The organism is Winogradskyella luteola, from assembly GCF_019203985.1.
Lineage (GTDB): Bacteria > Bacteroidota > Bacteroidia > Flavobacteriales > Flavobacteriaceae > Winogradskyella > Winogradskyella luteola.
The window spans coordinates 230,685-286,064 of the sequence record NZ_JAGSPD010000005.1; the positions used below are offsets into that span (position 1 = coordinate 230,685).

The window sequence follows — 55,380 nt, forward strand, 5'->3', positions numbered from 1 at the left end:
AAATTACTTCTTAATACTAAAATACGGAATAGAGGGCGCTGCATTGGCGAGCTTAATATCTAATTTAATTATTAACATAATGTGTTTAGTTCTAGTAAAACAAAAATTTAATTTTTATGCTTTTTTTAGACTATGATATATATGTTTCAAAAATACAGACAAAAAATTTCGAAGAAAGTATATACTTTTTATTATAGACTTAAGTTTTTGGGAATTATAAAAGCTGAGAATAAGAGTTATATAGAAAAAAGGTTTTCAATAAAGGTATTTACTTATAAACGATCTAAACTGAAAGTATTTCTAAGAAAAGGAGCTGGTATTCAACATGATGTTATTATTCAAGGAACCGGCAATTTAGAGATTGGGGAGAATAGTTTTGTAGGCTCTTTTTCTACTATAGGGGTAAATTCAAAAGTATGTATTGGCAGTAATGTAATGATAGCTCAAAATGTTTCTATCAGAGATACAGACCATAGATTTGATGATTTTACCATCCCTATGATTCAACAAGGAATATTGACTGAACCCGTTTTTATCGAAGATAATGTATGGATTGGTTTTGGAGTTGTTATTACCAAGGGAGTAACCGTGGGTAGAGGATCAATCATAGCAGCAAATGCTGTAGTTACTAAAAATGTTCCTGAAAATGCAATTATGGGAGGTGTGCCAGCTAAAGTTTTAAAGTTTAGAAATGAGTAAGGTCAATTTTTTCTGTGTTGGTGTACAAAAAGCAGGTACAACAACTTTACATAATATTCTGAGTCAACACCCAGACCTATGCCTGCCAGAAAAAAAAGAGACACATTTTTTTAGCAATGAGGATTTGTATAGAAAAGGCGAATCACATTATTTACAGTATTTTAATCATTCAAAACCATATAAATATTTCGGAGAAATAGATCCTGAATATTCTTATTTTACTCAATCTGCAGAACGAATATTCAACACATATGGAAAGATTAAAATCCTATTTATACTCAGGAACCCTGTTGATAGAGCATACTCACATTATTTGATGACAAAGAGAAGAGGATTAGAGAACCTTTCTTTTGAAAATGCTATGTACAAAGAAGAAGGAAGGATCAACAATAAGGAAGATAATATGCATTATAGTTATCGTTCTCGAGGATATTATTTGGATCAGATTTTGAATTATGAAAAATATTTTGGTAGTGAAAACATTAAGGTTCTTCTTTTTGATGATTTTACCAATAATACTAAAGATTGTATCTTGGATATTATAGATTTTATTGGTCTAAAAGATTTCGATTTTAATACCGAAACAATAAGTAATCCAGCATCACACCCAAGGTCTGGTTATCTGCAAAAGATACTATATAAAAAAAATATTTTTAAAGAATTAGTTGGAAATTTAATTCAATCAAAAGAAACAAAGCGACGAATAGCCGAATACATAGAAAAGATAAACCTTAAGACAATAGAGAAAGAAAACCTTTCTAGCTCATTAAGGGCAGAAATATATAATACTTATTATAAAAAACAAATTTTAGAACTAGAAAGAAAACTGAATATAAGCTTAAAAAATTGGAAACACTGAAAATTAAATTACCGTCGAGAGACAATCTTTTAGGATTTTTTTTAATTATAGTTTTGTCTGTAATTGGTCAATTTACAATAGAACAAAATTTTGTATTCCTTCTTATAGTGTCTTTTTTCTTCTTTCTAAAAGAGTTAAAATTTTACAATGGTATAATCAATGCATTAGCTCCATTGGTTTTCATATTTATATTAGCAATTTTTGGTTCAGCCTTTCGCTTACCGACCATATTTAATCTAATAAGGGATTGTGTTCATTTGACAACACCGATTTTTGGAATAATTTTTGGCTACTATTATGTCAAAAATTTCAAAGACAGAGATAATATAATTAAGTGGTTAATACTTTATTGTTTTATTGTCTCTGTTATACACATCACTAAAATTTTTTTAAATTTAGAAAATGACTGGAACACTGCTGAGATAAGAAAAATAGGAGGAAAGGGGAGTCCAGTAGAAGCATTTATCTATACACTTTTTATAGTTTTTTATAAAAAAAACCGTTTCAGATTATTTTCGAGATTATTCAATAATATTTTTTTTGTAGTAGTTACAATATCTATTTTGCTTTATTTATCAAGAACTACATTGATCGCTATTTTATTGTTTATGATTTCATTCTACAGAATAACCCAGGTAACCCGAACTCAGATTCTATACCTTGCGGGTGTATTATTTTTTTTGATAGGGTTTATGGTTTCTTTACAGTTTATGGATATAAAACGGGATTCCAAAGGAGTGGAATCTTTCTTGTACAAACTCAAAATTGCACCACAAGAAATTTTCAATGCAGATATTGATATAAATGATCATACTCAGTTATGGGATAAGTGGAGAGCCTATGAAGTAAAAAAAGCATTTAAAACAATGGAAGAAACTGATGGTTATTTACCTTATATCATTGGAATGGGAGCGGGTTCACTAGTAGATTTAGGTTTCAAAGCCCCTTTAGGAAGAGAAAGAATGCAATATATCCCACACATACATAATGGCTATGGGTATATCTTTTTTAAAACAGGAATCATAGGTTTACTTGTTCTAATATTCTGGATTTTTCATATCTATGCTTATATATATAAGAGACCTATTAATGCTAAACAAAACATATACTACGTAAGTGTTTCTGGAATAGGCCTATATTTACTTTTTGCAACACTTGTAATTAATGGAATATACAATTTTAGACCAATAATGCCAATCATTTTAGGGATGATGCTAAGCATGATTTCCTCAAAGGTTCTAAAAGATAAGAAGAAAATATCAAAATGAAAATAGGAATTATAGGGACAAGGGGTATACCTAATTATCATGGAGGATTTGAGCAATTTGCAGAATTTTTTGCTTTACATTCTAAAAAAAAAGGGCACGATGTCTATGTTTATAACTCTCATGTCCACCCGTATAAAAAAAAGGAATATAAAGGAGTTAAAATTATTCACTCATACGACCCTGAATCTAAAATTGGAACTATCGGTCAGTTTATATATGATTTAAATTGTATTAGGGATTCTCGTAAAAGAGATTTTGATATTATTTTGCAATTAGGCTATACAAGCAGTTCCGTTTGGGGATGGATTTTGCCCGCCAGGCCTATTATTATTACAAACATGGATGGTTTAGAATGGAAAAGAAGCAAGTATTCTAAAAATGTACAAAAATTTCTTTTGTATGCAGAAAAGCTAGCGGTTAAAACTAGCGATTATTTAATATCAGATTCATTGGAAATTCAATCCTACATTAAAGAGAAGTACAAAAGAGACTCCGAATATATTGCTTATGGTGCAAATGTTTTTGTACCCAATATAGACATTGAGTTTGCTTTCCAAGAATTATCTCCAAATGAATATTTTTTACTTATCGCAAGAATGGAGCCCGAAAATAATATTGAAATGATATTAGATGGTTATGTTAGTAGCAATTCTAATTACCCTTTCTGTGTAGTCGGCAATACAGAAAGTACATCTTTTGGAAGTTACATAAAAAACAAGTTTGATAAATATGAAGGTATTCGTTTTTTTGGCGCAATATATGATTTGGAAGTTTTGAATAACATACGGTATAATTCTAGATTATATTTCCATGGACATTCAGTTGGTGGTACCAATCCATCACTACTAGAGGCAATGGCATCTAGCTCACTTATTGCATCCCATCGCAACGATTTTAATTATGCTATTCTTGAAGACGACGCTTTTTATTTTAAATCAGCTGATGAAGTAGCTGAGATTATACAAGATCACAATAAAATGGAGAACCTAAGTATAATTAAGAACAATATTAAAAAAATAATGACAAAATTCAGCTGGGAATTTATTAATAAAAGCTATTTAAGTTTTTTCAAAAAATGTCTCGATGAATAGAGTAAATTACATCTGGAAATCATTATTTGGCTATCTAACATTAGTTTTATTAAGTTCTATTCTACTAGATTATTTTTATAGTAGTTTGGCATTTGGCTTTTGGTTTGCATTTGTGGTTACTTGGGTTGTAAAAACAAAACAATTTTATATAGACAAATCCTTATTGCCATTTTTTATATTTACTCTTTTTTCTTTTATTACTATTGCTTGGTCAGTTGATAAACCTCAAACAATGCATGCAATAGGAAGACAAACTCCATTGTTTTTATTAGCAATAGCAGGAATGTTTTTACCCAAATTATCAAACGATATAATTAAAAGCATATTTGATCGTTTTTCAGTTTTTGTTTCTGGATTGTCAATACTATTGACAATATTAGCTATTATAAAATACTATAAGTATGGGTTTGAAGGATTTCTATATTATCACGAGTTAGTATCACCTTTAGAATTAAACGCAATATATGTATCTTATATAGTCTCATTCTGTTTTTTACATACCTTGCAGAATAGCACCAAGACTTTACTCGTTAAAATAATAAAACTACTAGTTTTAGGCGTATTTTTGATTATGCTTTCTTCTAAGATGATATTGTTTATAACAATAATATTATCAGCTTTAATAATAATTTTTAAATTCAAAAATACACTTTACAAACTGATGGCATTCGGATTAATTTTGTTAGCAATAATATTGGTTTTGGTATTTGCTAACCCAATTAAAAATAGATTTATTTCAGAGTTTAACTCATCCTATAAAGAAATTTTAAAAAAAAGAAATTTTGAAAAAGGAAGAGTTTATACAGGCTTTGAAGCAAGATTACTACAAATAAGAGTGTTTAAAGAAATAATGAACACACCCAAAGATTATGTTTTAGGTATGGGGTTAGATGCATCAAAAAGACAAATTGCAAACACACACAGGGGATTAAAGACACCAACTAGATTCCACACCTATAACTTTCATAACCAATATTTACAGGTTTTTGCAGAGTTAGGTCTAATAGGGTTATTTTTATTATCAGTTTCTCTCGCATTAGCTCTAAAAAGGGCATTGAGCGCAAAATATTTCTTACCATTTGTTTTTATTAGTATGGCTCTATTTTTATCAGAATCTGTTCTTTGGAGACAAAGGGGTATGCTTTTTTTCGGTACCCTTTATATTTTACTTTTTATAATAGATGATAATCATGAAAGCAAAAAACAAATTTGATAAATATAAATATTACTTATCCAAAAGGCTAGATATTTTCTTTCATGGCATGAAAAAATCCCAAAAAAAAGGTAGGAAAATCGGCCCCAAAGTAATATTGAATTCTTTACCAAAATCGGGGACACACCTTTTAGAAAGCCTATTTCTACAATTGCCATTAATGAGACATTGTGGAAAAAAAACATTAAGATTAGAGATTCAAAACTCTGTTAACTCAAAGCTTGGGGTTTTATCTTCAATAAAAAAAGGACAATTTTTGCTGAGCCACATGCAATATCACAAAGGTGCCTTACAAACTATTGTTGCTAATAAAACAAAAATTATTCATTTAGTACGGGATCCTAGAGATGTACTAATCTCTCACCTAAACTATATTGAGAGAATGGACACTACTCAAAAGGCTCATAAATTTTTGGCAGAATATGACACAAGGTTTGAGAAATTAAAAGCAATGATAAATGGAAAGAAAGATATATTAGAGCCTTTTCCAGAAGTTTTAGATAAATTTTTGCCTTGGACTCAATTAGATGAGGTTTTGTGTATAAAGTTTGAACATTTAATTGGTCCAAATGGGGGCGGGAACAAACAAAAACAAATAGATACTGTAAAAAAAATCTGTAACTACATATCAATAGAGCTAAACGATAAACAGATAGATAACATATGTGGTAAAATATATTCGGTTAAGAGTTCTACTTTTAACAAGGGAAAAATAGGAAATTGGAGACATGTTTTAGATAAAGAAGAAAAGCAATGGCTAAACAATACTATTGAGAAAAAAATTTTAAGCTACGGTTATAAATTATAAATGAATATTAAAGCTATTTTTTTTTTAAGACTTTAGCTGGCACACCACCTATAACAACATCTGAGGGAAATTTACCTTTTACCACGGCACCAGCCGCAACAACGCAATTATCCCCTATTTCACAACCATCTAAAAAAGTAGATTTAGCACCAACCCATATATTATTCCCTAATTTAATTCCTTCAGATACAACACCTTGCTCTCTTATCAGTTTTGTACTGTCCGAAAAGTTATGATTTTCGGAATGGAAACTCACATAAGGCCCCATAATTACATCGTTACCAATAACAACTCCACCAGAACAACCAAAAAAAGAATACTCGCCTATACCACTATTATTTCCAATCTTTAATCCGATCCCATATTTAGACATATGGCTAGTAACTCCAATAGTAGAATGAGCGCCAATTTTAACACTATCGCCAAAAACAAGCTTCTCTTTAGCATAACAATCAATGGTAACGTATTTTTCTATGGTACAATTAGTACCAAATGAGAAGTTTCTCTTGTTTTTAATCTTAACTCGCTTGCCCAAAAAGATTTTACGCTTTAACACATAAAAACCCCTTAGAAGCATTAATAATCGTGTGGCTAAAACACTTAAGATAAATTTGTCAGATAGATTTTTGTCGGGTGTGTAATCTTTACCGTTTTTCTCAAGTAATTTTTTTAATAACCCTTTTAACATGCTTTACAAGAAGATTAATATTTAATGCTAATTTATATAAATATTTATATAACCCGTTAGTATGTTTGTCTAAATACAAATTAAGACTATTAAAAAGCATATGTTGCCTATCGCTTCCATAACCTCCATGATGAATATAACCGTCTACAGGAATATAATACGTTTCATAATGTAAATCACTGACTCTTTTGCAATAATCTATGTCTTCTGCATACATAAAAAAATCTTCGTCTAGCCCACCTAAATTTTCCCATATTTCTTTTTTTGTTAGCAAAAACGAGCCTTCGACCCAATCTACTCTTAAAGGTTCTTTATTCTTAAATACACCATTTTTAAAACCATCTCTTTTCTCAAAGAGGAGAGACAATTTCAGTAATCTCAAAGGGTTGGGAAACTTACCAGTAGAATAGCGATATTCTCTATTAGTACCTAGCATTTTAAAACTTACAATACCAATTTTTTCATTGGATAGTAATTCAATAGCGCATGAAGGATCAATTAATAGTTTAGTATCATTATTGAGTAATAATATATATTTTCCTTTGGCATGTTTCGCAGCAGCATTATTTCCCCCAGCAAACCCTAAATTTTCCTTAGATAAAAAGAGCTTTACATCATCAGTAAAGTGAGTATTTAATAAGTTAACAGAGTTGTCTGTAGAAGTATTATCCCATATTATAATTTCATAATTAAGCCTCAAGCACTTTTTTTTAATTGACCGAATACAGTCAATTAAAAATTTCTCACCATTGTAATTAACTATTATTATAGATAACTCCATTAATTATTAAATTGTTTTCAAGATGTTTAAAATTTCAGTGGAGGCCTTTTCCCAACTAAATTCAGAAGCCCTTTGCTTTCCTTTTTTAATTAAGTTGTTTTTAACCTCTTCGTTGCCTAATATGATGTTAATTTGATTAGCTATTTCGGCGGGGTTGTTAGGATCTACATAAAGTACGGAATCTCCACATATTTCAGGTAAGGAAGTCGTATTTGAAACAACGACGGGTGTTCCGTAATACATTGATTCTAAAGGGGGCAGTCCAAAGCCCTCTGCAAAAGAGGGAAAGCAAAATACATTAGCATTCTTGTAAAAAAACTCAATATCTTCAAATTCTATAAACCCGACTTTAATTACTCTGTCTTTAATATTTAATTGCTCTATTAGGAAATCTAAATCGATAGTTTTATGTTCTGATTTGCCAACAATTACTAGAGAAATTTCATCGGATATTTGCGGCATAGCTTTTAAAAGGGCCTGAATATTTTTTCTCACATTTAATCTTCCTAAATAAAGAATATACTTATTGGGTAAATTATATTTCTCATGGATATTGGCACTGTTTATGGACGACTTATTATTTACCAAACCCAAACCATGGTAAACAACACTGATGTTTTTCTCTTCACAAAACTTGTGTTTTAGCATTCTTTCTTTTTCGGAATTGGATATAGTTATAACATGGTCAGCTTTTTTAGAGACATATTTCATTGGGTAAAAGTAAATTCTCTCCTTAAGTGAAAAGAATTGTGGGAAATCCATGAATAAAGCATCATGAACATAATTTACAATCTTATTAGCCCCAAAAAGAGGTGCATAATTTTGATACAAGCATACATCTATTTTATAATTTGAAGTATAAAATGGCATTACAAATAAATTTGTTATTGCATTTAAAATATTGGGAACATACACTAAATGAATATTTGGTTGTGTAATGGGAAATTTATAATGTTTATCACGTTTGTTTAGAAAAATAAAGAAATCAATTGCAGTGTCAAGCTTTACAATATGATTAACTATATTTTCTACTACAACCTTACCACTAGGATGGCTGTTAAAATACCATTTAGCGTCTATGCCTATTCTCATTTGTTTAACATATGATTTGGTGGCTAAAATACTAAAGTTTAATTTTAGTACCTTAAAGGATTATAATTAAAAAAAGGCCTACCTTAATCAGATGAAAATTCATCCTCATTTTATTTTAATATTTTTCGTAGCATTAATACAAATTTCATGTATTAACAATAACTGTATAGATGATTTGCATAGGTTTAGAATAAGATTTGAATTAAAAACACAACAAAGGGGAGCTATCACTATTCAATATTCAGCTGAAAATTCAAAACCTTTAAATGTAACATCAAAGGTCATGGCCTCAGAAGAGGTTCAATTCGTTGAGTTTTGTTTAGATGATGAGCCTTTAAGTTTTAGAGTTTATGTTACAGAAAGTTTAGAAAATATAGACTTCACAGTTTTAAGTCTTTTACTTGAAAATAAAGACAGGCAAATGTTTATTGAACGAGATATGCTTTATCTTTATTTTAAACAAAATGAACTTGTAGAGTATAATAAAGAAACAAGTACTTATATTTTCAACTCAAGTGAAGATGGACAAAACAGAGCTAATTTGGAATCAAGAAAAAGCTTGCAAAAAAGATTACTAAACAGATTAAAACTTTAGTTTTTTTAGAGGCTTAGATTTTACTATTGTAAAAAAGGGCAGATTATCTAATTCGGTATCTTTTTATATTTTTATCAATTTTGTTAGGTATAACATAAAGATTAATTTTAGATTCAAACATAAATTAATAATTTGAGTTTATTTAAATACGGAAGATATTCAGGATACTTAAGGCCTATTTCATACTTAATAGATTTAAGTATAATTAATGCTATAGCTATTCTTTATTTGTTAGGGGGTAAAGAACCATTTATTTTTTCAGCGTTTATTTCAGTGGGCTGGGTTCTTCTTTCTATTTATTCTAAATTTTATGAGGTTTACAGGTATACAAGACCTGTAAATATATTATCGTTAGTGGTAAAACAGTTGATTTTATTCCTATTATTCGTATTTGCTTTTTCGGGCTTATATCACGATTTAAAAATATATCCAAGGCCCATAGTCAAATACACATTATTTTGTTTTTCGTTAATTATAATTTTCAAATTTGCTATTTATTACCTCTTGCAGAAATATAGGGTTTCTTTTGGTGGTAATTATAGATCAACTGTGATTTTTGGATTAAACAAAAAAACGCTTGCACTAGAAAACTTCTTTAATAAAAACCCTGAGTATGGCTACTTGCACCAAAAAACGTATAATTTTAAGAATAAAAACCTGTCCTTAAGCGAATGTTTTGACTTTATTTTAGATGAAAAAATAGATGAAATCTACTGTTCAATTTCAGAACTTACAAACTCTCAAATAGCAGACATTGTTGATTTTGCAGATAACAATTTAAAAATCCTAAAGTTTATACCAGACAGTAAGGAGATATATTCCAAGAGACTTCGTTATGAGTACTACGATTACATACCAATACTTACCTTAAGAACCATTCCCCTAGAAGATTCTGCTAACACAATTATAAAACGTGGATTTGATATTTTGTTCTCCAGTATAATTATAGTATTTATTCTATCTTGGCTCACACCACTAATTGCCATATTCATTAAGCTAGAATCTAAAGGCCCAGTATTTTTTAAACAATCTAGAAATGGCTTTAACTATAGGGAGTTTGATTGTTATAAGTTTCGCTCAATGACACCTAATGAAGATGCCAATTTGTATCAAGCCACGAGAGGTGATCAGCGCGTTACTAAGGTGGGTAGATTTATAAGAAAAACCAGTATAGACGAATTACCTCAATTCTTCAATGTATTGTTCGGCGATATGTCTGTTGTGGGGCCTAGACCACATATGGTGAGCCATACAAATATGTATGCCAAGAAAATAGACAAATTTATGGTAAGACATTTTGTGAAGCCAGGAATTACAGGTTTGGCACAAGTAAGCGGATTTAGAGGCGAAGTTGAGTCTGATAAGGATATTATTGGGCGTGTTAAATACGATATTTTCTATATAGAAAACTGGTCATTACTCTTAGATATAAAAATCATAGCTCAAACATTTGTAAATGCTGTAAGAGGTGAAGACAAGGCATATTAAAGCCTTTCCCTAAGTCTATTCATCTGAGCTAGATAGTCAAAATTCTCGTAGGCCTTTGTTTGTATTTCTCTCTTAAACTCAATATTCAGCTCTGTTTTATTAATAGATTTAATAATTGAATTTAAGTGGCCATAGTTTCCGGCTTCTGCTACCCATCCGAAATTATGATTTTGTATAATTGTTTCTCCCTCTCCACCGCCAAAATATAACATTGGTAATCCTAATTTTGCATATTCGAATATTTTTGAAGGAACAGACCCATAGATCCTATTTAATAATGGAATTATGGCAACATCATACTTTTGCAATTCATCATGCAGTTTTTCCCTGTCTACTCTCCCATAGAAGCAGATGGGTAGCTCATTATTAGTATTAATAAAAGATTCTATTTCGTGTTCTTCTGCACCAGAACCATACATATGCAGCTCAATCCCTTCATAAGTCAAGTTTTGACATAATTTTAAAACGCCTTGAGCCACTCCCAAAAGACCAGCATAAACTATTTTAAGCTTTTCTCCCTTAGAATCATTTTCAGTCAAATCAGCAACCATAATATCAGGATAGTTGCGATAAAGAAACAGTTCGGGTTGAACGGTGATTTTTTTAATGTGAGTCAATATCTCATTACTTTGCCCTAATATTAAATCTGCATTTTTGTAATTAAAATGCTCTAACTTTTTCAAAACCTTATAGCTAAAATTCTTTTTTAAAGCACCTAGCTCAAAACCTGCACTTGGCCATAAGTCGCTTACATTTAAAACCAATTTTCGTTTCTTTGACCTTAAAAAAAGCACACAGGTAAAAGCAACAAGTAATGGTGGTGACTGTACAATAACTTTGTTTGGAATTTTATTCCAAATAAAAAACCACATTAAACTCACGCTGTAAGATAGCATAGCAAATAAGCGTAAAAACTTATTTTTAGATTTACTGGCATACAACCAAATCCTATTAATCTCTATTTCGTTTTCAATAGATTTAGATTTGATTTTACCTCTATATTCTGAAAAAATTTTACCAGTAGGATAATTTGGAAGTGGAGTGACCACACGCACTTTATAATCTTGCTTCAACCCATTTGCTAAATGATATATACGATTAGACGCCGCGCCAATCTCGGGAGGAAAATAACTCGTAATAATCATTAACTCTTTCATTACACTAATTGATGTGAGAGGTGAATTGCTTTAACTTTCCAGATTTTAAACGATTCAACCTGTTAACACGATCAAAACTAATAGTAATACCGGGTTCTAAATAGCGTTTCATCGCTTTTACAATGCGTTCTTTTTTATTGGACGAAAGTGTTTCTCGACTTACATATTTTATTATAAAATGGTCTAATGCTGTTTGCTCTATTATAAACTCGGAGACATTACCATTGTCTTCAATCACGCTTTTGGTAATATAATAAAATGTAAGACCAGCTGCTTTCTTTCCACTAGGTAAAATGGCCACATCATTAGTTCTGCCGATCAGCTTTTTTAAAATAGGCTTCCTTACAGTACTTTTCTCAGATAGAATTCCAATATCACCAATATCATATCTAATAAACGGATGAGCCTTATTGTACAATGAGGTTATTACAACTCTCCCTTCTTCGCCATATGGCAATACATTATCGTTTTTATCTAAAATCTCGATATAAAGTGTCTCACTATTTAACTGCCATTCATTGTTTTTGTTTTGAAAAGCAATCAAATCTAATTCTGAAGCTCCATACTCGTTAATTACAGGTACGCCAAATTGTGTTTCCAACATAGATTTATCATCATCAAATAACATTTCGGATGTTACAATGCAAACCCCAAGACTCGAACATATATTTTTCAAGACTATGTTGTTCCTTTTTAGATACTTAGCAAATTGTACAATTGAACTTGTATAGCCATTAATATATTCAAAACGCGATGTTTTAAACTTTTCTAAAGCATTTTCAAAAGCTGTATCGCTCAAATCAAAAACTGAGAACCGATAGCGATTGCTAAACCAATCCTTTAATCGTTCTTTGAAATGACCTTTTTTATCTAAGGGAATGCCATAAAAACGCGCCTGTTTTGAAACATTAAAATCAATATTAAACCAAGAGAAACGGTTCATAATTACAGCCCAAGTCAGCGCATGACATTTTTTATCCTTTGCAAAAATAAAAGGATCTCCCGAGCTGCCAGAGGTTTTATTTACATAAACGTTTTTAGAACTATAAGCATCACTTAACCTTTGATCTAATGGTTGCTGTAAATGGCGTTTGGTCATTATTGGTACAGAACTCCAATCATTAAAATTAGCGGTTTTTCCAAAAGATTCGTAAAATGAATTATGCTGTAAATGAAAGGCAATGATTTCCTTTTTCTTGGTATCTACATAACTATTAAACTCAGCATTCTCTAGAGCCTGAATTTTTGATAAAATCGATTTAGCTTCGTCGATATCAAAGCCATTTATTTTTAAAGAAAAATCAAATAATCTCAAGGTATTTTCCCCTGTTTAAGGTTTCTGTAAAATAATTGTTTTTTCGACTTAAAACCAATTATTTTTGCCTAAAGAAAATTTAAGCATGAATATTTTAGTACTTGGCTCTGGCGGAAGAGAACACACATTTGCATGGAAAATTGCACAAAGCAACCTTTGTAAACAACTATTTGTTGCACCTGGAAACTCAGGGACTGAAGCTATAGCAACTAACCTAAATATTTCTGTAACTGATTTTGAAGCGATAAAAAAAGCAGTTATTCAAAATCATATTGCTCTAGTTGTTGTTGGCCCAGAAGACCCTTTAGTGCAAGGTATTCACGATTTCTTTTTACAAGATGAAGCTATAAAACACGTAAAAGTAATTGGTCCTCAAATGGCAGCGGCAGAATTAGAAGGAAGCAAAGAATTTGCTAAAAAATTTATGATGCGGCATAACATTCCCACAGCTGCTTATGAGAGTTTCACAAAAGATAATGTTGAGGAAGGCTATAAGTTTTTAGAAACGCTAAATCCGCCTTATGTTTTAAAAGCGGACGGACTGGCCGCAGGAAAAGGAGTTTTGATCTTAAATGATTTAAACGACGCTAAAACAGAATTAAAGCACATGTTGGTAGATGCTAAATTTGGAGCAGCCAGCACCAAAGTGGTCATTGAAGAATTTTTGGATGGTATAGAATTAAGCTGCTTTGTTTTAACAGATGGCAAAGATTACAAAGTCTTACCAACGGCAAAGGATTACAAAAGAATTGGAGAAGGAGATACAGGCTTAAACACTGGAGGAATGGGAGCGGTTTCACCAGTTCCTTTTGCAACAAAAGATTTCCTTGATAAAATTGAAAATCGAATTGTAAAGCCTACGGTTGAAGGTTTAAAAAAGGACAATTTACCGTATATAGGTTTTATTTTTATTGGTTTGATAAAAGTTGGAGACGACCCAAAAGTCATTGAGTACAATGTAAGAATGGGAGACCCAGAAACTGAAGTTGTTTTACCAAGGTTAAAAACGGATTTGGTTGAAATTTTTCAAGCTATGGGAAATCAAACATTGTCCCAAATTAATATTGAGATTGATGAACGTGCGGCAACAACCATAATGTTAGTATCTGGCGGTTATCCTGAAGCTTATGAAAAAGGAAAAGAAATCTCAGGTATTGAAAACATAGAGGATTCTATCGTATTTCATGCTGGCGCAAAAAAACAAGACGGAAAGGTTATAACTTCTGGTGGGCGAGTAATGGCAATAACCTCTTATGGTAATACGCATCAAGAAGCCATAAAAAAATCTTACCAAAGTATAGAAAATCTACATTTTGATAAGATGTACTATCGTAAGGATATTGGTTTTGATTTATAGGTAAGAATGTGAAGTAACACTCTTATCTTCTTCATTATTAGCGTTGTATTTTGCTAATTGCATCATCCAATATACAAAAGCAACCAAGCCTATAAGCATAAAGATCCATGATATAAAGTTGGCTCCAAACCAGCTTTCTAATTCTAAAGCTCTTAAAGCATCAAATGGTGCAAATAAAACATCTACAAATAAATCTTGTATGGCGTAAAAGAAATCTTTCATAACTTTACTCGCTAAGCGAGATTTGAATTTTATCAATTTTAATAATATAGCTTATCAAAATTAAATTGCTTTAATTTTCACAAAAGCTAATCTAGTTGCAAAAATACAAAAACAGTTAATGATTACAAGCATTTTTAGTAAATCCAAACCTATAAACTTCATTATTGTGGTGGTTTTTATTATTTTACTTTTTGTAATCTCAAACTTTAGTGTGCTTTTTAATGAGCTAGACGAGACTTTAAAAGCCATTCTTAAGCTAGTTATTGCGGTTTTTTTAGTCTTTCTTCTAGATTTTATTATCTCAAAAAATAACCTTACCAAAAAGAACAGCTATGCCATAATGACTTTTGGTTTGCTGTTTGGGATGTTTCCTGAAGCATTGAAGTATTCAGATTTTCTATTTGCAAATTTATTTGTTCTATTTGCTTTACGCCGTTTAATAAGTCTACAATCTCATCTGCATATTAAGAAAAAACTGTTCGATGCAGGTTTTTGGATTATGCTGGCAACACTATTTTATTTTTGGTCGATACTGTTTTTTGCTTTGGTCATTGTGGCTCTAATTTATCATTCGCAAAATGATATTAAAAACGCCATCATACCAATTGTGGGAGTAGCAACCCTGATTGTTTTGCTATTGGTACATAATGTTATTCTTCATAATGTTTTTGTTAGACCATCAGATTTTGAGCGCTTTGCAAGCTTAGATTATACACCATACAATAGTAGGGCACTTATTCTGAAATTTACTATTTTGTTCACCTCTTTCATTTGGATACTGATTTACTTCTTTAAGACTTTGCCAGATAAAAACAAAAGACTGAGACCTTCTTATTTTCTTATTGCTTGGGCTTCAATCATTGCTGTTTTGGTAGGTATAATTGCCCCTGTAAAAAACGGAAGCGAGTTTATATTTTTATTTGCTCCGTTTTCAATAATTATGGCAAATTATATCGAAGTGATTTCTGAAAGATGGTTTAAGGAGGTTTTTGTAACGCTCTTAATTATTACACCAATACTAAGCCTACTGTTGTAGTTTGTTACCAAATGCCAAATCGCCGGCATCACCCAATCCAGGAATAATATAACCTTTGTCATTTAGAGTATTGTCTACAGCTGCAATCCAAAGGTTAGTGTCGGCATTAAACGCTTTTGCAACATAATCCACGCCTTTTTGTGCACCAATAACACTGACCAAATGTATTTCTTTTGGAGTACCAAAGGGCTTTAGGGCTTCAAACGTTGCAACCATAGATTGCCCCGTGGCTAACATCGGATCTGCTAAAATCAGAGTTTTATTTTCTAAACTAGGGCAAGCTAAATATTCAACAACAATTTCAAAACTCTCAGGATTGTGCTTATGTTGTCTGTAAGCTGAAATAAATGCGTTTTCTGCAGCATCAAAATAATTGAGCAAACCACTGTGAAGTGGCACACCGGCTCTTAAAATTGAACAGAGTACAATATCGTTTTTATGTAATTCCGTTTTGGAAACCCCTAGTGGAGTCTCGATATCATGGGGTTCAAAATGAAGCGACTTGCTCAGTTCTAGACCTAGAATTTCACCAATACGTTCAATATTACGGCGAAAACGCATGCTGTCTTTTTGAATTGTTTTATCCCTTATTTCAGCAATAAATGTATTTAGTATAGATGGTGTTTCGGAGAGGTTATGAATATGCATATTAGGACTGTTTGTTGAATGGCTAAGTTAATAATTCAAAGTATATTTGCATATTCTAAAATCGAATTAATATGTTTTCAGATAAGGCAAACGCTATATTCCAAGAGGTTATAAAAACATACAAAGTTTTGAATACGGTTGATCAATCTTTCACAAACAAATATGATAAAAGTGAAGATTTAATAGCACATTTACTGTATAGAAAATGCTGGATTGATACCGTTCAATGGGCTTATGAGGATATTATTAGAGATCCAAATATAGAACCTATTGCGGCATTAAAATTAAAGCGTATGATTGATGCATCTAACCAAGACCGAACAGATACGGTTGAATATATCGATAGCTATTTTTTAGATAAATACAAAGATGTTGAGGTAAAACCCAATGCAAAAATTAATTCTGAAAGTCCAGCTTGGGCTATAGATAGACTATCAATTTTAGCTTTAAAAATCTACCACATGCATCTCGAAACGATTAGAGACGATGCATCTGATGCTCACAAAGCTGCTTGCCAAAAGAAGTTGAATATTTTGTTAGAGCAACGCAACGATTTAAGCACAGCTATTGATGACTTATTGAACGATATTGCCAATGGAGACAAGTACATGAAAGTCTATAAGCAAATGAAAATGTACAATGACGATGAGCTTAACCCGGTTCTAAGAGGACAAAAGTAATTTGTCTCCCTGAACTTGTTTCAGGATCTCATTTACTGAAACGAATGCCAAACCCAAAACACATACTCGTCATAAGATTCTCAGCGATGGGAGACGTAGCTATGACGGTACCTGTGTTAAGAGCGCTGACTGAACAATATCCTGAGTTAAAAATCACAGTAGTCACCAAGTTTTTTTTTAACCCCTTTTTTAAAGATTTAGAGAACGTTGAGGTTTATTCTGCGGATTTAAAAGGAAAACACAAAGGTGTTTATGGGCTTTATAAGCTTTCAAATGAGCTAAAAGCCAAACGGTTTGATGCTGTAGCAGATTTGCACAACGTTTTACGAAGTAAAATCTTAAAATTCTTTTTTACAGGAAAGAACGTTATACAGATCGATAAAGGTAGAGCAGAAAAAAAGGCTTTAGTTTCTGGTAAACGATTTCAACAATTAAAAACTACGCATCAGCGTTATGCTGACGTGTTTAATAATCTGGGTTATCCTATTGATCTGTCTAATCCATCATTCCCCAAGAAAGTTGATTTAACTTCAAAACTAAACGCTTTTATTTCTAATAAAGAGCATAAAACTATAGGTGTTGCGCCTTTTGCAGCTCATAAAAGTAAAATGTATCCATTACATCAAATGGAAGATGTTATAACTGAATTATCTAAAGATTACAACATCATCTTGTTTGGTGGAGGAAAAGAGGAAATAAAAACTTTAGACCAGTTTGAAGCTAAATATAAAAACGTCCGTTCCGTGGCTGGAAAATTGAATTTAGACGAAGAATTAGCTTTAATTTCTAATCTAGATGTTATGCTGTCTATGGATTCTGGTAATGGACATTTAGCGGCTATGTTCGGCATAAAAGTGATTACAATATGGGGAGCTACACATCCTTATGCTGGCTTTGCACCTTTCAATCAACCTAAGGACTATGCTCTTGTAGCGGACAGAAAGCAATATCCACTAATACCAACTTCGGTTTACGGAAATAAGTTTCCTGAAGGTTATGAAAATGCCGCAGGTAGCATTTCCGTTGATGCGGTTGTAACAAAAATTAAAGAGATCTGTGGGCTTTCAAAAACGAAGTGAACATTTTTACACATCATCATAATCCACAACAACTGATGCTGTAGTAGGGTGTGCTTGGCAAGTCAGCACCAAACCTTCCGCAACTTCATTATCTGTAAGTATATTGTTTTGTCTCATTTTGGCCTCACCTTCAGTTAATCTAGCAATACAGCTACTGCAAATTCCGCCTTGGCAAGAGTATGGAGCATCAATATCTTGTTTTAAAGCTGCTTCTAGGAGAGAGTCTTCTTGAGACATAGTGAATTCAAATTCTTCCTCATCAACAAGCACTTTGATTTTTGAGCTTCCATTGGGGACATCAACATCTGAATCATTTTTTGCTTCTACAGGAGCGGTAAACAATTCGAATAAGATATTTTTTTCTTTTACGTTGTTTTCAATGAGAACATCTTTAACGGTATAAATCATTTGCTCAGGACCACAGAGATAAAATTTTTCAATAGTTACATCCTTGTATTTGTTTTTTACGATGAGGTTAACTGTACTTTTTTCAATTCGGCCGAATAAGGCACCTTCTTCATTTGCTTGACTGTATATAAAATGCACATGGATACGGTTACCATATGTATTCTTTAGCTCCATTAAGTCATTAAAAAACATGGTATCATCTACGGACTTATTACCATAAATTAAGATAAAGTTGCTAAAAGGCTCCTCTTCGAGCAGTGTTTTGGCAATACTCAAAACGGGTGTTATTCCACTGCCAGCAGCAAAAGCAGCAATGGTTCTGGTCTTTACTTCATTAGTTTCAAGTATAAAACGGCCATTAGGTTCAGCAACTTCAATGGTGTCTCCGGCTTTTAATTGCTTGTTTGCATAAACGGAAAATGTACCACCTTCAACAGCTTTTACAGCTATGGTAACTTCACCACTATTTTTAGAAGAGCAAATAGAATAATCTCTTCTAACCTCTTCGCCATTAATGGTACTTTTTAAGGTGATGTACTGACCAGCTTCAAAATTGAAATCATCTTTAAGATTTTCGGGAATGTTAAAAGTAATTGCAACAGATTTGTCGGTTACGTTTTCTATGGATTTTATGCTAAGATTATGAAATTGAGACATTGTAGTTTTAATTTTGCGCAAAGATAACGAATAACAGCAGAATTTTATGATGGCGAAGTGAAGTCGAAGCCAAAGTTTTCATAAAAATGATGAAATTTAAGTCTGTTAAAATATACCTAAGATTATTATGCATAAGAAAATTATGTATAAATTTGCATTGCTAAGTCAAAATCAATGAGTAATTCAAAATTATATAAAGGAAGTTTAAATACGATCATTCTAAAGTTGCTTAACGAGAATGATAAAATGTATGGCTATGAGATTACCCAAAAAGTAAAAGCGTTGACTAAAGGCGAACTTAATATCACAGAAGGAGCGTTATATCCTGCGCTTCATAAATTAGAAGCAGAAGGCCTTTTGGATGTTGAGGTGGCAAAAGTTGATAACCGATTGCGTAAATATTACAAACTTACTGAAACAGGCACTAAAGAAACTGTCAATAAACTCAATGAACTTGCTGAATATATTAAAACTATGCAGGCTTTAGTAAAGCCTAAATTTGCTTAATTTATGGTAAGGTTGAATAAGGAGCAGATACAGTTTATAGATAATTATTTGGAGAATTCGGATGTGACTCATTTAGATATTAGATCGGAAATGGTGGATCATGTAGCGTCAGGCATTGAGGAAAAGATAGAAGCAGGTGATACACGTGATTTCTACTTTATATTTAAGGATTATATGGTAGAGCATAAATCTAGGTTACTTGATAATAATAAGCAGTTTATTAAATCAGCAGATAGTAAGTTAATAAAGCTTATTTTAAAAGAACTGGTAAAATGGCCATGTATTTTGGTATTCTTCGGATTGATAGCTCTTTTTAAATATTTAAACGTCGCGTCAGAGATTAGTGGTGTAAAAACATGGTTTGGTTTATTGCCAATATTAAGCTTTACACTTTTTGGCATCTCTTATTTTATAGCGTTAAAATATTTTAAATTGGCTCGTTTTTCCTCCATTGAGAGATTGGGATTTTTATTTGCGATGTCATTTCAGTTATTTCACTTCTGTTGGAATATTTCTCATTTAGAGTTTGTAAAAAAGTTTGATTATATCATAATTGGCTTGGTAAGCCTAGCATTATCGATACTTTTAGCGATGATTTTCGTAACTATCAATCAAGTTAAACATTATAAAATTAAATTTAAAGATTTAGCTTAATCATGAAACTTTCAGAAAATGATATTCAAACCATAGACAGATACCTTAAAGACAAGGGTATTGGCTACTGGGATATAAGGTTAGAAATGACGGATCATATCGCTTGCGAAATGGAAAGCAAAAATGGAAGTTATGATTTTCATACACTTTTCATGCACGTTTTGGACAGGTTGGGCTGGAAAAACGATTTAAAATCTTTTGAACAGAGACGACTAAGGTCAATCAATAAAACAGTCCGTAAAAAATACGTTTCAAATTTTGTGGGTCTTTTTACCAATATTAAAACTTTAATAGTTGTAGGCTTTTTTGTGTTTGCATACTACTTATTATTTCAGAATTTTTCGAGTAAAGTATTTAGTATTATTAGCCTTATGTTATTTGGGTTGCCAATTCTCTATTTTACAATTCACTATGCTTACATGTCTATAAAATTTAAAAAATCAGGATATTTATTATACGGATATTTTTATATCATCTTTTCTATGCTAATGTCCAATCTGTTGTACCAATTACCTAGACCAGATGGAGTCTTTGAGGTTACAGAAAACGTAAGGCAAAGTATTATATTTTTTACCACGATTTTTAATGTGTTATTCATCTATTCGGGAATTAAGATTTATCTAGAAACCACTAAAAAATACAGAAACCTACAGGATAAACTAGCAGTTTAGCAACATTCGACGTTAAAATGAAACTCACTAAAGCAGAAATAAAATTCATTGATAATTACCTTATAAAAAATGGGGTAAAATATTGGGATGTGCGACTAGAATTGTTGGATCATACGGTCTCTGCTGTAGAGGATAAGATTAACAATGAAGGAGTTTCTTTCAACGAGGCTTTGCTAGAGATTCATCATGGATTTGGGAACCGAATTCACAACGGGTATACTTACCATTTAGATTTTGAAAAAGCTTTATATATTGATAATAAGGGTTTAAAAAAACTCACTTTAAAAGCGCAAAAAAATATGGCTAAGCAACATAGAAAGCGTTTTTGGAAAACGTACCCTAAGTTTTTAATGTCGTTGCGATTCTTATTAGAGTTTTCAATAATTATAGGAATAGTTTTTGTAGTACATAGATTTAATCCGAAAACCGCATTAATAATCGCACTCATAGCCTGCTTTTTACCAGAGATTTTTAAGATATTTTTTGGTGTTTTTGATAGATCTAACAGAAAATCTCTTAAAATGCAGATGGCAGTCAATATAAGTAGTTTGTATATGGCATTGTCTTATCTTTTAATGGGTGTTTTTAATTCATATTATGATAGTGTACCCCAAAAGCCATACGTTTACTTGACCGTATTTTTTGTTTGCTTATTTCCTTTTGTACGGCATGCCCTTAACACATATAAACAAATATTTATAGAAAATAGAGAAGAATATAGGCTTGTAAACGCATGAAATTAACGGATTCTCAAATAGAAAAGTTATACAACTTTACCCAAAAGCATTATGTGGAATGGTACGATGTACAAACAGAACTTGTTGATCATTTAGCTAACGGTATTGAAACACAATGGCAAGAGAACCCAAATACTTCTTTTGAGGATGCCCTCAAAACAGAATTCAAAAAATTTGGTGTTATGGGTTTTGGCGATGTTGTTGAAGAAAGAACGAAAGCGCTGAACAAAACATATTGGCGTTTAATATGGAAGAACTTTAAAGGCTTTTTCAAACTACCAAAGATTATTTTAACACTGTTTTTAATTTGGGCATACTATACGGCTTTATCTTTTTCTATGCAATACCATACCAACTGGGTGGTTATACCAACACTAACCGTTTTGTTTGGATTTCCTTGGTACTTTTGGATTAAAGAATTTAAACGTTCTAGGCGACTAAAAAAACAGACCGGGAAAAAGTGGCTGTTTGATAATACGATTTCTCAACTAGGTGGTTTGGTACATGTCATGAATTTTGCCATTTATTTTCAGGTCTTTTATCAAAATAAACAAGTGTGGCCTGTAAGTTTGTCCGTTATATTTTCTATTTGTGCTGTACTAATTGGAATGCTAATTTACATAGCCGTATATGTAGTAACACCAAAGCTTAGAAATGAAATGGCACAGCATAACCCAGAGTATAATTTTGTATAGCAGATGTAACAAATTAGAATAAAGCCACACTAACTCAACACAAACTAACCTAAAGCTATGATAAAGCATTTTCTAAATTTAGAATGGAAACAATACTTCCGTTCGTCTTATTGGCAAAAGAATATAGCACTCAATATCCTTTTAGTGTTTTTTGCATTGTATTTCGTAGCCTTATTTTTAAGTGGGGGATTTATTTTGCTTCCTGCACTTAAAAAGCTTTACCCAGATGAAGATCCATTTATAGTAGCCAATAGTTTTCTCTTTTTTTGGATTATAGGTGATTTGTTGGGACGTTTCTTTTTACAGAAACTACCAGTAATGAGTGTCAAGCCCCTGCTAACACTGCCAATAAAGCGCTCTACTGTTGTTAACTTTGTATTAGGGAAATCAGCATTATCTTTCTTTAACTTTTTACCACTATTTGCTATTATACCATTCAGTATTATGCTGATTAGAGATGGTTACGCTACTTCTATGGTTTTACCATGGATGTTGACGATGGTTATTATTGTGCTCATTATAAACTTCCTCAACTTTATCATTGAAGCGTTTTCTGCAGAAACCGAATTATCTATTTTGCCATTATTGTTAGTTTCAGGTGTTTTGTTCGGCTTAGATTATTTTGAGATAGTGTCCTTTAGAACATTAATTGGTGATGGACTTATTAGTATTGCAAATAATCCTGTATTAATAGTAATCCCTTTGCTGATTTTATTAGTTAGCTATTGGCTCAATTACAAACTTTTAAAAGATAAATTATTCTTAGATAGTTCTTTAAAAACCAAAGTACAAGAAGTAAAAGCGGCTGATTTATCTTGGACTAAGCGTTTTGGTGATATTGCGCCTTTTATGCAATTAGATCTAAAGTTAATTTGGAGAAATAAACGCACTAAGTCCATGTTACCATTAGTTATATTATTTCTGTTTTACGGATTAATATTTTACCCTCAGGAAACCTATCAAAACCAGCCTTGGTTTTATGCCTTCATAGGCATTTTTGTCACAGGAATTTTCCTTATCAACTTTGGTCAGTTTATTCCGGCTTGGGATAGTAGTTATTATAAAATGCTAATGAGTCAGAATATTAAATACGAACAATATTTAAGTTCTAAATTCATGTTAATGATTATGAGTGTGGTCATCCTTTTCGTGCTTAGTATTCCGTATGTGTATTTTGGCTGGAAGATTTTATTGGCACACTTTGCTGCAGCTATATATAACATAGGCGTAAACTCTCATGTCATCCTTTTTGGTGGCTCTTTCAACAGAAAGAAAATAGATTTAGATAAAAAAGCAGCGTTTAATTATCAAGGAACTGGTGCTGTACAATGGATAATAGGTTTTCCGCTTATGCTTTTGCCCTTGGGGATTTTTGGTATTTCGTATTGGGCATTAGGATTTGAAGTCGCCTGTACCATTCTTGCCATTCTTGGCATTGTGGGAATTGTGCTGCACAAAAAACTGATGACAATCATTACCAAACGTTATTTAAATTCAAAATATAAAATGATTGACGCTTTTAGTCAAGACAACTAATAACATACCAACATCATGATATACACAAAAGACCTTTCAAAATCATATAACGGAACTACGGTTCTCAATATCGAAGAATTAACCATTCCTAAAGGGCAGAGTTTTGGGCTCGTTGGAAACAATGGAGCAGGTAAAACCACGTATTTTAGTCTGTTGCTAGATTTAATAAAACCTACAACAGGAAGTATCACTAGCAATGATGTTACCGTGGACCAAAGTGAAGACTGGAAACCATTTACATCATCATTTATCGACGAAAGTTTCTTAATTGGATATTTAACGCCAGAAGAATACTTCTATTTCATTGGTGATCTACGAGGACAGAACAAAGCCGATGTTGATGCGCTAACTGCTAAGTTCGAAGATTTTTTCAATGGAGAAATCATAGGTAAGAAAAAATACTTACGTGATTTAAGCAAAGGAAACCAGAAAAAGGCTGGTATTGTAGCGGCACTCATTGGTAATCCCGAAGTTATAATCTTAGATGAGCCGTTCGCTAACCTAGATCCAACGACACAAATCCGTTTGAAGCAAATTTTAAAAGATTTGGCCGAAAAACAAGGTGTTACGGTACTGGTATCCAGTCACGATTTAATGCATGTTACAGATGTGTGTGAGCGTATCGTTGTTTTAGAAAAAGGAGATATTGTTAAGGATTTAGAAACGAATCCTGCAACCTTAAAGGAATTAGAAACCCACTTTGCGAGTAATATGGTTGCTTCTGTTGAGGAGGAATAAGACATAATTAATGTGATTTTTAAGCTTGTGATTATAAATGTAATCACAAGCTTTTTTGTTTAGCCGAACGTTGTTATACCTCGAAAAAGGTATAAATAACATCAAAAATTCAAAAAGATGTTTATTTTTACCACGTTACACACTAAATATCTAATAGTTTAGTTATCTATTAATCAAATAGAACCAACGTTGAAGACCTATTACAGAACTATATTATATCTCTTTATTGTGGCGTTTGTTACCCAAAGCTGTTCGCGCAAAAAAGACACTTTTGTTAGCAGAAATTTTCATGCCTTAGGAACCAAATACAATATTCTATATAATGGTGATATTGCATTACAAAGAGGTATAGATGGCGTAAACGATGCGTTTACCGAAAATTTTTGGGAACTACTTCCTGTAGAGCGTATGGAAATCAGTGAAGATATTTTTCTACCAGGTCAATCTAAAAATGCTGATTTTGAACGTGCTGAAGAAAAAGCCATAAAAGCCGTACAAAAACACGGTATGAATATTAATGGCAGGGAAAAAAACCCTCAAATTGATGAAGCTTATTTACTTTTGGGCAAAGCACGCTATTACGATCAGCGCTTTGTGCCAGCACTTGCAGCATTTAATAATATTCTGAATAAATATCCGACAAGCGACAAAATCAATCAAGTAAAAATTTGGCGCGAAAAGACCAATATGCGCTTAAATAATGATGAGGTTGCCATTAAAAAGTTAAAGCGTTTATTGGAGGAAGAAGAAGGTAATATAGAAGGACAAGATTTGGCAGATGCCTCAGCAGCTTTGGCACAAGCCTATATCAACACTAAATCTAAGGATAGTGCTTTGGCGCAATTGGCTGTGGCTGCCGAAAACACCAAAATCAAGAGAGAAAAAGCACGCTACCATTTTATTAGGGGCCAACTCTACAATGAGTTTAAGAAAAAGGATAGTGCCAATATAGAATTTGATGCCATTATAGATATGCACCGACAAATTCCGAGAGCTTTTTACATTAATGCACACTTAGAAAAATCTTATAATCACGATGCGTTAGATGGGGACGATATAGAATTTCAAGAATATCTTACGGAACTTGAAGAAAATCGTGAAAACAGACCCTTTTTAGATAAGATTTATTACCGTATTGCAGAATACCATCGCAATAAAGCTTCCGATAGTTTAGCTGAAGCATACTATAACAAATCGCTGAGAAAAACCACTTCAGACAAACACCTAAGAGCACTTAGTTATGAGACACTGGGTAATATGTACTTTGACCGAAACATATATAAAACGGCCGGCGCATATTATGATAGTACCATGACAGCTATGGTCGAAAACTCTAAACCCTTTAGAATAATTAAGAAGAAACGCGAAAATTTGGATGATGTTATTTATTATAAAGGTGTTGCAGTGACCAATGATAGTATTTTAAAGATGATAAGCCTTCCCAAGGAGGAACAATTGGCAATATACTCAGTATATACAGAGCAACTAAAACAACAGGCTTTAGAGGAAGAAAAGCGCAAAGCAGAAGAATTAGAAAAACGATCATCTCAAACCACTATATCCAATAACGGTATAGATGCTAAAAATCCAAGATCAGGAATTAGCCAAAAAGGCTCTCCGGGGGAGTTTGCATCCAAAAGTAAAAGCATAAGTCCAGTTGGTAATAATAAGAGTAGTTTTTACTTTTACAATCCAACTACGGTGGCCTATGGTAAAAACGAATTCTTGAGAATTTGGGGAGATCGAAAATTGCAAGATAACTGGAGACTGTCTAATCAAAGAGCAGGTATAAACAATGCGGTTAGAAAAGATGTTGTAACAACTAATACAACAGACGATAAGCGTTATGATCCAGAAACGTACCTGGCATCATTGCCAACAAAACAAACAGAAATCGATAGTATAGCGAAAGAACGAAATTTTGCTTACTACCAGTTGGGCATTATTTATAAGGAAAAATTTAAGGAGTTGGAATTGTCTAAATCTAGATTCGAAGATTTATTAGAGAGCAACCCAGAAGATCGTTTAATATTACCTTCTAAGTATAATTTGTACAAGATCTATATAGAATTGGGATTGAACACAAAGGCTGAAGCTATGAAAGCTGATATTATAGCCAATTACCCTGAGTCACGTTACGCAGAAATCTTACTGAATCCGGAGTCTGAGTTAACTAAAGATGAAAATAGTCCAGAGGTTATATACACCAAATTGTATAAAAAATTCGATAATCAAGAATACCAAGCTGTTATTGCTGAAGCCGAAACACAGATTAAACGCCTAGAAGGTGATGATTTTTTGCCTAAATTCGAAATTCTTAAGACTTCGGCTAAAGGAAGACTTTATGGGTTTGAAGAGTACAAAAAAGGGATTGACTACATTGCATTGACATACCCAAACACAGAAGAAGGACGAAAAGCGCAAGATCTATTGCAAAATGCTATACCAGCTCTGGCAAAGAAAGAATTTGTACCAGACGACAAACCAAAAAACTTTAATGTCATTTATCAATTCCAAAAAGGTTCTGGTGAAGACATAGACACTTTTATTAAAACACTAGACGAAGAAATTGAGAAAAAGATTAAATACTTTGATTTAACCACCTCAAAGGACGTATACGATGAGAATACAACTTTTGTGGTTGTACATGGCTTAAAGAGTATTCAGGGAGCAAGCGGTTTTGCACAGTTATTAGAATCTGATGAAAAAGATAAACGCGGAAAGCCTGTAAAGCCAAAAATAACAAAAGAATATTTTGCAATTTCCTCACCAAACTACACTATTATTCAGCGCCATAAAAACTTAAATGCCTATTTAAAATTAGAGTAATTAAAACCAAATCATATCATGTTTTCCTCAGACAGTAAAAAACCTAAACAAAAAACAACAATGGAAACAAGTACGCAACAGAATATTATAGCACAAGGCACAAAAATTGTTGGTGATATTGCCAGTCAAGGGCCATTTAGAATCGACGGAACAGTTGAAGGCAATGTAAAAACCTCTGGTAAGGTTGTAGTAGGTAAATCAGGATTAATAAAAGGGACATTACAAGGAGAAAATGCTGATTTTGAGGGCAAGTTTTCAGGGAAACTGATTCTTTCAGGTACATTATCATTAAAATCCACTGCACTTATTGAGGGCGAAGTACACACAAGTAAACTAGCCGTAGAACCCGGAGCAACGTTCAATGCCACTTGTAGTATGAAAGGTACAGTAAAAGCATTACCAAATGAACCAGCCAAACCAAAACAACCAGAACAACAAGTCAAAACCGGACAAAGACCAGAAAGACAAGCTTAATACCTATGCACGTTTTTCGGGCATTGTTGTACAAATGGTGGTCATCATATGTGTAGGTACATTTATAGGTCTAAAATTAGATGAACGTTTTCCAAACGAAAACAACCTCTATACGCTTTTTTTTACATTAGGTTTTGTAATTGCTTCTATTGTTTTTGTAATTAGACGTATTATTGCAGCTTCAAAAGATAGTTAATAATTACAATGGAGGAATTTAGAAAGAGACAAATTTCATTTTTGTTACAACTGATGGGTGTATCCGTTGTATTGTTTGCCGTTCACAGTTATTTGTTATATCATTTTGCGAAGGAAATTATTTTTTTCTTTCCAGTTTGGCAGATCTATGCGTTTCATGTATTTGTTACCGCAATGTTCTATACGATAATTAATTACAGATTTTCTTCAGGAAAAAAGAACATATTCAATCTGTTTATGGTGCTAACATTTTCAAAAATGGTACTAGCGATCTTGTTTTTACTGCCTTTATTGCTTTCAGATTTTGAAAACAAGCAGCCAGATGTGTTCAATTTTTTTATCCCTTATTTTATGTACTTATTCTTTGAGGTTTTTGCACTAACCCGATTTCTTCAAAAGTCTTAAAACAGCATTAAAAAAACGCCTTTAAAATCAACACATTTATGTGATTAAAACCCCTTAAAAATTATAGGGAAATTATTGCTTGTCAATTCATTTAATGTTTGTACATTTGCACCGAATTTAAAGCAAGGTATTTTTAAGCCCATTAGAATGAGAATAAGCACCTTTAAAAACATAATATTATCAGCATTATTTTTAACTGTTTTTAATATTGGTTTTGCCTCTGAAACTAAAGACGGAGGAGACGACGAAAAATTCGATCCTAAGGAGATGATTTTACATCACGTTAAGGATGCCTACGGAATGCATATTGCAACCTTAAATCAAGGTGAAGAAAATGAACTTCATATAACTATACCATTACCCGTAATCGTATATACAGATAAGGGCTTAACAACGTTTTCATCTTCTGCATTTCACCACGATTATCATGGTCATGAGATTGTTGAAAGAAATGGTCAGCGCTTTGTTAATGTTCATGAAAAAGTATACGTTTTAGATAAAGGTGCTAATGAAGTTGCGTTTGATGCTGAAGGTCACCCGACCAATGCACATAGACCTAAATTTGATTTGTCTATTACAAGAAACGTATTTATGATGTGGGTCTCTATAGCAGTATTATTTTTAATCTTTTTAACTGCAGCACGTCGTTATAAGAAATCTGATGACAATGTACCATCAGGTGTTGCAAGTTTTGTTGAGCCTTTAGTCGTGTTTGTTAGGGATGAGATTGCTAAGCCAATGATTGGTGAGCACAAGTACAAAAGATACATGCCTTACTTATTAACTATATTTTTCTTTATATGGATTAATAATATATTCGGATTAATTCCAATTCTTAACGGTGCTAACTTAAGTGGTAACATTGCATTTACTTTTACATTAGCAGCTATTACATTCATCATTACAACATTTAGTGGTAACAAAAATTACTGGAAGCACATCTTTTGGATGCCAGGCGTACCTGTGCCAATGAAAATATTTTTAATGCCAATTGAGATTATAGGTATGTTTGTTAAACCTATCTCTCTTATGATTCGTTTGTTTGCTAACATTACAGCAGGTCACGTCATTATATTAGCATTAATGTCATTAATATTTGTATTCAAAACTGTTGCTATTGCACCAGTATCTGTAGCATTCTCATTGTTTATTACGGTTATTGAGGTTATTGTAACGGCAATACAAGCTTATATATTTACAATATTGTCAGCCCTTTATTTTGGGATGGCAACTGAAGAAGAACATCATTAATTAATTTAAATTTTATATTATGACTATTACTGGAATTGCAGCTATTGGAGCTGGTTTAGCAGCTATTGGAGCTGGTGTTGGTATTGGTAAGATTGGTGGGTCTGCTATGGAAGCTATGGCACGTCAACCAGAGATGCACGGAAAGATTCAATCTTCTGCATTAATCTTAGCAGCCTTCGTAGAAGCGGTAGCACTATTTGGTGTTGTTGTTGCTTTCTTACAAGGGTAAGACATTAAGATACAGAAGTAACGGTTGGTTGCTTCTGTATTTTTATCATTCTTCAAAGCTTTAGTAGTGAAGAATAAAATTTAAGTTATTTAAAATAAAATAGAATGGATTTAATTACACCGGAATTTGGACTTGTCTTTTGGACGTTAATTACATTTTTAGTATTACTTTTTATCTTAAGAAAATTTGCTTGGAAACCTATTTTGGGTGCTGTTAGCGATAGAGAAGAAGGTATTAAAGATGCTTTAGCTTCTGCAGAAAAGGCTCGTAAAGAGATGGAGAATCTTCAAGCGGATAATGAGCGTATTTTACAAGAAGCTCGTGCAGAACGTGAAGCCATGTTAAAAGATGCTCGCGAAATAAGAGAGCAGACTATTGCAAAAGCTGAAACAGAAGCACAAGAAAAAGCGAGTAAGATTATTGAGAAAGCTCAAGCGGCAATTGAAAGTGAAAAGAAAGTAGCAATGGCAGAATTGAAAAGTCACGTTGCTGGATTGTCAGTTGATATTGCAGAAAAAGTAGTGCGTGATGAATTATCTAACAAGGACAAGCAACTTAAGTTGGTTGAAGATATGTTGGGTGAAGCAACTTTAAACTAAGATAAATGTCAGGATCAAGAGCGGCAATACGTTATGCAAAAGCAGTTTTAAGCTTGGCGACAGATCAGAAATCTGCAGAAGCTGTAAATAGTGATATGAAAACCATCACTAATACAATTGCTCAGAGTGAAGATTTAAATCAGATGCTTCAAAGTCCTGTGATAAGATCTTCAGATAAAAAAGCAGTATTAACATCAGTATTTAAAAATGCTAATGTTGCTACAGTAAATCTTATAGATATTTTAATTTCTAACAAGCGACTAGCACTTTTAAATGATGTAGCTGCTAGTTATGCACAGTTATATGATCAGTTGAGAGGAAGCCAAGTGGCAACAGTTACAACGGCCGTGCCTTTAACAGCAGATTTAAAAACCAAAGTATTAGCTAAGGTGAAAGAGCTTACAGGTAAGGAAGCAGAAGTAGAAAATATTATAGATGAAAGCATTTTAGGAGGTTTCATCTTACGAGTTGGTGACATTCAGTATAACGCTAGCATTGCAAATAAACTCGACAAATTAAAAAGAGAATTTACATTAAACTAATATGAAGACAATAAAGGTTTTAACCATAATGTTTGGAATTCTGTTTACAGTAAATCTTCAAGCTCAAAAAGTAAAAATAAAGAAAGATATAGCTTATGTAGATAAGGTCGAGTATTTAAAGTTTGATGGTTGTGGTACTTTTTCAGAATCATGTACAATAATGAATTTTGAAGATGAAGATCTAATTGTTTTACAGTACCATAGTTTTGAAAAACCCAACCCTATTCCCAGAAATCCTAAATCTAAAACGCCATACCAATCTACGATTACTGAGAGTTACACTGAACTTAGATTTATGGATTTTGAACTAGAATGTGAGGTTCAATTATCAAAAAAGAAATTGGTTAAAGCTTTGTATAAATCAAAAGTTTTAAATGAAGATGGTACTGTGAACAAAGAGAAGGCTCAAAAGTTTGCAAGAAAATATCATAGGAATGTATCTGGGGAAAGACCAGGTGTTATAATTACAAATTAAAAAGAGAATTTACATTAAATTAAGATAATATCTATCTAATATAAATAAAGATGGCAGAAGTAAAACCAGCTGAAATATCAGCAATCTTAAAACAACAACTTTCAGGTTTTGAAGCAGGAGCTTCACTTGACGAAGTAGGAACAGTATTAACTGTAGGTGATGGTATCGTTCGCGCTTACGGATTAGCTAATGCACAATATGGTGAATTGGTAGAATTCGATGGTGGTTTAGAAGGTATCGTACTTAACCTAGAAGAAGATAACGTAGGTATTGTACTTTTAGGTGCTTCGGTAGGTGTAAAAGAAGGTTCTACGGTAAAACGTACGTCTCGTATTGCGTCTATAAACGTAGGTGAAGGTATTGTTGGACGTGTTGTGGATACTTTAGGAAATCCTATTGATGGTAAAGGCCCAATAACAGGTGAAACTTATGAAATGCCATTAGAACGTAAAGCACCAGGTGTCATCTATAGAGAACCAGTAACAGAACCCTTACAAACAGGTATTAAGGCAATTGATGCTATGATTCCAGTTGGTAGAGGTCAGCGTGAGTTGGTAATTGGTGATCGTCAAACCGGTAAAACAACGGTTTGTATTGATACTATCTTAAATCAAAAAGAATTTTACGATGCAGGTGAGCCTGTATATTGTATATATGTTGCTGTAGGGCAAAAAGCGTCAACAGTTGCAAATATTGCAAAAACATTAGAAGAAAGAGGAGCTTTAGCTTATACAACAATTGTTGCGGCCAACGCATCAGATCCTGCAGCAATGCAAGTATATGCACCAATGACAGGAGCTTCAATTGGTGAGTATTTTAGAGATACTGGTCGTCCAGCATTAATCATTTACGATGATTTATCTAAGCAAGCGGTTGCTTACCGTGAGGTATCGTTATTATTACGTCGTCCACCAGGACGTGAGGCGTATCCTGGTGATGTTTTCTATCTTCACTCAAGATTATTAGAGCGTTCAGCTAAGGTAATTAACGATGATGCCATTGCTAAAGAGATGAACGATTTACCAGAAAGCTTAAAGCCAATGGTAAAAGGTGGTGGTTCTTTAACAGCATTACCAATCATTGAAACGCAAGCAGGTGACGTATCTGCATATATCCCAACTAACGTAATCTCGATTACCGATGGTCAGATTTTCTTAGATGGTGATTTATTTAACTCTGGTGTGCGTCCAGCAATTAATGTAGGTATTTCTGTATCTCGTGTTGGTGGTAACGCTCAGATTAAATCTATGAAGAAAGTATCTGGTACATTAAAATTAGATCAAGCTCAATTCCGTGAATTAGAAGCATTTGCTAAGTTTGGTTCAGATTTAGATGCCTCTACATTAAACGTCATTGAAAAAGGTAAGCGTAATGTTGAAATCTTAAAGCAAGCGCAAAACGATCCATTTGCTGTAGAAGATCAAATTGCAATTATCTATGCAGGTTCTAAAAACCTATTAAGAGATGTCCCTGTTGATAAAGTAAAAGAATTTGAAAGAGATTTTATTGAATTTTTAAATGCAAAGCACAGAGATACTTTAGATATATTGAAATCAGGTAAATTAACTGATGAGGTAATTGATACATTAACAAATGTAGCCAAAGATCTTACAGGAAAGTATAGAGCTTAAGAAGTTCAGAGTTTAAAGTCATGAGTTAAGAGTTTTACTCACTCATAACTTTAAATTCAAATTAGATAAAAATGGGTTTAAGCGAAAGTCCTATTAGAATTAAGAGTTTCGAGTTTGCCTGTGAAATAGTTAAATATTGTGATAAGTTAAAATCACAAAAGGATTTTGAGTTAGCTTCTCAATTATTAAGAAGAGGAACAAGTATTGGAGCCAATACGCGTGAGGCACAAAGAGGAGTTAGCACTAAAGATTTTAAAAATAAGTTTGGTATTGCATTAAAAGAAGCTGATGAAACCATGTATTGGCTAGAAATTCTTGAAGCTACTGACAGAGAAGTACCAAATGAAATGAAGAATAAGTGTGAGGAGTTAATAAGAATCTTGGTAGCAATTATCAAAAACTCATAGCTCAGCACTCATAACTCATAATTTGAAAAATGGCAAACTTAAAAGAAATACGTAACAGAATAACAACAGTATCTTCTACGATGCAGATTACAAGTGCCATGAAAATGGTATCTGCTGCTAAGTTAAAGAAGGCACAAGATGCTATTACTGCCATGCGTCCTTACTCTAATAAGTTAACCGAACTACTACAGAGTTTAAGTGCTACTTTAGATGCTGATTCAGGTAGTAAGTATTCAGTTCAGAGAGAAGTTAACAATGTTTTAGTAGTCGCAATAACCTCAAATAGAGGTTTATGTGGTGCTTTCAACTCTAACATTATTAAGCAAGTTAACGCATTAATTAGTGATGAGTATGCTGGCAAAAATGTGTCTGTATTTGCCATTGGTAAAAAGGCCAATGATGCTTTTGCAAAACGAGATATGGTCATTGCTAACAAAAGTGAGGTATTCGATGCTTTAACGTTTGAAAACGTCGCTCAGATTGCTGAAATGATAATGGAGAAGTTTGTCGAAGGTGAATATGATAAAGTAGAGTTAGTGTATAACAGCTTTAAGAATGCAGCAACTCAGATTATTATGACAGAGCAATTTTTACCAATTGTTCCTGTAGAGAATGATGCTAACACAAACTTAGATTACATTTTTGAGCCATCTAAACAAGAAATAGTTGAGACATTAATACCTAAGTCATTAAAAACACAATTGTTTAAAGGCATTAGAGATTCTTTTGCTTCCGAGCATGGAGCACGTATGACAGCAATGCATAAAGCAACGGATAACGCTACAGAATTGAGAGATCAACTAAAATTAACCTACAACAAAGCACGACAAGCAGCAATTACTAACGAAATTTTAGAGATTGTTGGTGGAGCTGAAGCATTAAATAACTAGAATCTATTGTTATACTGTATACCGAATCAGTATCTCATATAAATACAAACCTAACTCTCTCGAGTTAGGTTTTTTATTGCCAAATATCTTACAGCACTCTACCGATTATCGATTAAAAACATATATCATCGATTAAATAGAATATTTTTATATCTTGTTCATCCAAATTTTAACCTACTTAATAATGAAGAATCTTAAAAAGGCAACTTACACCATCATTTTTGCTATTGCTATTTCATTTACGTTTCAATGTGCAACTCCTAAAGTTGCAGCGACTACCTTTGAAGAACAAACACCTTTTAAAATTAAAACTGTAAACTTCCAAGAGTGGTATGCTGGTATTAAAGTTGGTGGTACAGGTATAAATGTATTTATTCCAATTTCAGAAATCAGTAATAATGTTGTTTTAGACAATTTATATTTCAGAAATCTTAAAGGTAAGCTTACTAAGAGCGGGGATAAATATATTGCTGTTCTAAAAAACCCTTCACGTCACTATACATTTCATAAAGTAGAAAAACCAGCAGATTATCCATTTGACCTTTCAAATGACGAATGTGTAATCAGTTATGTCGAAAACGGACAAACCAAATATCATAAAATCACAGCATTATACGAAGTTGCTGGCACGTACTACGAGAATGGGCCACCATCAATATATACCGAAAGCAATTCCGAGGTAATGGCCTCTTTAGATGAGGAAGATGATGATAACTAATATGTTGTAAATAACAAAAAAAGCCTTGTTGACCTTAACAAGGCTTTTTTTGTTAGAACTGCCCAAGACCCATTTATATTTAATACTTTTGGGCGACACTATGAATTTTTTAGATTGAGTGGATTTAAATCTCTTTTCAAGCAAACATTTATATACGGCTTAGCGACAGTGTTACCAAAAATGCTAAGCTTTTTGCTAGTACCTTTATACACAAGTGAGTTGGTTCTTGCCAACCCTGCTGAATACGGAAAAGTATCCGTTATATTTTCATACTTTGTTTTGTTTAATGTGATTTTGGCCTATGGTATGGAGACTACATTTTTTCGCTTTTTCAACAAAGAAGATGATAAAGCTAAAGTGATAAGTACGTCCACTATCTCCTTGATTCTTTCTTCTTTTGGCTTCTTCATTTTAGCTTTAATGTTTCAAAATCAAATTGCTAGCTTTATAGATATTGATGTAAAATATATCAGTTTGGTCATTTGGATACTACTGTTAGATGCCTTAGTAATTGTTCCTTTTGCTTGGTTAAGAGCCAACGAAAAACCGATGCGTTATGCAATCGTTAAGATTTTGAATGTTGTCATCAATATTGGTCTAAACCTCTTCTTTTTATTAGCTCTAAGAGACTTAGCTGAAAACAGAGGTGTATTAGAAAGCATTTATAAACCAAACTTTGAAATCAGCTATATTTTCATTGCAAATTTAGCGGCAAGTGCATTTACGCTAGTATTAATGCTTTCGTTCTACACAAGGATAAAGTATAAGTTCGATAAGGATCTTTGGAAACAAATGATGCGCTACGCTATCCCTATTTTAATAGCGGGAATTGCGTTCTCAATCAACGAAACCTTTGACAGAATTTTACTCAAGGAATTATTGCCAGCAGATGTTGCAGAAAACGATATTGGTATGTATTCTGCATGTTACAAACTAGCTTTATTTATGACGCTTTTTGCTACGGCTTACCGTTTAGGTATAGAGCCTTATTTTTTCAGTCACGCCAAGACAAAGCACCCACAGAAAAACTATGCGAATATCTTAGAATTCTTCGTGGCTATCGGGTCAATCATACTTTTGGCCGTTGTTATTTTTGCCGATGTTTTAAAGCCATTCATAATTAGAAGTGAAGCCTACTGGGAAGCCATGTGGATAGTGCCAATTATTCTGTTAGCCAATTTCTTTTTGGGGATATATCACAATCTTTCGGTTTGGTATAAGATAACAGACCGAACCAAATTTGGTGCTTATATTTCAGTTGTTGGTGCTTTGGTAACGCTAATTATCAACTTTACATTTATTGAGACTTACAGTTACAAAGCGTCAGCAGTAGCAACTTTAGTGGCTTATGGTACCATGATGTTGCTATCGTATTACTTTGGGAGAAAATATTATCCGATTCCATATAATCTTAAGAAAATAGGATTATACTTAGTGATTTCAATAAGTTTATCAGCATTATTTTTCTACAGATATCGAGGAGAATATGTTATAGGAATTGCAATGTTAATTGTATTTTTGGGATTAGTTATACTATTGGAAAAGAACCAACTAAAACAAATAATTAAACGATAATACAAATGTAACCTTAACCCTGCCTTTGTTGGTAAACACGCACAGTCAATAAGGGACTTTATTAGAAAGATGAAAATTAAGATCATAAACAAATCCAGGCATAATTTACCACATTACGAAACCATAGCGTCAGCTGGAATGGACTTACGTGCCAATCTAACTGAAGCAAGAACACTCAAGCCCTTAGAGCGTACAATTGTTGGCACGGGCTTATTTATAGAACTACCAATTGGCTACGAAGCTCAAGTGAGACCAAGAAGTGGCTTAGCTGCTAAAAAAGGGATTACGGTATTAAATGCACCAGGAACAGTAGATGCAGATTACAGAGGTGAAATAGGTGTAATTCTAGTCAACCTTTCCAATGAAGATTTTATAATTCAAAATGGCGAACGCATTGCTCAGTTAGTTATAGCAAAGCATGAGCGCGCTGAGTGGGAAGAGACGGAAGAGTTGTCTTCAACTGATAGAGGTAAAGGTGGATTTGGAAGTACAGGAACCAATTGAATATCCTGCAAGGTTTCAAAAACCTTGTAGGCATTATTATAAATAAAGTTAATAGATTTCCATTTGCGTGGAAATGAAAAATAAGATTTTTGATGAAAATAATAGTACCAATGGCAGGTAGAGGCTCTCGCCTTAGACCGCATAGTTTAACCGTACCAAAACCATTAATTCCCGTTGCAGGTCAACCCATAGTACATCGTTTGGTAAAAGATATTGCTAAAGTTTTAAAACAGCCCATAGAAGAAATCGCTTTTGTATTGGGCGATCCGGCTTGGTTTGGCGATGATGTTGTAGAAAGTTTAACCGCATTAGCGCAAGATTTAGGGGCCAAAGCTTCTATTTACAGGCAAGACCAACCTTTAGGTACAGGTCATGCTATTATGAGTGCAAAACCATCACTTTCTGGTCCCGCTGTGATTGCTTATGCTGATACATTGATAAGAGCTGAATTCGATTTAGACCCATCAGCAGATAGCGTCATTTGGACAAAACGTGTTGATAACCCTGAAGCTTATGGAGTAGTTAAATTAGATGAAAACGAAAACATCGTTGAGTTAGTTGAAAAACCAGAATCGTTTGTAAGCGATCAAGCCGTTATAGGTATTTACTATTTTAAGGACGTTGCGGTTTTAAAGGAGAAACTTCAAGAGGTATTGGACGAAAACGTAATGAATGGAGGTGAGTATCAAATCAACGATGGTATTAAGCGCATGATGGCAGACGGTAGAATATTCAAAACAGGAGCGGTTGACGAATGGATGGACTGTGGCAATAAAAATGTAACCTTAGACACTAACGCTAAGATGTTAGGCTTTTTGTCTGCAGACAATGAAGAGCAATTGGTACACGATTCTGTAGTATTAGAAAATTCAAATATCATTGAGCCATGTTGTATTGGCGAAGGAACTGTTTTACGCAATACAACAGTAGGGCCAAACGTTTCTATTGGAAAAGGTTGCGTTATTGAAGACTCAAGCGTTAAAAATAGCTTAATTCAAAACCAAACCACTATCAAAAATGCTAATTTAGACGACGCAATGATTGGCAATTATGTGAAATACAATGGCGACTTTACTAAAATTAGTATAGGAGACTATTCGGTTTTAGAATAGTATAACTGTATAGGTAGAAAAATTTCATCATCAATGGTTTGGAACAACTTTTGAAACTACAACGTCATTAGAATAATAGCGAAGAATCACAAATGAAATTAAATAGGAAAATAACAAGAATTTTTATGGCACTTTTAGTAATGCCTATGCTTGCTATGGCCCAAGTCGATTTCAATAAAACGCCAGATGATGATTTAGGAAATGTCGAAGATGAATTTCAAGAATATTTCTTTGAAGCTTTAAAACAAAAAGGTATCGAAAACTATGACCGTGCTGTAGAAGCGCTTCATAAATGTTTAAATCTCGACAGCAAAAAACCGGTCATCTATTTCGAATTGGGTAAAAACTATAATAAGCTTAAAAACTTTGGTGCTGCTGAAGATAACCTTAAGAAGGCCATTAATATGCAACCCGATAATGAGTGGTTTTTAGACGAGTTGTACGATGTGTATTACCAACAAGATGACATCAACAATGCCATTAAAACCATAAAACAACTGGTTAAATATCATCCAGATTATAAAGAGGATTTGGCAGCGTTGTACGTTAGGGAAAAGCGTTACAAACAAGCTCTGGAACTTTTAGATGAACTTGATGAAGAGTTTGGTGTAAGCGAAGCCAGGGATGCAATGAGAAACGATATTTACAGCATTACAGGTAATGCAGATGATCGTATAGAAAATCTAGAGCAACGTATCGCCAATAACCCTAATAATGAGGAAAATCATTTAAAACTCATTTATAGATACAGTCAAACAGGTGATAAAAAGAAAGCCTATAAAGCAGCACAAAATCTTTTGAAGATAAAGCCAGAATCTAAGTTTGTTCACTTGGCTTTGTACAAATTTTATCTTCAAGATGGAAAAGTTGAAGAGGCAATTAGTTCAGTGAAAATTGCGCTAACAAGCCCAGAGATAAATGCAGATGCCAAAGCAAAAGTATTAAAGGACTTTGTGGCTTTTGTATCTAAAAACCCAGAATTTGAGGGTGATTTGGTAGACATTACAGCTTTGGTCGATAATAATAAAGATGCGCAAACGCACAGCGATTTGGGTAGCTATTATTTAAAAGCAGGTGATAAGGTAAAAGCGTTATCAAACTATAGAGAAGCTTTAAGGCAAAACCCCAATGATTTTAAACTTATAAAAGATGTATTGTTGCTTCAGTTAGATCTTAAAGACTATACAGCAGTGGTAAAAGATAGCGAAGCGGCATTAGAGTTATACCCTGCACAACCTATCTTATATTTAGTCAATGGAGTTGCAAATAATAAATTGGGTAATGCCAAGAAAGCAATCGATAATCTTGAAATGGGATTAGATTTCTTAATCGACAACCCAAATATGGAAGCTGATTTTTATTCAGAATTAAGTATTGCCTACAAGGCTCAAAATAATATTAGTAAATCTGAAACGTTTGCTAAAAAGGCACAATCCCTAAAAGCGCAACAGTAGATGGGGTATTGTTATTCAGAGCGTATGCGAAGAATCTCAATTACAGGTAATTGACAAATACATGAAACAACAAACTAAATATACAATCAGAGTTATAACTAGGCTTTTTACTTTTATGTTACTTGCAGTTTTTATTAATAGCTGCAAATCATCTAAAAACGTAATTGCGTCTGGTGAAGCCAGCAATAAACTTTCGGCAAAGCAAGTGATAAAGCAACATCAAAAAAAAGATGCAGATTTTAAGACACTTAATGGGAAAGTTAGAATAGATATTGTTCAAGGAGAAAAAGAACAAGGGCATACCTTTAATCTGCGGATTGAGAAAGATAAAGTGATTTGGTTGAGTGCATCATTGGGAATGGCAAGAATGAAGATTACACCAGAAAAAGTACGATTTTATAATAAATTGGACAACGAATATTTTGATGGCAACTATGAGCTTTTAAGTAATTTTGTTGGCGTAGAGTTGGACTTCGATAAAGTTCAGAATATACTTTTGGGTCAAGCTATATATGACCTCAAAGATGCTCCGCATTTGGTTTCGGTTAATGAAAATTCTTACGCTCTACAGCCCAAAGACCAAGATGCACTTTTAGAACTGTTTTACTTGATTAATCCATCACATTTTAAAATGGATAGCCTACAATTGTTTCAACAGTTAAAGAAGCGTTTTTTACAGGTAGATTATACATCGTATCAAGAAGTTGATAAACAGATTTTGCCAAAAGATATTAGAATCATTGCCGTTGAAAATGCTGACGAAGTTGCCATTACTATGGAATTTAAATCTTTGTCACTTAACCAAGAAGTACGTTTTCCGTTTAAGATTCCTTCGGGATATAAAGAAATAGTAATAAAATAATGTAATGAATTGTCCCCTTGAGGCGATGTACTGAGCTTGCCGAAGTTAGACTTTAGGGGTGTTTTTAATAATGAATAAACACTTACATACCATATTAGTTTTAGGGTTTTTGCTCTCGTCATTAACCATATTTGCGCAAAGTGACAAGCAAAAAAAGCTTGAAGCTAAACGTCAGCAGATTTTGAGGGAAATGAAGCAAATCAACGCTTTGCTTTTCACCAAAAAGAAAGAGGAGAAATCTGAAATCACGTTAATTGAAGACCTTAACTATAAAGTTAGTGTTAGGAAAAACCTTATCAGAATCACCAATGAGCAAGCCAACTTATTGACTCGAGAAATCAACTCCAATCAAAAAGAAATTACAAGTCTTAGGGAGCAATTGCAAGAACTTAAAGACGATTACGCAGCTATGGTTGTAAAATCATATAAGAGCAAATCAGAGCAGAGTAGGATAATGTTTTTATTGTCTTCAGATAATTTTAAACAAGCTTATAAGAGACTTCAGTATATTAAGCAATATGCCAATTACCAAAAACAGCAAGGTGAGTCGATAAAAGCCAAAACTAAAGCGTTACAAGAACTCAACATTCAATTATCAAAACAAAAAGAAGATAAGCAAAAACTCATTGAAGAAAACAGAGCTGCTAAGCGTCAACTAGAAAAAGAATTGAAACAACGCGAAGTTCTGATGGCATCTATAAAGTCTGACATGAGTAAGTACACCGCACAGATTAAAAAGAAAAAGCAAGAAGCGGACCGATTAGATAAGGAAATAAACCGTCTAATTAGAGAAGCTATTGCTGCATCTAATAAAAAAGCAGGAAATAAAACATCTACTGGTAAATTTGTATTGACACCCGAAGCCCAAAAACTAGCCTCTAACTTTGAAGCCAATAAAGGAAAATTGGGTTGGCCAGTATCTCGAGGAGTAATAAAAGCAAAATACGGTAAAGGACGTTCACTAACGGACAGTTCTGTTGAGGTCAACAATCCAGGAATTAAAATTGCAACAACGACCAATGCAGAGGTTAAAGCAGTTTTTAATGGAGAAGTTTCTCAAATATTGATAATTAAAAGGGGTAACCCAGCTATAATGATAAGGCATGGTAATTACCTCTCTATTTACACTAACCTTTCGAAGATTTATGTTAAAAAAGGGGATAAAATAAAAACAGGCCAAGTTATAGGACAAGTATTCACCAATAAAACAAATGGGGAAACCCTCTTGGGATTTAGAATTTACAAAAATAACCAGAAGCTAAATCCGCAATATTGGTTGTCTAAATATTAATTATACTCTTACCACCACAAATCCTCTTCGAGTTTTCTGATAATGTTTTCCATTAAAGAAATAGTAACGTTTTCCTTTTACTCGGACAATTTTATACTGTCTCGGTAGTTTCTTTACCACAGTGACAGAAGTTGGTTGAGTAACAACAACACGTCTCGCGCATGAGTTAAAGCTCAATGCAAACACTAAGATCAGGGTGTAAACTAAATATTTCATCATTAAATAAATTTTATTTAATGGTAAGACTAAAAAAAATTGAAAAAGTTTAATGGACTTGTCATTCAGAGCAAAGCGAAGAATCTCACAGCCGAAAAGGGATTATTCAGTCACTGTGTTCCTTCAGAATGACAGGCTCGCTTTTGCAATCATCAATATTGGCATACTCTGTCATTCAGAGCGCGGCGAAGAATCTCACAGTTAAAAGGGATTCTTCAGTCACTGTGTTCCTTCAGAATGACAGATCTATCTTATAAAAAATGTCTAAGATTCAAAAAGTGCTTTCAATTCCGTAGCATCCGAAGGTTGCATTTTACCAGCCAAGACCAAACTCAATTGTTTTCTGCGCAAAGCGGCGTCAAAACGTTCTTTTTCTAATTCAGTTTCCGGAACCAATTCAGGAATTTTTACAGGTCGCCCGGTTTCATCTACAGCAACAAAAGTATAAATGGCTTCATTGGCCTTAATGCATTCGCCAGACTCTCTATCTTCAATCCAAACATCCATATACACTTCCATAGAAGAGGTAAAAGCGCGAGAGACCTTAGCTTCAATAGTAACCACACTTCCCAATGGTACAGATCTGTTAAACGCCACGTGGTTTACGGAAGCGGTTACAACAATACGACGCGAATGGCGTCTTGCAGCAATACTCGCAGCACGATCCATACGTGCTAATAATTCACCTCCAAAAAGGTTATTGATAGGATTGGTTTCACTGGGTAAAACTAAATCTGTAACTACTGTTTTAGACTGAAATGCGGTTCTAGATTGCATAAAGCTTTTAAAATTTCTGCAAAGATAAACCGATTTTAAATTGTAGATGTACGATTTAGGATATAAATAATCTAAAAAGGATTAGAGGAATCGTTTCAAAAAAGTTAATCCAACTTTTTAATCAACAACCAAGCATCACGATTGTGCTCACGACGGATTTTGTAGAGTGCACGTTTTGCTTCAGCTCTGGTTTCAAAACTTTGATATACCACTTCATGCAGGCCATAACGGTTCTTGCCGATTTTACGAGCTTTATAACCTTTGTCTCTTAGCTGATTTACTTTTTTATCAGAATTGGCTTCAATCCTAAAAGCACCAGCAACGATATGATAATGACCAGTTTGCTTTTCTAAAGATAGTGTTGCAGCAGGTAAAGGGTTACTAATAACAAAAGTAGCTTCTTGCACTTTGGCATCCATTTGCGCATTGGCTTCTTCTTGGGCAAGCTGATTGTGATTTTCAATGGTATTGTCGTAATACTTAGCAGCACCAAAACCACCTAAACCCAAAACAACAACTGCTGCAGCTGCATATTTCAGCCAATTGTTATTCGAGCGTTTTTCTGGGGTAAAAGCAACAGGAGCAATATCTTCAATAGCTTGTACTTCTTCTTTATAAGTTTCACGCTTAATATCAGATGATGTAAAGTGCGATAGACCAAAGGAGTCGGTTAAGTAATTGATATGATTGGAAGGGTCGAATATTATTTTACCATCTGCATTTAAAATAAGCTCACCAATATTCTCAAAATGAATGGTTTCCCCTTCAATTAAATACGATTTAATGGACTTAACTTGTTTAGCAATTTTACTAACCGCAGTTTCATAAGGTATTTTTTCAATCTCAGCGATGTAATTGCCCAGTAAACCATCATTGTTTTGCAATTGCTCATTAAAAGACAATACTTTTTTTGGAGGATAAAATGTATGTGTAGAATCGTGAACCTTAGCAGAAACACGAGTCGTTAAAAACGCACCAAAGTCAGGTATAGTTACACATTCGTAACGATAAAGTAAATCACTAATATAAGTCTCTAATTGCATAGAAGAACAAAGTTAAAAATTTTTGAAAGTGATAAAAATTTAGCGTCATTTAGTTATTAACATCAGAAAATTTAGTTTCTTGTATTCCCCAAGATTTCTATTTTAACTATGACCGAACAACAACTGATTTTTGCCTTAGCCCTACAGCATGTACCCAAAATTGGTGCAACAACAGCTAAAAAATTAATTAATCATTGTGGTTCTGCAGAAGCAGTTTTAAAGGAGAAAACATCAAACCTTTTAAAAATCGATGGTATTGGTACTATTACTATCGAAGGTCTTTTTGATAAGATTCATCTTGAAGAGGCTGAGAATGAGTTAAAGTTTATTAAAGACAACAATATTGCGACACACTATTTTACTGAAGATTCTTATCCTGAAAAATTGAAGCATTGTATCGATGGCCCAATTGTTCTATTTCAATCCGGAAACATCAATTTAAAGCAACAACCCATAATTAGTATTGTTGGTGCTCGAAAAATCACAACCCACGGCATTGCATTTTGTGAAAAATTAGTGGAAACCTTATCTCTATATAATCCCGTGATTGTTTCTGGTTTTGCTTATGGCACAGACATTACGGCCCAAAAGACAGCAGTGAAACATAACTTACAAACTATTGGGTGCTTGGCACATGGCTTAAACCAAATCTATCCCAAAGTCCACAAGAAGTACGTTGCAGATGTTGAAAAGCATGGAGGGTTCTATACCGATTTTTGGAGTACGGATGACTTTGACAGAAATAGCTTTTTAAAGCGAAACCGTATTATAGCAGGGCTTAGTGAAGCCACTATTGTTATAGAGTCTGCAGAAAAGGGAGGGAGTTTAGTTACTGCAGATATAGCTAACTCCTATAACAGGGAAGTTTTTGCTGTACCGGGCAGAACCACAGATAGCCAAAGTGAGGGTTGTAATAATCTCATAAAGTTTCAAAAAGCACATTTATTATCGCATCCAATGGACATTCCTTATTTATTGAATTGGCAATTAGAGAATGACAAAAAACCTGTGGTTCAAAAACAACTTTTCGTAGAATTGGAACCGGATGAAAAAACAATTTATAATTACCTAAAAGAAAATGACAAAGTATTGTTGGATGTCATTGCCTTAGAATGCAATATTCCAATATATAGATTGGCAGGATTACTTCTCAACATGGAATTGAAAGGAGTAGTAAGACCATTGCCGGGTAAATTATTTGAAGTGATATAATGACGTCATCTTCACTTTTTCTGTTTGCTAAAAACAAAACGTCAGAAGGGCATTGTTTTAAAATATCGACGTAAATCAAATAACTTAGCTGTAAGGTATGATCTTGTAAAAAAATAGGTCTAAAATTTGAAAATTCCATTTTTTCTAGTTTAGTTTGACGGCTGAACTTTCCCCCTAACTGAGACAGGGTTTTTATATTCCAAACACTGTTTTACGAGTTCTTATTGTAAAATGGAACATTAATAAAATGTTCGTGTACTGCTCCCGCAGGTGTTCTCGTATTGGGCACCCGTTGGGCATGGTAACGGACGCACCAAATCTTATTGAAGCATGAAAAGACACGTTATCCTATCGATCGCAGCACTTTTGTTTATGGCGGCATTGCCTGGTCAGGAGCTGCCCAATGTCATACCCCCTTCGCCCGAGGCTGCTGAGCTGATCAAGTACTCGCAAACACAGATTTCGCCTTATACTGGCTTGCCAAATATCCAAATTCCGTTTTATACAATAAAACATGATGGGGTTTTCGTGCCTATTTCGTTAGCGTACAGTGGTGGTGGCATAAAAGTAGCGGATATAGCATCATGGGTTGGTTTGGGTTGGAATTTACAAGCTGGTGGTCTGGTCTCAAGAACCATAAATTGGTTACCTGATGATAAGGAACTTTTGGGTTATATGTATAATTCTTACGATATGGCACATTTTAGAGCCAATCCGGACTCGAGTTGGGCATGTTGTGACCCTAATGAACAGAGCCATCAATTATTGGGTCATATGGCAGCTCAGAGAGATTACGAGCCTGATGATTTTAATTATTCTATTCCTGGGTATTCAGGTTCATTTTATTTTGACCAAGACTTGGATGATTTTGTTCAACGACCATATACAAACGTTAAGATTGAAAAATTAGGGGACACGAAGATCACAGGGTTTAAAATAACTACACCTGATGGTGTTATGTATCATTTTGGTGGTTCTATAGAATACTTAGAACAAATTAGAGGTGTTAAAACTATGTCTTTAACCACTTCTGGTGCATATTCTGGAGAAAATGACAATTATGTGACAGATATAAACCCCTATTATCAGAGTTGGATGCTCAGAAAGATAGAATTTCCAACTAGCAGTGCTCTTATCAAATTTGAATACGACTTAGAGCATGATGTAAAAACTATAATTAAATCTAATGAAGAATTTATGCCATGGAGCAATAGTTCTAACACTATGGAGTATAGGATAAATTATTCTGAAAAAAAGTTTACTCAACCCAAGGTGAAAACCATAACATTCCCAACAGGTAGTTTAGAATTTAACAGAAGTACGTTGGAGCGTTTAGATTTAGAAAACAGCTATTCTTTAGAGCGTATAACTTTGTTAAATAGTCAAGGAAAAATTATGAAAGAAATGAAATTGGAAACATCCCAGTCAGACGCTATTCCAGACAATGAATATCCTTTTTTCAGACAAAGTAATGAGTTCTATAAGCGTTTAAGATTGGATAAGGTATCTATCCAAAATGCATTAGGTGAGGATAATGAGGAATATGTTCTTGAGTATAACCCACAAAAACTACCGCACCGTTTTTCGCGATCCATAGACTATTTTGGATATTTTAATGGAAAGGATAATATAGATCTTATTCCTAAGGCGAATTACTATACTTCTATACCAACAGCATACTGGGGTAAGGCAGACCGCTCAGTACAACCAGCCTACACCCAAGCAGAGGTGCTTACAAAAATAACTTATCCAACCGGTGGATATGAAGAGTTTATTTGGGAAAATAATTCAATAAGCTTTTTCTCCCAAGGCTCTACTCACCAATATAAAGATTATCTTTTAGAGTATTCAAAAATGTTTCACGGTAATGGATGCATGTTTGAAGATCTTAATCCGTCAAATAACTTTGATTATTCTATGATTATTGACATTCCAGAGCATAGTAATGGTATTGTAGAATTTGATATTAGCATACAGGGTTGCTCTTATGAAGATGATAGACAGGTTTTAAATGATACTAATTGTTCTTATATGTTGTATCTAATTGATGTAACTGATGCACCAAATTCGCCGCAAATTTTATTGGAGCCAAAGGCAATTAAATTTCTTACACCTGGAAATACCTATAAAATAGCGGCAACATATAATGGTAATTTTCAAGGTTGTGAGGTCTTGCAAACAGAATCTCCCAACATAGGTGGTTTCTCTGCTTTAATAAAATATACTGAAGATCCTACCCCAGGCGAATATATGTATTCAGGCTTAAGAATAAAAGAATTGAAAACGTTTGATGATACTATATCTTCAACACCTCAATTATGGAAAAAATATGATTATACATACCACGAAAATTCAGCTACACCAAGTTTAACCAGCGGAAAAGCCTATCGTTTACCGATAAACTATATTGCTAATTATAGGTCTGCTAACAATAGTTCAGATGGACAATCTTATGCAGAAGGGTATCAAATATTTTCCAATGCCCCATTGGTACCCATCAACGGCGCCCTGCAGGGCTACCTTAATGTCACCGAATCCCATCACGGACAGTCCGATACTAATGGTGGCATACGCTATACGTTTTCGGAGTTTGACTTTGGCCAATATTTTCCATACAGTGGTACATATTTTGATTCCCCCTTCCCTGATGTGCACAAAAAAATTATTCTTTCAAATTGGCGTAATGGTAATCTTATTAAAACTGAGTATTTTGATAAGGAAAACCGTATGGTAAAAGCTGAATATTTTGAATATGAAAACGCCAATACGTTTAATAAAGACCCGTGGGATTTTGCCGTGCAGGTCTTTAGGATGCCCGATCTGACTACTGTAGTCAATGACAATACCATAACCTTTGACAACAATATCTATGTTTCTCTATACGGTTACACCACCGAACATCACCGATTAAAATCACAGACCACCACGGACTATCTCGATGGCGGGGACGTCACGGTGACCCAGACCCATACCTACGACAACAACCCCCTTTTGGCATCGGGCACCATTACCACCGGCAGCGACGGCAATGTCCGGGAAAGCCACGTCACCTATGCCCAGGACCTACAGAGCCCCACACTGGCGGAACAGATGCTTGTCGACCAGAACCGTTTTGAACCGGTAAGAACGGAACAGACCGTGGGCGATACCAACGGTGTCCTCGCCCAGAGTGCCAGCCGTACCGTGTACCACAACTTTGGTGGCGGACAGGTACTGCCACAGAAAATAGAGACCTTAAAGGGAGAGGAGTCACCGACCAACCCGTCCGAGGAGCGCATCCGCTTCCACAGGTACAACGGTAAGGGCAAGCCCATGGAGGTGAGCAAGGCCGGCGGCACGCACATCATCTATATTTGGGGCTATAACAATACCCAACCCGTAGCCAAGATCGAGAACGCGAGCTACCAGGGCATGTCCTCAGATCTGTTCACGGCCATTGCCGCAGCAAAGAACGCATCGCTTGCCGATGTGGGCCAGTCCTCGGAAACGGCACTCAGGGCGGCACTTGATTCCCTGCGCTCGCATCCCGAGCTATCGGATGCCATGGTGACGACCTATGCCTACGACCCTCTGGTCGGTGTGACCAGTATTACCGACCCCAGGGGGCAGACCGTCCATTATGAGTACGATGAGTTCAACCGTTTAAAATACGTTAAGGACGAGGACGGCAACATCCTGAGCCAGAACGCATACCATTATAGAACCCAAAACTAAGAGCGCCATGAAACATTTTATATATATTATAGCCCTGTGCCTTGCTGCCAATATCGCAGGGGCACAGACCGACACCGAGAACTACGTGACCAGTACCACCTACCAGGTAAGGACCACCGACGGCGAGCACAAGGCCGGAACGGCAATAGACCTGGCCGATGAAGACAAGATAGAAGCGGTCACCTACTTCGATGGCCTGGGCAGACCGGTGCAGAGCATCGCCAAGCAAGCGGGAGGACAAAAACAGGACATCATCACCCCGATCGTGTACGATGAATTCGGCAGACAGGTCAGGGACTACCTGCCGTATGCCAGGGCGAACAGCTCGCTGGACTATGAACTCCCAGATGGCCTAATGATTGATCTTGAGCAGCAGTACTTGGGCAGATACCCCGACGACCTGGACGCGTCCCTGCCAAACCCGTACTCGGAAAAGGTCCTCGAGGCCTCACCGCTAAACCGAGTGTTGGAGCAAGCCGCACCAGGAGAAGATTGGGCAGTGGACAACGGCCACACCATTAAGTTCGCTTATCAGACCAACAGCCTAAACCCTGTAAATCCCTTGGACCATAACTTTTATGCTTATGATAATATAAGGTATTTTTCCGTAGCTCATCCTAACGGCAACACCGAGCAAGCAACGCTGGTGTGCGAAGGCTTTTACGAGCCCAACACCTTGTTTAAGACCGTTACCAAGGACGAGAACTGGACCAATGGGAAAAACCATACTACCGAAGAGTTCAAGAACAAGCAAGGACAGGTTATCTTAAAACGCACCTATAAAAAAGCCGCGCACGACACCTATTATGTCTATGATGATTACGGCAACCTCACCTATGTCATTCCACCGGAAGCGGCAGACGATATTGTATTTATGAACAAGAACAGTGAACTGTCCGCGCAAACTTATTTCTCATGGATTGCCATGGCCCAAGTGGACAAAGGTTTTGCCGAGGACTACAACCGTCGCCTTACCGATTATGAAGATGAGGCCATCCTAACGGCCGATTTGGACAACGAGTATGGGGCAGCAGGAGGTTTTACGGTCACCACCAGTACCACAAACGATATTGTGAGCATGAACATCAGTTTTAATGCCACCAAAGCCTTGGTGCTTAAACAAGGGGAGTTACTCTCTCTAAAAGACTATGGTGAGTATAAGGATACAGAGCTGGGGCGTATCTCCGGTGATGGGTACAGCTATGCATTTTATATTAGGAACAACAGTATTTTTATAGCCGGTAAAGGTGAGGTCAATCAGATCAACACCAGTTTTAACAGTAATAATGCGCTGAGCTATACCCAGGATATTCCATGGGCAGAGCTGGTTGATGATTCCTTGGTAAAGACCAATGTTGGCCAGGGTGGAATAACCTTAAATATAGACCAAGATGATAACATTAACTTGGCCATAAGCATGTTTGGCAGCGAACCCCTGAGCTTTAAAAAAGGCATTCTGGTCCCTCTAAAAACCAAGCGGCGCATAGCGGACAGAAATTTGGGCACCGTTACCATAAATGGCAATACCTATACCTTTGGTATAAAAGAAAACAGTTTAACAATATCGGGTACGGCCAGTTTTACCAACTTAACCTATGGTGGGCATTACCCTAAAAGTTTACTGAACGTCAATAGCTGTGGCATCAACCCCAAAGTTATAGAAGGGCTCTGTTACATCTACCATTACGATAAGAGAAACCGCTTAATTGAAAAGAAAATTCCTGGCAAGGGCTGGGAACACATCGTTTACGATAAACTCGATAGGCCCGTACTGACCCAGGATGCTAACATGCGCTTAAACAACCAATGGCTCTTTACCAAGTACGATGCCTTTGGGCGTGTGGTCTATACGGGAAAACACAGATATACACCAACAGCAGGTACGGACAATGCAGGTAGATTGGAGCTACAGGACGACCTCAATGCACAGACCGCACATCACGAAGTTAGGGATGTTACGGCAGGCATTATGGACAATATATATTTAGGGTACACCAATCAGTCGCTGCCCATGGACAACCTAGAGTTGCTAACGGTTAACTATTACGATACCTATGCCAATTTAGGCCTAACGGGGCAATTGCACAAGAACGATGGGGACATGGTTTACGATAGGGCCATTGACACCAATGTAAAGTCTTTGGCAACCGCAAGCAAGGTCCGTGTTCTGGATACCGATGACTGGATCACCTCGGTGACCTATTACGATGATAAGGCCATGCCCATCTATGTGGTCAGTAGAAATGAGTATCTCAACACCACGGATATTGTGGAAACGGATTATGACTTTGTGGGCAAGGTCTTGGAGACCAACAGCAGACACCTAAAGGGAAGCAATGCCCCAATAGAGGTCGTGGACCGTTTTGACTACGACCATGCGGGCAGGCTGTTGGCACAGACCCAAAGTATCAACGACAGCACGGAAGAGCTCATTGTCAACAACCATTATGATGAACTGGGGCAATTGAAGCACAAAGCCGTTGGAAACACCCCGACCAGTCCCTTGCAAACCGTAGATTACGATTACAATATCAGAGGTTGGTTAAAGGCCATTAACAATGGTACTGCATTCGGGAACGACCTATTTGGGTTTGAGATCAATTACAACACCCCGACAGACCCCAACAAAGCTTTGTACAATGGGAATATTTCAGAGGTGTTTTGGGTTACTGCCAACGACAACCAGCAACGCGGTTACAGATATACCTACGATGCGCTTAACCGCATCAAGGTTGCAAACTACATAAACCCCTCGGCCACGGTAGAAGACTACAGTTTGTCACTGGTACGGTACGACAAAAACGGAAATATAACAAGTCTTAGGAGACATGGGCTTATTGGGGAGGACAACACCATGGATGTCATAGATAATCTAAGTTACAGCTACCAGCCATTGAGCAACAAACTCTTGGCTGTGCACGACTCGGCCACCGAAGATGGATTTAAGGATGGTGATAACCAAGACAATGACTATATTTACGACATAAACGGCAACATGACCATGGACCTCAACAAGGGCATCACCAAGATAGCGTACAACCATCTCAACCTTCCGACACTGGTGGAGATCAACGGGCCTTTCTTTATGGATAGTGCACATAACGGAACCATAGAGTATGTTTATGACGCTGTAGGGACAAAACTTGAGAAGCGGGTGACGGAGCTGTACTCCAAGAGTATCCTCAGTGTGTCGACCACGCAATATGCAGGTAGCTTCATTTATGAGGATACTGGAAACGGCAGCCAGCTTAAGATGTTCTCTACACCAGAGGGTTATGTGGAACCGAATGTAAATGACTTCAGACATGTATATCAATATAAAGATATCTGGAATAATGTAAGAATTACATATGCAGACGATAATAATGATGGTTCTGTAGATGCTTCCGAAATCCGTAGAGAGCAAAATTATTACCCTTTTGGCTTAAAGCACAAAGGGTACAATAATGTTATAAATGGTACAGAGAATAATCATGATACTTATCAAGGACAAGAAATATCCAAAGAACTTGGATATAATATGCTTGAATTTAGATATAGGCATTATGACCCAGCAATTTGTCGCTTCGTTACGATTGACCCATTAGCAGAGGATTATACTTATAATTCTATTTACGCATTCCAAGAAAATAAATTAGGAATGGGTATTGAATTAGAGGGTGCAGAATTATTAGGACATGATATAGCAATATATATTGCTACTAAAGCTTCAGAATGGAAATCTAAAGTTTCTGGACACCAAAATAATTTACATCGAGCAATTGGTAACAGAATTGAAGCACATAGAACTGGTAAAGAAAAAAGCAACGTAACAGTAGGTAATATAAGTGTGGATCAAGTACGAGATGCACAGACCATGTCAGAATCAGCAAAAGGTATAGCTTCTGAAACAATTGATTCTGGTAAAGAAATATTGAGAGATGGTGCAAATGCATTAGAGTCAACAGGTGATACTATAACTTATTTTGGTATTGTTACTGGTCAACCAGAAATAATAGCAGTGGGAGAAGTAATAAGCGGAGTAGGTACAGGAATAAATGTTAGTGTTGATTTAGTTGAGGGGGGAAAAATCTTATGGGCAAATAGTTATTGAAAATGGAACACAAGTTATATTTGGTAAATTATCAGATGAAGCGTTAGATTATTTAAAAAAGACAGGTAGTTATAATACTGTAACTGAGTCCATAATTAAAGCAAAAGAAATAACTTTTGGTGAACTTACAGACCATATTATTGATAGTTTACAACAAGATGGTACAACTGTTATAGAAGGAACACGAGATTAAATATGGATTGGGTAAATATTATTATTGGAATTTGTTTAATTATACTAGGCATACTTTGGTTGAATTATCAAATAGAGAAAACAAAAAAATATGAGAAAGAAGAGTCTTATGTGCAGTTATCTACTCAACCTAGCCAATACATCGGAATTTTAATTTTAATTTTGGGTGGAATCGTAATTATTTTTAGAGCTTTATGAAAAATATTATAATATTAGTTCAACTGTGCTTTTTAACGCAAGTACATTCTCAAAATGAGTGTGGAGATTTTTATGTCGGAAGCTTTACTATGGACGTAGGTGCCTCTGAAATAGTTATTGAAAGAAGTGGGATGTGGCAATATGAAGCTAGTGATGAGTATGGTATAGAATATCTTAATAAGATTGAAAAAGCTGATGATTGCAGTTATTATCTTTATAGATACAAAGTAATCAAGGAAGGTATTTTGCCAAAGCCTAATATGACAGAAAAAGCTTTAGTTGAGATTGTGAAAATTGAAAAGAACGACTTTTATTTTAGGTCAAAAATCATTGGAAAAGAATCTTGGCTCGAAGGTAAAATCACAAAGGTCTCGAATGAAATAAGTGAAAAGTTTGAGTCTTTAATAGCTAAATACGACAAATAATCAAAATACTTTTTAACGAAAATCCCCAGCTGGCGTGAGTTTGTAACTCGTGTCCAAATAATAATATTAATACCACCTAAATAATGTGAGGCTCACGTATTCCGACAGTAACAACGATGCTTCTATCGAGATAATATCCGAGAAAAATTATTATCCTTTTGGTATGACTCATAAAGGATATAATAATGTTGTGAGTTCTAATAGTAATAGCGTTGCTCAGAAATTTGGTTTTGGTGGAAAGGAGTTGCAAGACGAACTTGGATTAGATTGGTACGATGTGTCGGCAAGAAATTATGACCCTGCACTTGGTAGATGGATGAATTTAGATCCATTAGCTGAACAAATGCGTAGGCATAGCCCTTATATTTTGGATTTAACAACCCTGTTTACTGGCAAGACTATGATGGGATGGCTCCTACTGGTAATGGCGAGGACCCACCAAAAAAGAATAGCAGAACAATTGTTAATACTTTTAAATATGATACGAATGCAGCAGGAAACAAAATTAAAACAGGTACAGATACTGTAACTGACACACATACATATAATACAAGTAGCAAAAATGACTTAGGTCAAAGCGTTTATACAACTACTGTTGTATCATCGTCATTAACAGTTGATGCAAAAGCCAATATAAGTGATACTGCTTCTGTAGAAGTGAAAACTACAGTTGTCACAATGACAGATGATGGAGCTAAAGCCACATTTACAAATGAAAAAAGTACTATGTCTTCCAAATTCGTATCAGAAGAACTAAAAGAAGCAACTAACGATGTTGCGGAATTGAAAAGTAATGATTCAGAAGGACTTTCGCCTGTTCAGAATAAAGCGGATAATATTAATCTCGCTATAAACGGTACAGTAGCAGTAGCTACAGGTGGAGCAGGTGCTTACGTACAAGGAGCTAAAGTAGCTGTAGTTGTATCGGCAAGTGTTTTTACAGCTACTGAATTAACTGATTTATCAAATGCTGTTAGTCCTGAAAATGTATCGAGAACTTATTTAGACGAATAAAATTAAAGATTATGTTTTATAACAATATTTATATAAATTTGGTTTACTGTGTTTACTTTTCTTTGTTAAAAGCTGTGTTTGATTTTAATAATAGTCTTGTGTTTATATTAGCATCTATTTTAGGGTTGATTCTAAAGCTAATCTTTGTTAGATTTTATTCTAAGAAAAAATCATTAAACATTACGATTTTAAAAAATAAATTAGAAGTAGTTGTCTTTTTTGTCTTACTACTTATTATTATAAATAGTCATAATTTTAATGTACAGGAGTTCGGTTTATTTAATATTATATTTTACTATATCCTATTTATTGTCGGGTATTTTATTGGAGTCAAGAAGCCGATGACAGAATAATTAATTTGTAATTTTATAAAA

55 protein-coding genes (1 of these 55 cut by a window edge) are annotated in these 55,380 nt (G+C 34.5%); 44 read left to right on the top strand and 11 right to left on the bottom strand.

The annotated features are described in order from the left end of the window. The 7 genes from KCG49_RS08180 to KCG49_RS08210 all read left to right on the top strand — a co-directional run. Nucleotides 1-136: the end of a flippase gene (locus tag KCG49_RS08180; RefSeq protein ID WP_218545728.1), read on the top strand. The gene continues 1,163 nt to the left of window position 1, outside the view; 136 of the gene's 1,299 nt are visible here — the last part of the coding sequence; its start codon lies off the left edge, out of view; it ends in the stop codon at nucleotides 134-136. A gap of 71 nt (nucleotides 137-207) precedes the next feature. Continuing rightward, entirely contained in the window at nucleotides 208-699 is a 492-nt protein-coding gene (locus KCG49_RS08185; RefSeq protein ID WP_218545729.1) for an acyltransferase, read from the top strand. Beyond that, nucleotides 692-1,558: a sulfotransferase family protein gene (locus KCG49_RS08190; protein ID WP_218545730.1), complete on the top strand. Its 867-nt coding sequence runs from the start codon at nucleotides 692-694 to the stop codon at nucleotides 1,556-1,558. The genes KCG49_RS08185 and KCG49_RS08190 overlap by 8 nt, the downstream gene beginning before the upstream one ends. Beyond that, the gene (locus tag KCG49_RS08195; RefSeq protein ID WP_218545731.1) at nucleotides 1,546-2,826 is read left to right on the top strand and encodes an O-antigen ligase family protein; all 1,281 of its coding nucleotides are present in this window, start codon (nucleotides 1,546-1,548) and stop codon (nucleotides 2,824-2,826) included. Before KCG49_RS08190 ends, KCG49_RS08195 begins: the two co-directional genes overlap by 13 nt. Next, on the top strand, nucleotides 2,823-3,917 hold the full coding sequence (locus KCG49_RS08200) for a DUF1972 domain-containing protein (protein ID WP_218545732.1): 1,095 nt from the start codon (nucleotides 2,823-2,825) through the stop codon (nucleotides 3,915-3,917). Before KCG49_RS08195 ends, KCG49_RS08200 begins: the two co-directional genes overlap by 4 nt. After that, nucleotides 3,910-5,130 (top strand): O-antigen ligase family protein, encoded by a 1,221-nt coding sequence (locus KCG49_RS08205; RefSeq protein WP_218545734.1) that lies wholly within the window; start codon nucleotides 3,910-3,912, stop codon nucleotides 5,128-5,130. The genes KCG49_RS08200 and KCG49_RS08205 overlap by 8 nt, the downstream gene beginning before the upstream one ends. Next, on the top strand, nucleotides 5,108-5,938 hold the full coding sequence (locus tag KCG49_RS08210; RefSeq protein ID WP_218545735.1) for a sulfotransferase domain-containing protein: 831 nt from the start codon (nucleotides 5,108-5,110) through the stop codon (nucleotides 5,936-5,938). Before KCG49_RS08205 ends, KCG49_RS08210 begins: the two co-directional genes overlap by 23 nt. A 13-nt stretch (nucleotides 5,939-5,951) precedes the next feature. Here KCG49_RS08210 and KCG49_RS08215 read toward each other — a convergent pair whose 3' ends face one another. The 3 genes from KCG49_RS08215 to KCG49_RS08225 are packed head-to-tail and all read right to left on the bottom strand — an operon-like array spanning nucleotide 5,952 to nucleotide 8,499. Next, on the bottom strand, nucleotides 5,952-6,626 hold the full coding sequence (locus tag KCG49_RS08215; protein WP_218545736.1) for an acyltransferase: 675 nt from the start codon (nucleotides 6,624-6,626) through the stop codon (nucleotides 5,952-5,954). Further along, the gene (locus tag KCG49_RS08220) at nucleotides 6,595-7,407 is read right to left on the bottom strand and encodes a glycosyltransferase family 2 protein (RefSeq protein ID WP_218545737.1); all 813 of its coding nucleotides are present in this window, start codon (nucleotides 7,405-7,407) and stop codon (nucleotides 6,595-6,597) included. Before KCG49_RS08220 ends, KCG49_RS08215 begins: the two co-directional genes overlap by 32 nt. 6 nt (nucleotides 7,408-7,413) lie before the next feature. Next, nucleotides 7,414-8,499 carry a glycosyltransferase family 4 protein gene (locus KCG49_RS08225; RefSeq protein ID WP_218545738.1) on the bottom strand — a complete coding sequence of 362 codons (1,086 nt, stop codon included), beginning with the start codon at nucleotides 8,497-8,499 and terminating at the stop codon, nucleotides 7,414-7,416. A 91-nt stretch (nucleotides 8,500-8,590) separates the two neighbouring features. Here KCG49_RS08225 and KCG49_RS08230 point away from each other — a divergent pair, with 91 nt between their 5' ends. Both KCG49_RS08230 and KCG49_RS08235 read left to right on the top strand, forming a co-directional pair. Beyond that, nucleotides 8,591-9,094, top strand: coding sequence for a hypothetical protein (locus tag KCG49_RS08230; protein ID WP_218545739.1), 504 nt, complete (start codon nucleotides 8,591-8,593; stop codon nucleotides 9,092-9,094). Nucleotides 9,095-9,226: 132 nt separating this feature from the next. Then, nucleotides 9,227-10,582 (top strand): undecaprenyl-phosphate glucose phosphotransferase, encoded by a 1,356-nt coding sequence (locus KCG49_RS08235; protein WP_218545740.1) that lies wholly within the window; start codon nucleotides 9,227-9,229, stop codon nucleotides 10,580-10,582. Here KCG49_RS08235 and KCG49_RS08240 read toward each other — a convergent pair. Together KCG49_RS08240 and KCG49_RS08245 are read right to left on the bottom strand one after the other, a co-directional pair. Beyond that, complete coding sequence (locus KCG49_RS08240) at nucleotides 10,579-11,739, bottom strand: glycosyltransferase family 4 protein (protein WP_218545741.1); 1,161 nt, start codon at nucleotides 11,737-11,739, stop codon at nucleotides 10,579-10,581. The genes KCG49_RS08235 and KCG49_RS08240 overlap by 4 nt on opposite strands. A gap of 4 nt (nucleotides 11,740-11,743) precedes the next feature. Then, the gene (locus KCG49_RS08245) at nucleotides 11,744-13,054 is read right to left on the bottom strand and encodes a phenylacetate--CoA ligase family protein (RefSeq protein ID WP_218545742.1); all 1,311 of its coding nucleotides are present in this window, start codon (nucleotides 13,052-13,054) and stop codon (nucleotides 11,744-11,746) included. Between the two features lie 85 nt (nucleotides 13,055-13,139). On the opposite strand from KCG49_RS08245, the gene purD reads away from it, so the two are divergent. Further along, nucleotides 13,140-14,411 (top strand): phosphoribosylamine--glycine ligase, encoded by a 1,272-nt coding sequence (gene purD / locus KCG49_RS08250; protein ID WP_218545743.1) that lies wholly within the window; start codon nucleotides 13,140-13,142, stop codon nucleotides 14,409-14,411. On the opposite strand, the gene KCG49_RS08255 is transcribed toward purD, so the two are convergent. Further along, on the bottom strand, nucleotides 14,406-14,633 hold the full coding sequence (locus KCG49_RS08255) for a DUF6341 family protein (RefSeq protein WP_218545745.1): 228 nt from the start codon (nucleotides 14,631-14,633) through the stop codon (nucleotides 14,406-14,408). The two genes, purD and KCG49_RS08255, sit on opposite strands and share 6 nt — an antisense overlap. A gap of 118 nt (nucleotides 14,634-14,751) precedes the next feature. Here KCG49_RS08255 and KCG49_RS08260 point away from each other — a divergent pair, with 118 nt between their 5' ends. After that, entirely contained in the window at nucleotides 14,752-15,669 is a 918-nt protein-coding gene (locus KCG49_RS08260) for a DUF6427 family protein (RefSeq protein WP_218545746.1), read from the top strand. On the opposite strand, the gene upp is transcribed toward KCG49_RS08260, so the two are convergent. Then, nucleotides 15,658-16,317 carry a uracil phosphoribosyltransferase gene (gene upp, locus KCG49_RS08265; RefSeq protein WP_218545747.1) on the bottom strand — a complete coding sequence of 220 codons (660 nt, stop codon included), beginning with the start codon at nucleotides 16,315-16,317 and terminating at the stop codon, nucleotides 15,658-15,660. The two genes, KCG49_RS08260 and upp, sit on opposite strands and share 12 nt — an antisense overlap. Before the next feature lie 71 nt (nucleotides 16,318-16,388). Between upp and KCG49_RS08270 the strand changes: the two genes are divergently transcribed. After that, on the top strand, nucleotides 16,389-16,997 hold the full coding sequence (locus tag KCG49_RS08270; protein ID WP_218545748.1) for a DUF4254 domain-containing protein: 609 nt from the start codon (nucleotides 16,389-16,391) through the stop codon (nucleotides 16,995-16,997). 44 nt (nucleotides 16,998-17,041) lie between these two features. Further along, entirely contained in the window at nucleotides 17,042-18,076 is a 1,035-nt protein-coding gene (locus tag KCG49_RS08275) for a glycosyltransferase family 9 protein (protein ID WP_256259921.1), read from the top strand. A 6-nt stretch (nucleotides 18,077-18,082) separates the two neighbouring features. Here the strand turns inward: KCG49_RS08275 and KCG49_RS08280 are convergent, their stop codons facing one another. After that, the gene (locus KCG49_RS08280; RefSeq protein ID WP_218545749.1) at nucleotides 18,083-19,141 is read right to left on the bottom strand and encodes a ferredoxin--NADP reductase; all 1,059 of its coding nucleotides are present in this window, start codon (nucleotides 19,139-19,141) and stop codon (nucleotides 18,083-18,085) included. A 174-nt stretch (nucleotides 19,142-19,315) separates the two neighbouring features. Between KCG49_RS08280 and KCG49_RS08285 the strand changes: the two genes are divergently transcribed. The 25 genes from KCG49_RS08285 (at nucleotide 19,316) to KCG49_RS08405 (ending at nucleotide 42,122) form a co-directional block, all read left to right on the top strand. Then, nucleotides 19,316-19,648: a PadR family transcriptional regulator gene (locus KCG49_RS08285; RefSeq protein ID WP_218545750.1), complete on the top strand. Its 333-nt coding sequence runs from the start codon at nucleotides 19,316-19,318 to the stop codon at nucleotides 19,646-19,648. Nucleotides 19,649-19,651: 3 nt separating this feature from the next. Then, entirely contained in the window at nucleotides 19,652-20,302 is a 651-nt protein-coding gene (locus KCG49_RS08290) for a hypothetical protein (protein ID WP_218545751.1), read from the top strand. A gap of 2 nt (nucleotides 20,303-20,304) precedes the next feature. Further along, on the top strand, nucleotides 20,305-20,973 hold the full coding sequence (locus tag KCG49_RS08295) for a hypothetical protein (RefSeq protein WP_218545752.1): 669 nt from the start codon (nucleotides 20,305-20,307) through the stop codon (nucleotides 20,971-20,973). Nucleotides 20,974-20,990: 17 nt separating this feature from the next. After that, nucleotides 20,991-21,710: a hypothetical protein gene (locus tag KCG49_RS08300; RefSeq protein ID WP_218545753.1), complete on the top strand. Its 720-nt coding sequence runs from the start codon at nucleotides 20,991-20,993 to the stop codon at nucleotides 21,708-21,710. Then, nucleotides 21,707-22,405 carry a hypothetical protein gene (locus tag KCG49_RS08305; RefSeq protein ID WP_218545754.1) on the top strand — a complete coding sequence of 233 codons (699 nt, stop codon included), beginning with the start codon at nucleotides 21,707-21,709 and terminating at the stop codon, nucleotides 22,403-22,405. The genes KCG49_RS08300 and KCG49_RS08305 overlap by 4 nt, the downstream gene beginning before the upstream one ends. A 57-nt stretch (nucleotides 22,406-22,462) precedes the next feature. Beyond that, a complete protein-coding gene (locus KCG49_RS08310) occupies nucleotides 22,463-23,941 on the top strand; it encodes a DUF5687 family protein (RefSeq protein WP_218545755.1) in 1,479 nt (492 codons plus the stop codon). Between the two features lie 15 nt (nucleotides 23,942-23,956). Next, the gene (locus KCG49_RS08315; protein WP_218545757.1) at nucleotides 23,957-24,679 is read left to right on the top strand and encodes an ABC transporter ATP-binding protein; all 723 of its coding nucleotides are present in this window, start codon (nucleotides 23,957-23,959) and stop codon (nucleotides 24,677-24,679) included. A gap of 189 nt (nucleotides 24,680-24,868) precedes the next feature. Continuing rightward, the gene (gene porW, locus KCG49_RS08320; protein ID WP_256259922.1) at nucleotides 24,869-27,508 is read left to right on the top strand and encodes a type IX secretion system periplasmic lipoprotein PorW/SprE; all 2,640 of its coding nucleotides are present in this window, start codon (nucleotides 24,869-24,871) and stop codon (nucleotides 27,506-27,508) included. Between the two features lie 18 nt (nucleotides 27,509-27,526). Next, nucleotides 27,527-27,982, top strand: coding sequence for a bactofilin family protein (locus KCG49_RS08325; protein WP_218545758.1), 456 nt, complete (start codon nucleotides 27,527-27,529; stop codon nucleotides 27,980-27,982). Beyond that, a complete protein-coding gene (locus tag KCG49_RS08330) occupies nucleotides 27,912-28,178 on the top strand; it encodes an AtpZ/AtpI family protein (RefSeq protein WP_218545759.1) in 267 nt (88 codons plus the stop codon). Before KCG49_RS08325 ends, KCG49_RS08330 begins: the two co-directional genes overlap by 71 nt. A 551-nt stretch (nucleotides 28,179-28,729) precedes the next feature. Further along, nucleotides 28,730-29,833, top strand: coding sequence for a F0F1 ATP synthase subunit A (gene atpB, locus KCG49_RS08335; protein ID WP_218545760.1), 1,104 nt, complete (start codon nucleotides 28,730-28,732; stop codon nucleotides 29,831-29,833). Between the two features lie 19 nt (nucleotides 29,834-29,852). Then, nucleotides 29,853-30,062: an ATP synthase F0 subunit C gene (atpE, locus tag KCG49_RS08340; protein WP_034042296.1), complete on the top strand. Its 210-nt coding sequence runs from the start codon at nucleotides 29,853-29,855 to the stop codon at nucleotides 30,060-30,062. Nucleotides 30,063-30,166: 104 nt separating this feature from the next. Then, nucleotides 30,167-30,661 carry a F0F1 ATP synthase subunit B gene (locus KCG49_RS08345; RefSeq protein WP_218545761.1) on the top strand — a complete coding sequence of 165 codons (495 nt, stop codon included), beginning with the start codon at nucleotides 30,167-30,169 and terminating at the stop codon, nucleotides 30,659-30,661. Between the two features lie 5 nt (nucleotides 30,662-30,666). Next, entirely contained in the window at nucleotides 30,667-31,203 is a 537-nt protein-coding gene (atpH, locus tag KCG49_RS08350; RefSeq protein WP_218545762.1) for an ATP synthase F1 subunit delta, read from the top strand. Nucleotide 31,204: 1 nt separating this feature from the next. Then, entirely contained in the window at nucleotides 31,205-31,678 is a 474-nt protein-coding gene (locus tag KCG49_RS08355) for a hypothetical protein (RefSeq protein ID WP_218545763.1), read from the top strand. Nucleotides 31,679-31,728: 50 nt separating this feature from the next. Continuing rightward, nucleotides 31,729-33,309, top strand: coding sequence for a F0F1 ATP synthase subunit alpha (gene atpA / locus KCG49_RS08360; RefSeq protein ID WP_218545764.1), 1,581 nt, complete (start codon nucleotides 31,729-31,731; stop codon nucleotides 33,307-33,309). Between the two features lie 71 nt (nucleotides 33,310-33,380). Further along, the gene (locus KCG49_RS08365) at nucleotides 33,381-33,716 is read left to right on the top strand and encodes a four helix bundle protein (RefSeq protein ID WP_218545765.1); all 336 of its coding nucleotides are present in this window, start codon (nucleotides 33,381-33,383) and stop codon (nucleotides 33,714-33,716) included. Between the two features lie 29 nt (nucleotides 33,717-33,745). Further along, a complete protein-coding gene (atpG, locus tag KCG49_RS08370; protein ID WP_218545766.1) occupies nucleotides 33,746-34,606 on the top strand; it encodes an ATP synthase F1 subunit gamma in 861 nt (286 codons plus the stop codon). Between the two features lie 184 nt (nucleotides 34,607-34,790). Continuing rightward, nucleotides 34,791-35,324 carry a hypothetical protein gene (locus KCG49_RS08375; RefSeq protein WP_218545767.1) on the top strand — a complete coding sequence of 178 codons (534 nt, stop codon included), beginning with the start codon at nucleotides 34,791-34,793 and terminating at the stop codon, nucleotides 35,322-35,324. A gap of 114 nt (nucleotides 35,325-35,438) precedes the next feature. Continuing rightward, nucleotides 35,439-36,899, top strand: a complete 1,461-nt coding sequence (locus KCG49_RS08380) for a lipopolysaccharide biosynthesis protein (protein WP_218545768.1) — start codon at nucleotides 35,439-35,441, stop codon at nucleotides 36,897-36,899. Between the two features lie 69 nt (nucleotides 36,900-36,968). Continuing rightward, nucleotides 36,969-37,403 carry a dUTP diphosphatase gene (gene dut, locus KCG49_RS08385; RefSeq protein WP_218545770.1) on the top strand — a complete coding sequence of 145 codons (435 nt, stop codon included), beginning with the start codon at nucleotides 36,969-36,971 and terminating at the stop codon, nucleotides 37,401-37,403. Nucleotides 37,404-37,495: 92 nt separating this feature from the next. Continuing rightward, entirely contained in the window at nucleotides 37,496-38,515 is a 1,020-nt protein-coding gene (locus tag KCG49_RS08390; RefSeq protein ID WP_218545771.1) for a sugar nucleotidyltransferase, read from the top strand. 125 nt (nucleotides 38,516-38,640) lie between these two features. Beyond that, nucleotides 38,641-39,969 (top strand): tetratricopeptide repeat protein, encoded by a 1,329-nt coding sequence (locus KCG49_RS08395; RefSeq protein ID WP_256259923.1) that lies wholly within the window; start codon nucleotides 38,641-38,643, stop codon nucleotides 39,967-39,969. A gap of 61 nt (nucleotides 39,970-40,030) precedes the next feature. Further along, complete coding sequence (gene lolB1, locus KCG49_RS08400; RefSeq protein WP_218545774.1) at nucleotides 40,031-40,831, top strand: lipoprotein insertase outer membrane protein LolB1; 801 nt, start codon at nucleotides 40,031-40,033, stop codon at nucleotides 40,829-40,831. Nucleotides 40,832-40,901: 70 nt separating this feature from the next. Then, complete coding sequence (locus KCG49_RS08405) at nucleotides 40,902-42,122, top strand: murein hydrolase activator EnvC family protein (protein ID WP_218545776.1); 1,221 nt, start codon at nucleotides 40,902-40,904, stop codon at nucleotides 42,120-42,122. On the opposite strand, the gene KCG49_RS08410 is transcribed toward KCG49_RS08405, so the two are convergent. The 3 genes from KCG49_RS08410 to KCG49_RS08420 all read right to left on the bottom strand — a co-directional run bounded on the left by KCG49_RS08410 (nucleotide 42,123) and on the right by KCG49_RS08420 (nucleotide 44,158). Next, nucleotides 42,123-42,341: a DUF6515 family protein gene (locus KCG49_RS08410; RefSeq protein WP_218545778.1), complete on the bottom strand. Its 219-nt coding sequence runs from the start codon at nucleotides 42,339-42,341 to the stop codon at nucleotides 42,123-42,125. Nucleotides 42,342-42,602: 261 nt separating this feature from the next. Beyond that, the gene (locus tag KCG49_RS08415) at nucleotides 42,603-43,115 is read right to left on the bottom strand and encodes an acyl-CoA thioesterase (protein WP_218545780.1); all 513 of its coding nucleotides are present in this window, start codon (nucleotides 43,113-43,115) and stop codon (nucleotides 42,603-42,605) included. Nucleotides 43,116-43,219: 104 nt separating this feature from the next. Further along, nucleotides 43,220-44,158, bottom strand: coding sequence for an HU domain-containing protein (locus KCG49_RS08420; protein ID WP_218545782.1), 939 nt, complete (start codon nucleotides 44,156-44,158; stop codon nucleotides 43,220-43,222). A 108-nt stretch (nucleotides 44,159-44,266) separates the two neighbouring features. Here KCG49_RS08420 and dprA point away from each other — a divergent pair, with 108 nt between their 5' ends. The 6 genes from dprA (at nucleotide 44,267) to KCG49_RS16540 (ending at nucleotide 54,521) form a co-directional block, all read left to right on the top strand. Then, nucleotides 44,267-45,370 (top strand): DNA-processing protein DprA, encoded by a 1,104-nt coding sequence (gene dprA, locus KCG49_RS08425; RefSeq protein WP_218545785.1) that lies wholly within the window; start codon nucleotides 44,267-44,269, stop codon nucleotides 45,368-45,370. Nucleotides 45,371-45,700: 330 nt separating this feature from the next. Then, the gene (locus KCG49_RS08430; protein ID WP_218545787.1) at nucleotides 45,701-49,084 is read left to right on the top strand and encodes an RHS repeat domain-containing protein; all 3,384 of its coding nucleotides are present in this window, start codon (nucleotides 45,701-45,703) and stop codon (nucleotides 49,082-49,084) included. Nucleotides 49,085-49,091: 7 nt separating this feature from the next. Beyond that, nucleotides 49,092-53,177 (top strand): DUF6443 domain-containing protein, encoded by a 4,086-nt coding sequence (locus tag KCG49_RS08435; protein ID WP_256259924.1) that lies wholly within the window; start codon nucleotides 49,092-49,094, stop codon nucleotides 53,175-53,177. Beyond that, nucleotides 53,140-53,370, top strand: coding sequence for a hypothetical protein (locus KCG49_RS08440; protein WP_218545789.1), 231 nt, complete (start codon nucleotides 53,140-53,142; stop codon nucleotides 53,368-53,370). Before KCG49_RS08435 ends, KCG49_RS08440 begins: the two co-directional genes overlap by 38 nt. 193 nt (nucleotides 53,371-53,563) lie before the next feature. After that, nucleotides 53,564-53,992, top strand: a complete 429-nt coding sequence (locus tag KCG49_RS08445; protein ID WP_218545790.1) for a hypothetical protein — start codon at nucleotides 53,564-53,566, stop codon at nucleotides 53,990-53,992. Between the two features lie 85 nt (nucleotides 53,993-54,077). Continuing rightward, nucleotides 54,078-54,521 carry an RHS repeat domain-containing protein gene (locus KCG49_RS16540; RefSeq protein WP_218545791.1) on the top strand — a complete coding sequence of 148 codons (444 nt, stop codon included), beginning with the start codon at nucleotides 54,078-54,080 and terminating at the stop codon, nucleotides 54,519-54,521. The last annotated feature ends 859 nt before the right edge of the window (nucleotides 54,522-55,380 follow it).

Excerpts from the sequence above, each read along its gene's own strand:
- KCG49_RS08190 (WP_218545730.1), top strand. The coding sequence starts at position 692 with ATGAGTAAGGTCAATTTTTTCTGTGTTGGTGTACAAAAAGCAGGTACA.
- KCG49_RS08200 (WP_218545732.1), top strand. The coding sequence starts at position 2,823 with ATGAAAATAGGAATTATAGGGACAAGGGGTATACCTAATTATCATGGA.
- KCG49_RS08205 (WP_218545734.1), top strand. The coding sequence starts at position 3,910 with ATGAATAGAGTAAATTACATCTGGAAATCATTATTTGGCTATCTAACA.
- KCG49_RS08210 (WP_218545735.1), top strand. The coding sequence starts at position 5,108 with ATGAAAGCAAAAAACAAATTTGATAAATATAAATATTACTTATCCAAA.
- KCG49_RS08215 (WP_218545736.1), bottom strand. The coding sequence starts at position 6,626 with ATGTTAAAAGGGTTATTAAAAAAATTACTTGAGAAAAACGGTAAAGAT.
- KCG49_RS08220 (WP_218545737.1), bottom strand. The coding sequence starts at position 7,407 with ATGGAGTTATCTATAATAATAGTTAATTACAATGGTGAGAAATTTTTA.
- KCG49_RS08225 (WP_218545738.1), bottom strand. The coding sequence starts at position 8,499 with ATGAGAATAGGCATAGACGCTAAATGGTATTTTAACAGCCATCCTAGT.
- KCG49_RS08230 (WP_218545739.1), top strand. The coding sequence starts at position 8,591 with ATGAAAATTCATCCTCATTTTATTTTAATATTTTTCGTAGCATTAATA.
- KCG49_RS08240 (WP_218545741.1), bottom strand. The coding sequence starts at position 11,739 with ATGAAAGAGTTAATGATTATTACGAGTTATTTTCCTCCCGAGATTGGC.
- purD (WP_218545743.1), top strand. The coding sequence starts at position 13,140 with ATGAATATTTTAGTACTTGGCTCTGGCGGAAGAGAACACACATTTGCA.
- KCG49_RS08255 (WP_218545745.1), bottom strand. The coding sequence starts at position 14,633 with ATGAAAGATTTCTTTTACGCCATACAAGATTTATTTGTAGATGTTTTA.
- KCG49_RS08260 (WP_218545746.1), top strand. The coding sequence starts at position 14,752 with ATGATTACAAGCATTTTTAGTAAATCCAAACCTATAAACTTCATTATT.
- upp (WP_218545747.1), bottom strand. The coding sequence starts at position 16,317 with ATGCATATTCATAACCTCTCCGAAACACCATCTATACTAAATACATTT.
- KCG49_RS08270 (WP_218545748.1), top strand. The coding sequence starts at position 16,389 with ATGTTTTCAGATAAGGCAAACGCTATATTCCAAGAGGTTATAAAAACA.
- KCG49_RS08275 (WP_256259921.1), top strand. The coding sequence starts at position 17,042 with ATGCCAAACCCAAAACACATACTCGTCATAAGATTCTCAGCGATGGGA.
- KCG49_RS08280 (WP_218545749.1), bottom strand. The coding sequence starts at position 19,141 with ATGTCTCAATTTCATAATCTTAGCATAAAATCCATAGAAAACGTAACC.
- KCG49_RS08285 (WP_218545750.1), top strand. The coding sequence starts at position 19,316 with ATGAGTAATTCAAAATTATATAAAGGAAGTTTAAATACGATCATTCTA.
- KCG49_RS08290 (WP_218545751.1), top strand. The coding sequence starts at position 19,652 with ATGGTAAGGTTGAATAAGGAGCAGATACAGTTTATAGATAATTATTTG.
- KCG49_RS08295 (WP_218545752.1), top strand. The coding sequence starts at position 20,305 with ATGAAACTTTCAGAAAATGATATTCAAACCATAGACAGATACCTTAAA.
- KCG49_RS08300 (WP_218545753.1), top strand. The coding sequence starts at position 20,991 with ATGAAACTCACTAAAGCAGAAATAAAATTCATTGATAATTACCTTATA.
- KCG49_RS08305 (WP_218545754.1), top strand. The coding sequence starts at position 21,707 with ATGAAATTAACGGATTCTCAAATAGAAAAGTTATACAACTTTACCCAA.
- KCG49_RS08310 (WP_218545755.1), top strand. The coding sequence starts at position 22,463 with ATGATAAAGCATTTTCTAAATTTAGAATGGAAACAATACTTCCGTTCG.
- KCG49_RS08315 (WP_218545757.1), top strand. The coding sequence starts at position 23,957 with ATGATATACACAAAAGACCTTTCAAAATCATATAACGGAACTACGGTT.
- KCG49_RS08325 (WP_218545758.1), top strand. The coding sequence starts at position 27,527 with ATGTTTTCCTCAGACAGTAAAAAACCTAAACAAAAAACAACAATGGAA.
- KCG49_RS08330 (WP_218545759.1), top strand. The coding sequence starts at position 27,912 with ATGAACCAGCCAAACCAAAACAACCAGAACAACAAGTCAAAACCGGAC.
- atpB (WP_218545760.1), top strand. The coding sequence starts at position 28,730 with ATGAGAATAAGCACCTTTAAAAACATAATATTATCAGCATTATTTTTA.
- atpE (WP_034042296.1), top strand. The coding sequence starts at position 29,853 with ATGACTATTACTGGAATTGCAGCTATTGGAGCTGGTTTAGCAGCTATT.
- KCG49_RS08345 (WP_218545761.1), top strand. The coding sequence starts at position 30,167 with ATGGATTTAATTACACCGGAATTTGGACTTGTCTTTTGGACGTTAATT.
- atpH (WP_218545762.1), top strand. The coding sequence starts at position 30,667 with ATGTCAGGATCAAGAGCGGCAATACGTTATGCAAAAGCAGTTTTAAGC.
- KCG49_RS08355 (WP_218545763.1), top strand. The coding sequence starts at position 31,205 with ATGAAGACAATAAAGGTTTTAACCATAATGTTTGGAATTCTGTTTACA.
- atpA (WP_218545764.1), top strand. The coding sequence starts at position 31,729 with ATGGCAGAAGTAAAACCAGCTGAAATATCAGCAATCTTAAAACAACAA.
- KCG49_RS08365 (WP_218545765.1), top strand. The coding sequence starts at position 33,381 with ATGGGTTTAAGCGAAAGTCCTATTAGAATTAAGAGTTTCGAGTTTGCC.
- atpG (WP_218545766.1), top strand. The coding sequence starts at position 33,746 with ATGGCAAACTTAAAAGAAATACGTAACAGAATAACAACAGTATCTTCT.
- KCG49_RS08375 (WP_218545767.1), top strand. The coding sequence starts at position 34,791 with ATGAAGAATCTTAAAAAGGCAACTTACACCATCATTTTTGCTATTGCT.
- dut (WP_218545770.1), top strand. The coding sequence starts at position 36,969 with ATGAAAATTAAGATCATAAACAAATCCAGGCATAATTTACCACATTAC.
- KCG49_RS08390 (WP_218545771.1), top strand. The coding sequence starts at position 37,496 with ATGAAAATAATAGTACCAATGGCAGGTAGAGGCTCTCGCCTTAGACCG.
- KCG49_RS08395 (WP_256259923.1), top strand. The coding sequence starts at position 38,641 with ATGGCACTTTTAGTAATGCCTATGCTTGCTATGGCCCAAGTCGATTTC.
- lolB1 (WP_218545774.1), top strand. The coding sequence starts at position 40,031 with ATGAAACAACAAACTAAATATACAATCAGAGTTATAACTAGGCTTTTT.
- KCG49_RS08405 (WP_218545776.1), top strand. The coding sequence starts at position 40,902 with ATGAATAAACACTTACATACCATATTAGTTTTAGGGTTTTTGCTCTCG.
- KCG49_RS08410 (WP_218545778.1), bottom strand. The coding sequence starts at position 42,341 with ATGATGAAATATTTAGTTTACACCCTGATCTTAGTGTTTGCATTGAGC.
- KCG49_RS08415 (WP_218545780.1), bottom strand. The coding sequence starts at position 43,115 with ATGCAATCTAGAACCGCATTTCAGTCTAAAACAGTAGTTACAGATTTA.
- KCG49_RS08420 (WP_218545782.1), bottom strand. The coding sequence starts at position 44,158 with ATGCAATTAGAGACTTATATTAGTGATTTACTTTATCGTTACGAATGT.
- dprA (WP_218545785.1), top strand. The coding sequence starts at position 44,267 with ATGACCGAACAACAACTGATTTTTGCCTTAGCCCTACAGCATGTACCC.
- KCG49_RS08430 (WP_218545787.1), top strand. The coding sequence starts at position 45,701 with ATGAAAAGACACGTTATCCTATCGATCGCAGCACTTTTGTTTATGGCG.
- KCG49_RS08435 (WP_256259924.1), top strand. The coding sequence starts at position 49,092 with ATGAAACATTTTATATATATTATAGCCCTGTGCCTTGCTGCCAATATC.
- KCG49_RS08445 (WP_218545790.1), top strand. The coding sequence starts at position 53,564 with ATGAAAAATATTATAATATTAGTTCAACTGTGCTTTTTAACGCAAGTA.